This window comes from Devosia psychrophila (assembly GCF_000971275.1).
GTDB lineage: Bacteria > Pseudomonadota > Alphaproteobacteria > Rhizobiales > Devosiaceae > Devosia > Devosia psychrophila.
Genome location: NZ_LAPV01000085.1, coordinates 1 through 55940, shown reverse-complemented (window position 1 = coordinate 55940; position 55940 = coordinate 1). Strand labels below are relative to the sequence as shown.

Annotated in this window: 48 protein-coding genes and 1 pseudogene; 28 read left to right on the top strand and 21 right to left on the bottom strand. The window is 61.8% G+C overall.

What is annotated here, in order from left to right; translation table 11 throughout:
• Nucleotides 1–1145 (bottom strand): ATP-dependent helicase HrpB (gene hrpB / locus WH91_RS07430; protein ID WP_046170371.1); only part of this gene is annotated, 1145 nt, incomplete at its 3' end.
• A 57-nt stretch (nt 1146–1202) separates the two neighbouring features.
• On the opposite strand from hrpB, the gene WH91_RS07425 reads away from it, so the two are divergent.
• Nucleotides 1203–2066: an aldose 1-epimerase family protein gene (locus WH91_RS07425; protein ID WP_046170360.1), complete on the top strand. Its 864-nt coding sequence runs from the start codon at nt 1203–1205 to the stop codon at nt 2064–2066.
• A gap of 169 nt (nt 2067–2235) precedes the next feature.
• On the opposite strand, the gene WH91_RS07420 is transcribed toward WH91_RS07425, so the two are convergent.
• Entirely contained in the window at nt 2236–3585 is a 1350-nt protein-coding gene (locus WH91_RS07420; protein ID WP_046170359.1) for a sigma-54-dependent transcriptional regulator, read from the bottom strand.
• Nucleotides 3586–3772: 187 nt separating this feature from the next.
• Complete coding sequence (locus tag WH91_RS07415; RefSeq protein WP_046170358.1) at nt 3773–5692, bottom strand: ATP-binding protein; 1920 nt, start codon at nt 5690–5692, stop codon at nt 3773–3775.
• 141 nt (nt 5693–5833) lie between these two features.
• Between WH91_RS07415 and WH91_RS07410 the strand changes: the two genes are divergently transcribed.
• The 3 genes from WH91_RS07410 to WH91_RS07400 all read left to right on the top strand — a co-directional run bounded on the left by WH91_RS07410 (nt 5834) and on the right by WH91_RS07400 (nt 9068).
• Nucleotides 5834–6814, top strand: a complete 981-nt coding sequence (locus tag WH91_RS07410; protein WP_046170357.1) for a tripartite tricarboxylate transporter substrate-binding protein — start codon at nt 5834–5836, stop codon at nt 6812–6814.
• Nucleotides 6815–7088: 274 nt separating this feature from the next.
• Nucleotides 7089–7553 carry a tripartite tricarboxylate transporter TctB family protein gene (locus WH91_RS07405; RefSeq protein ID WP_046170356.1) on the top strand — a complete coding sequence of 155 codons (465 nt, stop codon included), beginning with the start codon at nt 7089–7091 and terminating at the stop codon, nt 7551–7553.
• 9 nt (nt 7554–7562) lie between these two features.
• Nucleotides 7563–9068, top strand: coding sequence for a tripartite tricarboxylate transporter permease (locus WH91_RS07400; RefSeq protein WP_046170355.1), 1506 nt, complete (start codon nt 7563–7565; stop codon nt 9066–9068).
• A gap of 199 nt (nt 9069–9267) precedes the next feature.
• Here WH91_RS07400 and WH91_RS07395 read toward each other — a convergent pair whose 3' ends face one another.
• Nucleotides 9268–10776 (bottom strand): helicase HerA domain-containing protein, encoded by a 1509-nt coding sequence (locus tag WH91_RS07395; protein WP_046170354.1) that lies wholly within the window; start codon nt 10774–10776, stop codon nt 9268–9270.
• A gap of 512 nt (nt 10777–11288) precedes the next feature.
• Between WH91_RS07395 and WH91_RS07390 the strand changes: the two genes are divergently transcribed.
• The gene (locus WH91_RS07390) at nt 11289–11615 is read left to right on the top strand and encodes a hypothetical protein (RefSeq protein WP_046170353.1); all 327 of its coding nucleotides are present in this window, start codon (nt 11289–11291) and stop codon (nt 11613–11615) included.
• 59 nt (nt 11616–11674) lie between these two features.
• Here WH91_RS07390 and WH91_RS07385 read toward each other — a convergent pair whose 3' ends face one another.
• Both WH91_RS07385 and WH91_RS07380 read right to left on the bottom strand, forming a co-directional pair.
• Nucleotides 11675–14221: an ABC transporter permease gene (locus tag WH91_RS07385; protein ID WP_046170352.1), complete on the bottom strand. Its 2547-nt coding sequence runs from the start codon at nt 14219–14221 to the stop codon at nt 11675–11677.
• Nucleotides 14221–14943, bottom strand: a complete 723-nt coding sequence (locus WH91_RS07380) for an ABC transporter ATP-binding protein (protein WP_046170351.1) — start codon at nt 14941–14943, stop codon at nt 14221–14223. Before WH91_RS07380 ends, WH91_RS07385 begins: the two co-directional genes overlap by 1 nt.
• 173 nt (nt 14944–15116) lie before the next feature.
• Here WH91_RS07380 and WH91_RS07375 point away from each other — a divergent pair, with 173 nt between their 5' ends.
• Nucleotides 15117–15641 carry a heme-binding beta-barrel domain-containing protein gene (locus WH91_RS07375; protein ID WP_046170350.1) on the top strand — a complete coding sequence of 175 codons (525 nt, stop codon included), beginning with the start codon at nt 15117–15119 and terminating at the stop codon, nt 15639–15641.
• A 209-nt stretch (nt 15642–15850) separates the two neighbouring features.
• On the opposite strand, the gene WH91_RS07370 is transcribed toward WH91_RS07375, so the two are convergent.
• Nucleotides 15851–17131 carry a Gfo/Idh/MocA family oxidoreductase gene (locus WH91_RS07370; RefSeq protein WP_046170349.1) on the bottom strand — a complete coding sequence of 427 codons (1281 nt, stop codon included), beginning with the start codon at nt 17129–17131 and terminating at the stop codon, nt 15851–15853.
• Nucleotides 17132–17359: 228 nt separating this feature from the next.
• Here WH91_RS07370 and WH91_RS24190 point away from each other — a divergent pair, with 228 nt between their 5' ends.
• Both WH91_RS24190 and WH91_RS07360 read left to right on the top strand, forming a co-directional pair.
• Complete coding sequence (locus tag WH91_RS24190; RefSeq protein ID WP_158409533.1) at nt 17360–18025, top strand: GntR family transcriptional regulator; 666 nt, start codon at nt 17360–17362, stop codon at nt 18023–18025.
• 115 nt (nt 18026–18140) lie between these two features.
• A complete protein-coding gene (locus WH91_RS07360) occupies nt 18141–19115 on the top strand; it encodes an aldo/keto reductase (RefSeq protein WP_046170348.1) in 975 nt (324 codons plus the stop codon).
• A 97-nt stretch (nt 19116–19212) separates the two neighbouring features.
• Here WH91_RS07360 and WH91_RS07355 read toward each other — a convergent pair whose 3' ends face one another.
• Both WH91_RS07355 and WH91_RS26075 read right to left on the bottom strand, forming a co-directional pair.
• Nucleotides 19213–19488: a BrnA antitoxin family protein gene (locus WH91_RS07355; protein WP_199533505.1), complete on the bottom strand. Its 276-nt coding sequence runs from the start codon at nt 19486–19488 to the stop codon at nt 19213–19215.
• Nucleotides 19485–19727 carry a BrnT family toxin gene (locus WH91_RS26075; protein WP_199533504.1) on the bottom strand — a complete coding sequence of 81 codons (243 nt, stop codon included), beginning with the start codon at nt 19725–19727 and terminating at the stop codon, nt 19485–19487. The genes WH91_RS07355 and WH91_RS26075 overlap by 4 nt, the downstream gene beginning before the upstream one ends.
• A 220-nt stretch (nt 19728–19947) precedes the next feature.
• On the opposite strand from WH91_RS26075, the gene WH91_RS07345 reads away from it, so the two are divergent.
• The 4 genes from WH91_RS07345 to WH91_RS07330 all read left to right on the top strand — a co-directional run bounded on the left by WH91_RS07345 (nt 19948) and on the right by WH91_RS07330 (nt 25970).
• Nucleotides 19948–22863 carry an insulinase family protein gene (locus WH91_RS07345; RefSeq protein ID WP_046170346.1) on the top strand — a complete coding sequence of 972 codons (2916 nt, stop codon included), beginning with the start codon at nt 19948–19950 and terminating at the stop codon, nt 22861–22863.
• Between the two features lie 222 nt (nt 22864–23085).
• Nucleotides 23086–24093 (top strand): ligase-associated DNA damage response exonuclease, encoded by a 1008-nt coding sequence (locus WH91_RS07340; protein WP_046170345.1) that lies wholly within the window; start codon nt 23086–23088, stop codon nt 24091–24093.
• Nucleotides 24090–25667 carry a cisplatin damage response ATP-dependent DNA ligase gene (locus tag WH91_RS07335; RefSeq protein WP_046170344.1) on the top strand — a complete coding sequence of 526 codons (1578 nt, stop codon included), beginning with the start codon at nt 24090–24092 and terminating at the stop codon, nt 25665–25667. Before WH91_RS07340 ends, WH91_RS07335 begins: the two co-directional genes overlap by 4 nt.
• 9 nt (nt 25668–25676) lie before the next feature.
• Nucleotides 25677–25970 carry a UvrB/UvrC motif-containing protein gene (locus WH91_RS07330; RefSeq protein ID WP_046170343.1) on the top strand — a complete coding sequence of 98 codons (294 nt, stop codon included), beginning with the start codon at nt 25677–25679 and terminating at the stop codon, nt 25968–25970.
• Here the strand turns inward: WH91_RS07330 and WH91_RS07325 are convergent.
• From WH91_RS07325 to WH91_RS07310, 4 genes are read right to left on the bottom strand one after another with little or no spacing between them, the layout of a single operon-like run.
• A complete protein-coding gene (locus WH91_RS07325; protein WP_046170342.1) occupies nt 25967–26233 on the bottom strand; it encodes a Txe/YoeB family addiction module toxin in 267 nt (88 codons plus the stop codon). The two genes, WH91_RS07330 and WH91_RS07325, sit on opposite strands and share 4 nt — an antisense overlap.
• Nucleotides 26226–26480: a type II toxin-antitoxin system Phd/YefM family antitoxin gene (locus tag WH91_RS07320; RefSeq protein WP_046170341.1), complete on the bottom strand. Its 255-nt coding sequence runs from the start codon at nt 26478–26480 to the stop codon at nt 26226–26228. The genes WH91_RS07325 and WH91_RS07320 overlap by 8 nt, the downstream gene beginning before the upstream one ends.
• 57 nt (nt 26481–26537) lie before the next feature.
• Nucleotides 26538–26924, bottom strand: a complete 387-nt coding sequence (locus tag WH91_RS07315) for a MerR family DNA-binding protein (RefSeq protein WP_046170340.1) — start codon at nt 26922–26924, stop codon at nt 26538–26540.
• Nucleotides 26921–28633 (bottom strand): long-chain-fatty-acid--CoA ligase, encoded by a 1713-nt coding sequence (locus WH91_RS07310; protein WP_046170339.1) that lies wholly within the window; start codon nt 28631–28633, stop codon nt 26921–26923. Before WH91_RS07310 ends, WH91_RS07315 begins: the two co-directional genes overlap by 4 nt.
• Before the next feature lie 487 nt (nt 28634–29120).
• Here WH91_RS07310 and WH91_RS07305 point away from each other — a divergent pair, with 487 nt between their 5' ends.
• From WH91_RS07305 to WH91_RS07265, 10 genes are all read left to right on the top strand, one after another.
• Nucleotides 29121–31583 carry an acyl-CoA dehydrogenase gene (locus WH91_RS07305; RefSeq protein ID WP_143078115.1) on the top strand — a complete coding sequence of 821 codons (2463 nt, stop codon included), beginning with the start codon at nt 29121–29123 and terminating at the stop codon, nt 31581–31583.
• Between the two features lie 24 nt (nt 31584–31607).
• The gene (locus WH91_RS07300) at nt 31608–32021 is read left to right on the top strand and encodes a hypothetical protein (RefSeq protein ID WP_143078116.1); all 414 of its coding nucleotides are present in this window, start codon (nt 31608–31610) and stop codon (nt 32019–32021) included.
• A gap of 9 nt (nt 32022–32030) precedes the next feature.
• Nucleotides 32031–33992 (top strand): 3-hydroxyacyl-CoA dehydrogenase NAD-binding domain-containing protein, encoded by a 1962-nt coding sequence (locus tag WH91_RS07295; protein ID WP_046170337.1) that lies wholly within the window; start codon nt 32031–32033, stop codon nt 33990–33992.
• A 1-nt stretch (nt 33993) separates the two neighbouring features.
• A complete protein-coding gene (locus tag WH91_RS07290; RefSeq protein WP_046170336.1) occupies nt 33994–35277 on the top strand; it encodes an acetyl-CoA C-acetyltransferase in 1284 nt (427 codons plus the stop codon).
• Complete coding sequence (locus WH91_RS24605; protein WP_158409532.1) at nt 35274–35435, top strand: hypothetical protein; 162 nt, start codon at nt 35274–35276, stop codon at nt 35433–35435. Before WH91_RS07290 ends, WH91_RS24605 begins: the two co-directional genes overlap by 4 nt.
• 248 nt (nt 35436–35683) lie before the next feature.
• A complete protein-coding gene (locus tag WH91_RS07285; RefSeq protein ID WP_046170335.1) occupies nt 35684–37300 on the top strand; it encodes a peptide ABC transporter substrate-binding protein in 1617 nt (538 codons plus the stop codon).
• A 109-nt stretch (nt 37301–37409) separates the two neighbouring features.
• The gene (locus WH91_RS07280; protein ID WP_046170334.1) at nt 37410–38333 is read left to right on the top strand and encodes an ABC transporter permease subunit; all 924 of its coding nucleotides are present in this window, start codon (nt 37410–37412) and stop codon (nt 38331–38333) included.
• Nucleotides 38333–39253 carry an ABC transporter permease gene (locus WH91_RS07275; RefSeq protein ID WP_046170333.1) on the top strand — a complete coding sequence of 307 codons (921 nt, stop codon included), beginning with the start codon at nt 38333–38335 and terminating at the stop codon, nt 39251–39253. Before WH91_RS07280 ends, WH91_RS07275 begins: the two co-directional genes overlap by 1 nt.
• A gap of 3 nt (nt 39254–39256) precedes the next feature.
• On the top strand, nt 39257–40099 hold the full coding sequence (locus WH91_RS07270; protein WP_052952660.1) for an ATP-binding cassette domain-containing protein: 843 nt from the start codon (nt 39257–39259) through the stop codon (nt 40097–40099).
• The gene (locus WH91_RS07265; RefSeq protein WP_052952659.1) at nt 40096–40953 is read left to right on the top strand and encodes an ABC transporter ATP-binding protein; all 858 of its coding nucleotides are present in this window, start codon (nt 40096–40098) and stop codon (nt 40951–40953) included. The genes WH91_RS07270 and WH91_RS07265 overlap by 4 nt, the downstream gene beginning before the upstream one ends.
• Before the next feature lie 45 nt (nt 40954–40998).
• Here WH91_RS07265 and WH91_RS07260 read toward each other — a convergent pair whose 3' ends face one another.
• Nucleotides 40999–41502 carry a response regulator gene (locus WH91_RS07260; protein ID WP_046170332.1) on the bottom strand — a complete coding sequence of 168 codons (504 nt, stop codon included), beginning with the start codon at nt 41500–41502 and terminating at the stop codon, nt 40999–41001.
• Between the two features lie 215 nt (nt 41503–41717).
• On the opposite strand from WH91_RS07260, the gene ykgO reads away from it, so the two are divergent.
• The 3 genes from ykgO to WH91_RS07245 all read left to right on the top strand — a co-directional run bounded on the left by ykgO (nt 41718) and on the right by WH91_RS07245 (nt 42736).
• Nucleotides 41718–41843, top strand: a complete 126-nt coding sequence (gene ykgO / locus WH91_RS07255) for a type B 50S ribosomal protein L36 (protein WP_046139985.1) — start codon at nt 41718–41720, stop codon at nt 41841–41843.
• Between the two features lie 83 nt (nt 41844–41926).
• Nucleotides 41927–42334, top strand: coding sequence for a hypothetical protein (locus WH91_RS07250; protein WP_046170331.1), 408 nt, complete (start codon nt 41927–41929; stop codon nt 42332–42334).
• Nucleotides 42335–42430: 96 nt separating this feature from the next.
• A complete protein-coding gene (locus WH91_RS07245) occupies nt 42431–42736 on the top strand; it encodes a TM2 domain-containing protein (protein ID WP_199533503.1) in 306 nt (101 codons plus the stop codon).
• A 55-nt stretch (nt 42737–42791) separates the two neighbouring features.
• On the opposite strand, the gene pyk is transcribed toward WH91_RS07245, so the two are convergent.
• Both pyk and WH91_RS07235 read right to left on the bottom strand, forming a co-directional pair.
• Nucleotides 42792–44231 (bottom strand): pyruvate kinase, encoded by a 1440-nt coding sequence (pyk, locus tag WH91_RS07240; protein WP_046170330.1) that lies wholly within the window; start codon nt 44229–44231, stop codon nt 42792–42794.
• Nucleotides 44228–44797: a DUF1036 domain-containing protein gene (locus tag WH91_RS07235; protein ID WP_074797482.1), complete on the bottom strand. Its 570-nt coding sequence runs from the start codon at nt 44795–44797 to the stop codon at nt 44228–44230. The genes pyk and WH91_RS07235 overlap by 4 nt, the downstream gene beginning before the upstream one ends.
• Nucleotides 44798–44970: 173 nt before the next feature.
• Between WH91_RS07235 and WH91_RS07230 the strand changes: the two genes are divergently transcribed.
• Nucleotides 44971–45234: a DUF2312 domain-containing protein gene (locus WH91_RS07230; RefSeq protein ID WP_046170329.1), complete on the top strand. Its 264-nt coding sequence runs from the start codon at nt 44971–44973 to the stop codon at nt 45232–45234.
• Between the two features lie 306 nt (nt 45235–45540).
• Here the strand turns inward: WH91_RS07230 and WH91_RS07225 are convergent, their stop codons facing one another.
• On the bottom strand, nt 45541–46140 hold the full coding sequence (locus WH91_RS07225) for a cellulose biosynthesis cyclic di-GMP-binding regulatory protein BcsB (protein ID WP_143078117.1): 600 nt from the start codon (nt 46138–46140) through the stop codon (nt 45541–45543).
• A complete protein-coding gene (locus tag WH91_RS07220; RefSeq protein ID WP_046170327.1) occupies nt 46133–47290 on the bottom strand; it encodes a hypothetical protein in 1158 nt (385 codons plus the stop codon). Before WH91_RS07220 ends, WH91_RS07225 begins: the two co-directional genes overlap by 8 nt.
• Before the next feature lie 169 nt (nt 47291–47459).
• Here WH91_RS07220 and WH91_RS07215 point away from each other — a divergent pair, with 169 nt between their 5' ends.
• Nucleotides 47460–48596, top strand: a complete 1137-nt coding sequence (locus WH91_RS07215) for a glycosyltransferase family 2 protein (RefSeq protein WP_046170326.1) — start codon at nt 47460–47462, stop codon at nt 48594–48596.
• Nucleotides 48597–48796: 200 nt separating this feature from the next.
• Here the strand turns inward: WH91_RS07215 and dxs are convergent, their stop codons facing one another.
• The 3 genes from dxs to WH91_RS07200 all read right to left on the bottom strand — a co-directional run bounded on the left by dxs (nt 48797) and on the right by WH91_RS07200 (nt 54484).
• The gene (gene dxs / locus WH91_RS07210) at nt 48797–50728 is read right to left on the bottom strand and encodes a 1-deoxy-D-xylulose-5-phosphate synthase (RefSeq protein WP_074797484.1); all 1932 of its coding nucleotides are present in this window, start codon (nt 50726–50728) and stop codon (nt 48797–48799) included.
• 137 nt (nt 50729–50865) lie between these two features.
• Entirely contained in the window at nt 50866–52491 is a 1626-nt protein-coding gene (locus tag WH91_RS22540) for a peptidoglycan L,D-endopeptidase MepK (RefSeq protein ID WP_244542369.1), read from the bottom strand.
• A gap of 292 nt (nt 52492–52783) precedes the next feature.
• Nucleotides 52784–54484, bottom strand: coding sequence for a L,D-transpeptidase family protein (locus tag WH91_RS07200; RefSeq protein WP_052952657.1), 1701 nt, complete (start codon nt 54482–54484; stop codon nt 52784–52786).
• Between the two features lie 604 nt (nt 54485–55088).
• Between WH91_RS07200 and WH91_RS07195 the strand changes: the two are divergent.
• A pseudogene (locus WH91_RS07195) lies at nt 55089–55940 on the top strand (transposase family protein); the annotation flags it as partial.

Sequence of the window (55940 nt, the reverse complement as noted above, 5' to 3'; positions counted from 1 at the left end):
AGGAAGGGCAGGGCGGCGGGGTCGGTGACGCCCCAGACGGCGAGGTCCAGCGCAAAGCCGGCGAGATCGGCGCTGAGGATTTCGGGCGTTTCGAAGGGGGCAAGGGCGGCGGTCTGGCCCTCATTCCACAGGCGGATGGCGACGCCGGCACTGGTGCGACCGGCGCGGCCACGGCGCTGGTCGGCGCCGGCGCGGGAGACGCGGGTGGTGGCGAGCGTGGTCAGGCCGGTTCCGGGTTCATAGACCGGGACGCGGCGGAAACCTGCGTCGATGACGATGCGGACGCCGTCGATGGTCAGCGAGGTTTCGGCGATGGAGGTGGCGAGCACCACCTTGCGGCGGCCGGGCTCGGCGGGACGTATAGCCCGGTCCTGCTCGGCGGGGGTGAGCTGGCCATAGAGTGGCGCGATATCGGTATCGGGTGGCACACGGCCAGTCAGGCGCTCGGCGACGCGGGTGATTTCGCCCTGACCGGGGAGAAAGACCAGGGCGGAGCCTTCATGCTCGCGCAGGGCGGCGAGGACCGCATTGGCGACCTGGTCTTCGATGCGCTGCAGCGGATCGGGCTCGCGGTGAATGGTTTGCACCGGGAAGGCGCGGCCGAGGCTTTCGATCACTGGGGCATTGTCGAGCAACTTGGCAACGCGAGCGCCGTCGATGGTGGCGGACATGACGAGGACGCGGAGGTCTGGGCGGAGAGCCGCTGCGTCCAGGGTCAGGGCGAGGCCGAGATCGCCGTCCAAGCTGCGTTCGTGGAATTCGTCAAAGATGACGGCGGCGACCCCGGTGAGTTCGGGGTCGTCGAGCAGCATGCGGGTGAAAACGCCCTCGGTGACAATCTCGACGCGGGTCTTGGCAGTGACCTTGCTGTCCATGCGGACGCGGTAGCCGACGGTCTGGCCGACGTCCTCGCCGAGCAGGCGTGCCATCTGGCCGGCGGCGGCGCGGGCGGCGAGGCGGCGGGGTTCGAGCATGATGATGCGGCTATTACCGCGCCATGGAGCATCGAGCAGGGCCAGCGGCACGCGCGTGGTCTTGCCGGCGCCGGGCGGCGCGACGAGCACGGCATAGGGAGTGGCAACGAGCGCATCGCGCAGGGCGGGCAGGACATTGTCGATGGGCAGGGGCGGCAGGGACGAAAGCATTGCCGGTTCATGGCGGATCAGCGAGGGTAGGGCAATAGGCAGAGACAGGAGCATCGCATGAGCAACATTCGCATCGGCAATGAACAGGTCTCGGTTGAGGTGTCGCCACTCGGTTCCGAGATGCAGTCTATCGTGACCAGCGATGGGCAAAGGTGGCTGTGGAATGGCGATGCGGCGTTTTGGGCCGGGCGGTCGCCGGTGCTGTTTCCGATCGTCGGCAAGGCGCCGGGGGACCATGTCAGCATCGAGGGCAGGCGCTATCCGATGGGGCAGCATGGCTTTGCCCGGCGCAGCGAATTTGCGCTGGTTGGGCAGGGCGAGGATTTTTGCCGGTTTGAACTGAAATCCAGTCCGACGACGCAGTCGATTTATCCGTTCGGGTTCGCGCTGACGCTGGAGCATCGGGTGGTTGGGCGCGCTGTCGTCATTACCGCAGAGGTGAGCAATACGGGTGATCGAGTGATGCCGTTCGGCATCGGATTTCATCCGGCTTTTGTGTGGCCGCTGCCGGGATGCGGGGCGCTGGAGCATCTGGTGGTGCTGGATAATGGCGGCGAGCCTGCGTTGGCGCGGCTATCAGGCGGGCTGGTGGCGCCGGATGTGTTGCCGTCGCCTTTTCATGATGGCGTGCTGGTGCTGGAGCATGGGCTGTTCGATGCGGACGCGATGATTTTTCCGGACGGGGCGGGGGCGGGGGTGCGGTACTCCGCCGGTGAGAAGGCGATCCGGTTTACGTGGGAGAACTTGCCGAATTTTGCCATCTGGTCGAAGGCAGGGGCGCCGTTTGTGTGTTTGGAGCCGTGGCGCGGGATGGCGGCCGAGGTTGGCGGGAGTGATGAGCTGAGCGAGCGGCCGTATGGCGAGGTGCTGGGGCCCGGGGCGAGTGGACGGTATAGTTTCAAGGTTGAGCTGGTGGGCTAGCGTAGGCCGATATTCAGGCGATGGCGGCCTGCAAATGCCGGCCGTCTGCGCTTCCGGTGCTCACGTACTGTAGTACGCTCCGCTCCGGTTCTCGACGACCATCATTGTCGTCTCGCCCTCACCAGAATCTCAACCTACGCTAGTGCGTTCAACCAACATGCAGTGACGTTCAGCGTCTGACGCCCAAGCGGGCCATTTTCTCACTCAATGTTCGTCTCGGCACCTGCAGTGCATCGACCACTGCCGCGATGCTGTCGTTGTGTTTGGCCAGTTCCGCTTCGATGATGTGGCGTTCGTAGGCGGCTAATCTGTCCGCGAGGCTGGCGGTGGAGGATACCGGCTTGGGTTTGGGGCCCAAGATAGCGTCGAGTGATCTCCCCGTGGCGTCGAGGCCGAGGGCGAAGCGGTCGGCGGCGGCTTTGAGTTCGCGGATATTACCGGGCCAGGTGTGGACCAGGATGGCGTTAATGTCGGCGGGGTGGAGCGCGGGAACCGGCTTGTTGAAGCGGGTGGCGGCCTGGCCGAGGAAATGGTGGAACAGCAGGATGGAATCTTCGCCGCGGTCGCGCAGGGGGGCGAGGTGGATGGTCGCCATGTTGAGGCGATAAAACAGGTCGGCGCGAAAGCGGCCGGCGTCGCTTTCGGCGGCGAGGTCGACTTTGGAGGCCGCGACGATGCGGACGTCGAGCGGGATCTGGCGATTGGAGCCGACGCGCTCGACCATGCGCTCCTGGATGACGCGAAGCACTTTTGCCTGGGCCAGCAGGGGCATGGATTCGATTTCGTCCAAGAGCAGTGTGCCGCCATTGGCGAATTCGAACTTGCCGATGCGCTTGTCGCGGGCCGAGGTGAAGGCGCCGGCCTCGTGGCCAAACAGTTCGGATTCAATGAGCTCGGCAGGGATGGCGGCGCAGTTTACGGCGACGAAAGGGCCTTTTGATCTGGGTGAAAAGTCGTGCAGGCAGCGGGCGACGACTTCCTTGCCGGTGCCGGTTTCGCCCAGAATGATGACATCGGTGGGGATGGAGGCGAGTTCGCGGACGGCGTGGCGCAGTTCTTCCATCACACGCGATGAGCCGACGAGGCGGGTGGCGAGTTCGGTCTCGCCGCCGTCGAGCTTGCGGCGCAGTTCGGCGACTTCGCGCTTGAGGCTGGACTGTTCTGCGGCGCGGCGCAGGGTTTTGACCAGTTGGTCGGGCACATAAGGCTTTTGCAGGAAATCGAAGGCGCCACCGCGCATGGCTTCGACGGCCATGGGAACGTCGCCATGCCCGGTGATGAGGATGACTTCGGCATTGAGCGCGCGCTCGCGGACGGTTCGGAGCAGGTCTAGGCCACTTAGGCCGGGCATGCGGACATCGGTGAGGATGACGTCGGGGTGGACGTCGTCGAGCATGGCGAGGGCGTCGGTGGCATTGGTGGCGACGTGGGTGGTGAAACCCGAGAGGCGCAGCCACTGCTCGAGCGCGGTGCGCACCATTTCTTCGTCATCGACGATGAGGACGGATGGGGTGGTCATTGTGTTTGGCCTTCAAGCGACGACGATAGGTTTTGTGGCAAAGTTCTGCCCAACCACCGGGCAGTACCTCCCCCTTGACGGGGGAGGTTGGGAGGGGGTGCGAGAGCCCCAATATTTGGGCCAACCGCCCCCCTCCCTGACCCTTCCCGCAAGGGGGAGGGTGACGACTGGACTAGTCGTGGCAATCTCATCGGGAATGGGCCTCAAGTTGGGGATCGAGGGCAATTGCGCTCACTGCCAACGGCAAACGCACAGTGAAGGTGCTGCCTTTGCCGGGGTGGCTTTGGACCGTGATGGCGCCGCCGATGTCGCGGATCAGGCCGTATGAGATGGAGAGGCCGAGACCAAGGCCGCGGCCGGCGTCCTTAGTGGAATAGAAGGGGTCGAACAGGTTGGCGAGTTCGGTGGCGGCGATGCCTGAGCCGGTATCGGTGACGGTGATTTCAACATTTCTGACGGTCTTGCGGATGCCGATGGAGAGCACGCGGATGGGCAGATGCTCCATGGCGTCGGCGGCGTTGGCGATGAGGTTGATCAGTACCTGCTCGAGATGGATGGGGTTGCCGGTGACGGTGAGCTTGCCGCCGTGGCGGGTATATTCGACGTCGATGCCGGTGGCCTTGAGCTTGTGGTCGACGAGGTCCAGCGCGTTGGCGATGACCGTGGACAGGTCGGCCTGCATCTCGACGCGGGTTTCCTTGCGGGCGAAGGTCTTGAGATGGCCGGTGAGGGCGGCGAGGCGGTCGACGACCTTGTCCATGGTGCCGAGGATGGGAGCGATGTCGCTATGCTGGTCGCGGGCCGCGATCAGCTTGGCGCTGGCGAGGTGGGTGGTAAGGGCGGCGACGGGCTGGCTGACCTCGTGGGCGACGCCGGCCAGCGCCTGGCCGAGGCTGGCCATCTTGGCGGCTTGGACCAGGCCATGCTGGGCCTCACGCTCGGCCTTTTCGGCGCGGATGCGTTCGGCGATTTCCGCGCGCAGGGCCTCGTTGGTGATGTGCAGGTCCTCGGTGCGCTCGGCGACGCGTTGCTCGAGGCGATCGTGATCGGCAAGGCGCTGCGCGACGATGCGCTGGCGCTGCACAAGAAGCGCAATGATGAGGAGAAAGGCTGCGGCGGCGAGGGCGGCGGCTGCGGCGGCGATCCAGGCGTAGCGGAACAGCGGGCCGGTGGGTGTGAAGGACAGGATGCGCCATTGATGGGTGGGGAGGCGCAGTTCATCGAGCAGGAACAGGCCGGAGGTGTCGGGGTCAGCGCCGCCGACGAAGGCAAAGTTCGCGCCGCGCGAGGGCCAGATGTCGGCGGCGATAGGCTGGCTTTCGAGGCCGGTGGTGCCGTAGCGCAATTCGCCCTCGATGCGGCTGGCGTCGCCGGGACCGATCAGTGACAGCGGGCGATAGCGCCAGTCGGGGCGGGTGGAGAGGATGGCGACATTGTTGAGGTCGACGATGACCAGCAGTTCGCCGCTGCGCCACCAGTTGGCTTCGATTTCGCCGAGGTTGATCTTGGTGACGGCTACGCCGAGAGCCCCGTCGGGCCCATCGATGCGGCGGGCGAGGAAGTAGCCGGCAACGCCCGTGACAGTGCCGACGGCGTAGAATTTGGCATCGCCATCCAGCATCGCCTCTTCGAAATAGGGGCGGTAAGCGAGGTTTTCACCGACGAAGCTGTCATAGGCCCACCAGTTGGAGGCGGCGACGACATTGCCGTCGGGCGCCATGATGAAGAGTTCCCCAGCGCCGGCCGTGTCGTTGAGCTTGGAGAGGAAGCCGTTGGCGGCTTCGCGCAGGTCTGGATTGGCAGAATCTGCAAGGATGGCGCGGGTTTCGGCGGCGAGGGCCATGGAGGAGGGGAGATAGTGGAAGCGCTCGATAATGGCTTCGAGGGTGCGGTCGAACAGGGCGAGGCGGCGGTCGGACTGCTGGCCGGCATTGGCTACGGCGCCGGACAGGGCGACCTCGAAGGCGGCCCAGCCGGTGGCGAGAACCATGGTTAAAGCGATGCCGGCCAGAAGGAGCTGGCGGCGGTGCAGCAGTTCGCGGAAGCGGAAGCGGGTGGGCAAATGCACTCCTGTTGGCAAGATATTGCCGAAATCTTGCCTGTTCATCGGCAAGTTCTTGCCGAACGTGCTAACACGCTCCGGGCGAACTGCATATCTGCCTTGCGTTTTTCACTTGGCACGGGGTTTGCAATGCTGAAGGCATGGATGCGGCGGGGAGCCGGCATCCTTAGCAATCCGGAGGACAATATGAACAAGAACACGGTTACTTTAGCCGCAAGCATGCTGGCTGCAGGCTTGGCATTTTCTGGCACTGTGCTGGCGCAGGACTATCCAACCAAGCCGATCACCGTCGTGGTGCCGTTCTCGGCTGGTGGCCCGACTGATACGGTGGCGCGCCTGATCGCCGAAGTGATGAGCCAGGACCTCGGCCAGCAGGTGGTGGTGCAGAATGTCGGCGGCGCCGGTGGCACGCTGGGTGCCGGTCAGGTCGCGACGGCCCAGGCCGATGGTTATACGCTGCTGCTGCATCATATCGGTATGTCGACCGCGCCGACCCTGTATCGCAGCCTGCCGTATGATCCGACCGTGGACTTTGCGCCGATCGGGCTGATCACCTCGGTGCCGATGACGCTGGTGGCGAAGAAGGATTTCGAGCCGACGACGCTGGCCGAACTGATGGATTACATCAAGGCCAATGGCGAGAACGTCACCTATGCCCATGCCGGTATCGGTTCGGCGAGCCAGCTCTGCGGCATGCTGCTGATGGATGCGCTGGATACGCAGATGACCACAGTGCCCTATCAGGGTGCTGGCCCGGCAATGACCGACATCATCGGCGGCCAGATCGACATGATCTGCGACCAGAGCACCAATACCACCAGCCAGATCCAGGCCGGCGAAGTGAAGGCCTATGCCGTGACCACGGCCGCGCGCTTGGGAAACCTACCGGACCTGCCGACCACGGCTGAAGGCGGCTTGGACCTGCAGATCGGCGTGTGGCACGGGCTGTATGCTCCGGCTGGGACCGATGCGGCGATCATCACCAAGCTCGAAGCGGCGCTGCAGAAGGCGCTGACCGATGAGACGGTGATCAGCCGGTTTGCCGAACTGGGGACTGTGCCGGTTACAGCTGCGGAAGCTACGCCGGCTGCGCTGACAGAGTTGCTGACCAGCCAGATCGCACTGTGGAAGGGCGTCATCGAGGCTGCTGGGGTTTACGCGGACTAAGACTGGCTGGTGGGCGCTGGCTTGATTTTGCCACGCCCACTGCGCGGTACCTCCCCCTCGACGGGGGAGGCTAGGAGGGGGTGGGGTTTAGCCCGAATATTGGGGCTAAACGCCCCCCTCCCTGACCAGCCATTCGAGCATAGCTCTCATGGCCTTCTCACCTAAAATCGCTGCAATGCAGCGATTTTGCCTACGGCCGGCTCGAAGCCCGCAAGGGGGAGGGTGTCGACTGGGTCATCGTGCTCAAGCAGCAATAACATTCGGGGAGGGATCGATGGCGGTCTCGTATTTTTCGACCAAGGACCTCGTGTCGGGCGGCATCTTTGTCGTGGCGGGGGCTTATTTTGCGCTTGAGGCGCTGACCTATGAGGTGGGCACGGCGTTTCGAATGGGGCCGGGGTTTATGCCGCTGTTCCTTGGGGCGGTGCTGACCGGGCTCGGGATTGTGGTGGCGGCGGGCGGCTGGAAGAAGCCGGACACCGACGAACGGTTCACGCCGTCGTGGCGTGGCATCGGACTGATTATCGGGGTGGTGATGTTTTTTGGCGCCACCATTCGCGGGCTTGGCTTCGTGCCGGTGGTGTTTGTCTCGAGCTTTGCGGCGGCGCTGTCGAGCAGGCTGAACTCGCCGTTGTTTGCCGTGCTTCTCGCCATCACGCTGACCGTGATGTGTACCCTGATTTTCGTTATCGGACTTGGCATGAGCGTGCCGTGGTTCGGCCCCTGGCTCGGGATGTAGGAGCGCAAAATGGACATGATTGCTTCGCTTAGCCTGGGGTTTTCGGTCGCTCTCGACCCGATGAATATCCTTTATTGTTTCATCGGCGTGCTGCTGGGCACGCTGGTCGGCGTGCTGCCCGGCATCGGGCCAACCGCGACCATCGCCATGCTGTTGCCGATCACCTTTTCACTGTCGCCGGCCGGCGCGCTGATCATGCTGGCCGGTATTTATTACGGCGCGCAATACGGTGGCTCGACCACGGCCATCCTGATCAACCTGCCGGGGGAGAGTTCCTCGGCGGTGACGGCGATCGACGGCTACGAGATGGCCAAGAAGGGCCGTGCTGGTCCGGCGCTGGCCACGGCGGCCCTGGGCTCGTTTTTTGCCGGTACGGTGGGCACGCTGCTGCTGGCGTTTTTTGCGCCGCCCCTTGCGCGAGCGGCGCTCAATTTCGGGGCGCCGGAATATTTCGCGCTGATCGTGCTGGGCCTGCTGATGTCGATTGCGCTGGCGCATGGCTCCATCCTCAAGGCCTTGGGCATGATCGTACTGGGGCTGCTGCTCGGCATGGTGGGGCAGGATATTTATACCGGCCAGCCGCGCTTCACGATGGGGGTGCGCGAGCTATATTCGGGGCTGAACTTCGTTTCGGTGGCGGTGGGTGTGTTCGGCGTGGCCGAAATCCTGCGCAATCTCGAGAACGAAAAAGGCCGCGACGTGATGGTGAAAGCGGTCAAGAACCTGTGGCTGACCAAGGACGACTTCAAGCGGATCATCGCGCCGGTGCTGCGCGGCACGGCGCTGGGCTCGGTGCTCGGCATCCTGCCGGGCGGCGGACATATCCTCGCGTCATTTGCCTCATACTCAGCGGAAAAGCGGCTGAGCAAGCACCCCGAAGAGTTTGGTCATGGGGCCATCGAGGGCGTGGCGGGGCCGGAATCGGCGAATAATGCCGCGGCGCAGACGTCGTTTATTCCGCTGATGACGCTGGGTATTCCGGCCCATCCGGTGATGGCGCTGATGGTGGGTGCGTTCATCCTGCAGGGCATCACGCCCGGCCCCAATGTGATCAACGACCAGCCGGCGCTGTTCTGGGGCATCATCGCCTCGATGTGGATCGGCAATGTGATGCTGGTACTGCTCAACCTGCCGCTGATCGGGCTGTGGGTGAAGCTGTTGTCGATCCCCTATCGGGCGCTGTTTCCGGCCATCGTGCTGTTCGCCTGCATCGGGTGTTATTCGATCAACCAGAATATCTACGACGTCTATGCGATCGCGTTTTTCGGCGTGCTTGGTTATGTGCTGATGCGGTTCGGCTGCGAGCCGGCGCCGCTGCTGCTGGGCTTCGTTCTGGGGCCATTGCTGGAAGAGCACCTGCGGCGGGCGATGATCATTTCGCGCGGCGATGCGACAGTGTTCATCACCCGGCCGATCTCGGCGACCCTGCTGGGACTGGCGGTGCTGGCGGTGGTGATCGCAGTGTTGCCGAGTATTCGGCGGAAACGGAAAGAGGTGTTTGTGGAGGACGATTGAGCGCTTCCACGCACTGCACAAATTTGCACCCTCGGACTTGTCCGGGGGTGTTTCATTTTCGGGTTCGGCAAGTGTAGGGCCCTCGGGTCAAGCCCGAGGGTGACGGCAGTGGTGGGATGAGATTATGCCATGAGCACCGCGCGGCACCTCCCCCTCGACGGGGGAGGGGGTCGACTGAAGACTTTGCGCCAACAGAAGGTTACTCCGCGGCGCCGCGTTCTTCGGCCAGCATGTCTGGGCCGTTGGGGTTTCCGGGGGCGGTTTCGGCGTTGAGGTCGGGGAAGGCGACGACGCGGTTTTGGCGGAAGTCGAGGCGGACGACCAGAAGTCCGCGTTCTTCGAACCAGGTCAGCAGGCGGCGGGCGCGGCTGGCGGAGTGGGTGCCGTAGAGGCGGGCGAGGGTGGCGTCAGAGGGGCAAGGCGCTGCGCTCAGAGCGGCTTGCGCCAGCACCAGGAAGACGCCCTGCACGTCATCGCTGAGCGTCGCGGACATCGTCAACGCCTGCTGCCAACCGTCGGACTGGGCGGTCTCGATATCGGGGGCGACGCGCGCCACGGCAAGGCGGCGCTTGAAGGCGGGTAGCGCCGGTGGCTCGCCCGGGACGCGGCGGATGCGGCAGCGGACCAGGAAATCCTGATACAGCACGGCGATGGTGCGGAAGCTGGCGTCGGGATCGCCGAGCAGTTCGGCCATGATCGCATCGATCTGGGCGTCGCGCTCGGCTTCGTCGATCTCGGGAAAAAGGGAGACGGGCGCTTCCTCGGCCGGCGGGCGGGCGCGGCTGAGCTGGGCCAGCAGATCATTGGTCGAGGGCGGTGGTGGCGGCGCGGCGCGGCGCACCACAGGGCGGATGGCCTCGTCGGGGTCGGCGGTGAAGATCAGGTCGGCGGCGTCTAGCGGCGCTTCAAAGGGCATTAGTTTGGGGCTCGATGAGCGGGCCGAAGTTTCGACGGTGCCGATGGTGACCGGCATGGGGCGGCGGGAAATGGCCGGGCCGAGGGCGATGAAATGGCCGCGGGCCAGGTCGCGGAACTGTTCGGCGGTGCGCTTTTCCATGCCGAGCAGATCGGCGGCGCGGGCCATATCGATATCAAGGAATGTGCGGCCCATCAGGAAGTTGGAGGCTTCAGCGGCGACGTTTTTCGCCAGCTTGGCGAGGCGCTGGGTAGCGATGACGCCGGCCAGGCCACGCTTGCGGCCGCGGCACATCAGGTTGGTCATGGCGCCGAGCGACAGTTTGCGCGCTTCGTCGGAGACTTCACCGGCAGCGGCTGGGGCGAACAGCTGGGCTTCATCGACGACGACGAGCACCGGGTACCAGAAGTCGCGATCGGCATCGAACATGCCGCCAAGGAAGGCGGCAGCGGCGCGCATTTGCTGTTCGACGTCCAGGCCTTCGAGATTGAGCACGACCGAGACGCGATGCTGGCGGACGCGGGCGGCGATGCGGGTCAACTCGGCTTCGGTACGGGTGGCGTCGACAACGGTGTGGCCGAATTTTTCCGACAGAGTGGTGAAATCGCCTTCGGGATCGATGATGCACTGCTGCACCCAGGGGGCGGACTGTTCGAGCAGGCGGCGCAGCAGGTGCGACTTGCCGGAGCCCGAATTGCCCTGCACCAGCAGACGCGTGGCGAGGAGCTCTTCGAGATCGAGCGTCGCGGGCACGGCGCCCGTCGTTGCGCCCATGTCGATTGCTACCTTCATCAAGTCTCCGGATCGGGTGGACACGTCCCGGAGGATTGGTGGCACGCGTGAGTACGAATGGATGAGCGAGTGTTAGCACCGACGATGGCGATTCGGGGACATGGGGTTTGGGCAAGTCACAGAGTTGAGTGGGGGCATCGGCGTTCGATGCCCAAGCCTCGGTGGCGCCCATCACCCCACCCTCATTCCTAGCCATTCGAGCATAGTTCTCATGGCCTTCGCACCTCTAGTCGCTTCACTGAAGCGATTTGCCCTACGGGACGGCTCGAAGCCCATTCAGGGGAGGGAGGCGCTAGGCCAAATATCCGTGTTCGTTGTCTCCCTCCCCCTCGTGGGGAGGGATATAAGGGTGGGGGTTGTTTGGCCCGGATGTGGGAGCCTCTCGTAAGGACAGCCCGTCAGCGCTAACCACAAGTTTAAAGCGTGATCGCTGTTTGTTGGGAATCCCATTGCCAAAGCAACGCGGGGCGTTTTATTTGATGGTGGGACTATGGGACGCGTTAGGGGAGATTATGAAGAAAATTTTGACAACTGCTGTGCTTGCGCTGTTTGCGGTTGGGGTGACAAACGCCCAGGCGCTTGATCGCCGGGTGCAGATCGTCAATGAATCGAACTACACGATCCAGGAATTCTACGCGTCGAACACCGGTAGCAAGTCCTGGGAGGAAGATATCCTGGGCAAAAACGTCTTGCCGGCCGGCGGCACGGTCACGATCAACATCGATGACGGCAGCGGTTATTGCAAATATGACTTCCTCGCGGTGTTCGAGGACGGAGCCAAGGTCACCTCGACGGCCAACAATGTCTGCGAATTGTCGGTGTTCCGCTTCACCAACTAAGCTGGCCTGCTTCAACTAAGTGCGGCGCTCGGACCCTGGGGTCCGGGCGCCGTTTTCGTTCAGAGGTCACGCAGCAGTCGGGCCGGTCTTGCCGTGGCGGCGCGGAGGATGGTGAGCGAGCCGAGCAGGGCGGTGATCAGGATGGCGGTGGTGAGGACGACGCCGAGCACTCTGGCGTTGAGGGTGAAATCGACATTGAGCATGACCATGCTGACGAGCCAGCCGACGCCGACGCCCAGGATGGTGGCGGGGATGGCGGCGAGGATGGCGAGGATCAGATATTGCAAAAACGCCGTGCCGAGCAGGGTGCGGCGGGTGCCGCCCAGCACCTTGGTGATGATGGTATCGGCTTCGCGCTGGCGGCGGCCGGTCGAGAGGCTGCCGATCAGGACGAGCAGGCCATTGCCGACGGCGAGGCCGCCCACCAGCGCTGACGCGAAGGACAGCTGGGCCAGGGCATCGGTGATCTGCTTGAGGGTATCGCCGATGGCAATGAAGCGGATATCGGGCAGGTCGGTGGCAAGCTGGCGCTTGACGGCGTCTTCCTGGCCGGGCGCTGCGGTGACGGCGGCAAACAAGGTCGTCGGGTAAGCGTCGATAACCCCGGGCGAAAAGGTGGCGAGGAAGTCGATGCCGCCCTGCCAGGAATAATCGCGGAAGCTGGCGACAGTGACCGTGACCGGTTCGCCGAACATGGTGAAGGTCAACGTGTCACCAAGATCGACGCCGAGGCCGGAGCGCAGGCTCTGGTGCAGCGAGACGAGGCCGGGTCCGGAATAGTCGGCGGGCCACCATTCGCCCGAGGTGACGCGGGACGACGCCGGCAGCTCGGCGCGGAAGGTGAGGGGCACTTCGCCGGCCAAGAGGAAGGTTGCTTCGGGGCCGCGGGTGCGGACGTCGGCGGCGGGGATGCCACCAACTTCGCTCAGCATGCCGCGCAGCATCGGAGTTGAGATGAAGCGGGTAATATTGCTGCCGGGGGCAGCCATGGTTTGCAGCGTTTCGACCTCATCGGGGAAGAGGTCGGAGGCCACCAGCGTTGGGGCATCAAAAGCCGAGGCGCCGAGGAATTCCTGGCGCATATTGGCCTGCAGCACCAGCACGACGATCAACATGGCCAGCGCCATGCCGGCCGAGACGACGACCGAGGCAGCATTCTGGCCGGAGCCGGAAATGGCGCGCAGCGCGTGGCGCAAATGCAGGATGCGTGGCTCTGGCAGGTGGCGGAGCGCCCACTGGATGGCGTGGATGAAAAGCTGGAAGATGATGGCCGCAGCGGCGCTGGCGAAGCCGAAGGCCAGGACCAGCTGGCTATCGCCGGTCATCAGCCAGGCGAGCACGAAGAAGGCAATCGCCGCGGCTATTAACGGCAGCACCTGCCAGGAATGCAGCAAGGCGCGCCAGTCGGTCGGTGGGGCGGAGAGGCCCTTGGAGCGGAACAACAAGACTGGTCGGATCGCCTGGGCCTGCTGCAGCGGCAGGTAGGAAAATGCAAAGGCCGTGACGAAGCCGGCGCCGGCCGCGACCAGCAGGGGCTGCAGATGCAGGGCGGGAAGCAGGTCGATGCCAACGGCGCGGCCGACATAGGGCAGCAGCAGGTAGGCACCGCCGCCGCCGATGAGCAGGCCGATGCCGACGCCGACGGCGGCAAGCATGGTCACCTGGGCAAAGAAGTGCAGGAAAATGCGGGTGCGGCCGGCGCCCATCGAGCGCAGCACGGCGATGACGCTGGCGCGCTCGGCGATATAGGCCTGCATGCCGGTCCAGACGCTGACGCCGCCGATCAGCAGCGAACCGAGGCCGACGATGACGAGGAAGCGCATGAACAAATCGTAGTAGCGCACCATCTGGCCGAGGCCATCGCGGGCCGAGCGGATGGTCCAGCCAGTGTTGGCGAAGGCGTCATCCAGCGCCAGGCGCGCGGCGGCGGTGTCGTCGCTCGTCAGCAGGATTTTGTAGCGCGACCAGGTGCCAAGACCGGGCAGCGGCGAGGAGCGGTCGGAAACGCCGGCAAAGCCTTCGGCGGAAATCAGCGTGGTGAGGCCAAGGCGGAAGCCGCGGACGGCGCCGTCGGGCAGGCGGGTGAGGATGCCTCGGGCTTGGAAATCGGTGCCGCCGAGACTGAAGCTATCGCCAACTTGGATTTTCAGTTGATCGAGCAGCAGACCATCGACCAGTGCGCCAGGCACGCCGTCGCGGATGTCCAAAAGGTCGGCGAGGGTGGTGCTGCCGGTGAGTTGCGGGCTGGCTACGCTGCCCAGCAGGGGATAGTCGGGGCCGACGGCAGCAAGATCTACGAAGGCGTCGGCAGCAGCTGACTCGGCGCGGACATTGGTATCGACGGTGTCTGTGACCTTGCCGAAAGTCGCCATGGTAACGAGTTCAGCCGCAGTGGCGACGCGGTCGGCGCGAGACAGTTCGAGATCGCCGCCCATCAGCTCGGCTGCGCCGGATTCGATGGCGCGGCTAATGCTGGCGCCCACGGAATTGACACCGGCAATCAGCGCGGTGCCGACGGCGAGGCAGACCACGAGTAATACGAAACGGCGCAGATCGCCGCGCATGTCGAGCAGGCCAATGCGAATTGCGGCCAGAAACTGGCGCATCAGCGAGCGACCGTGGTTTCGACGAGTTCGCCCGCCGTCATGGTGAATACCCGGTCGGCGCGTTCGGCCAGGTGAGGATCGTGGGTGATGAGCACCACGGCGGTGCCCTGCTTGCGGGCGAGGTCGAACATCAGATCGACGACGACGGCGCCGGTGGTCTGGTCGAGATTGCCGGTCGGCTCATCGGCCAGCAGCAACGGCGGGTTGGCGACCATGGCGCGGGCGAGGCCGACGCGCTGCTGTTCGCCGCCTGATAGCGCGGAAGGACGATGATCGAGGCGGTCGCCAAGACCGACTGCGGTCAGCGCCGCCGCGGCGCGCTCGCGCACTTGTGACATAGACAGCTGCGGCTGCGCAATTTCGAGCGCCAGACCGACATTATCGTGCGCCGTTAGCGACGGGATGAGATGAAAGCTCTGGAAGACGATGCCCATGGTCTTGCGGCGGAAGCGAGCCAGGTCGTCCTCGTCGAGCGCCTCGAGATCGGCGCCATTGACCGAGACCGACCCGGTGGTGGCGCGTTCGAGGCCGGCCAGCAGCATCAGCAGGGAGGTCTTGCCGCTGCCGGAGGGACCGACGATAGCGACCACTTCGGCCGGCGCGACGCGCAGGGAAACCTGTTTCAAGATGTGGAGCGGTCGCCAGGCAACTTCCAGACTATAGGTCACGTTGCGGGCGTCGATGATCGCAGCTGTAGAAGTCTTCACCAGAACCGTTTCCATCTTGATGCGTTCATGTCGGAATGCCCGAGCCGACGGGCTCATTTTTAGCCATCGCGCGCTAGCGAATTTATAACAATGGAAACAGCTGTGTCAGATTTTCACTGGCTTCGATATCTCCCCACTGGCAGACAGATACAGAATCTGTTGTTTCAAGCGGTAGGGGGCACTTTCTCATGACCATGCGTTCCGAATTTATCGCGATGACTGTGGCTTTGCCGATGATGGCACTGCTTCCGATCAGCGTTCCGGCTGCTGAAGCCGACCTTGCCTTGCTGGGGTCCTACGTCGGCAGCTGGCGGGGCGAAGGGGCATTGGTCGGTGGCGACAAGCCCGAGCCGTTCCGTTGCCGCTTGACTGTCGCCAAGGGCAACCAGGGCAAGATCAATTATTCGGGCCGCTGCACGCTGGTCAGCGCCACGCTGTCGATCAGCGGCACCATCGCCTATAGCGACACCAACAAGCAGTATGAAGCGGCGATGAGTTCGAACGCCGGCTTTACCGGCATCGCCATTGGCCAGCAGAACCAGGACAAGATCAGCTTTGACCTCAAGGAACGCCAGAAAGACCGCACCGGCAGCGACGTGCGGATCGGTTCGCGGATATTGCTCGAGGATAACAACAGCATCACGGTCGACTTCGAGGTCGAGTTCAACGATTCCGGCAAGGTGCTGACGGCAAGCGTGCCGTTTAGTCAGTAGGGATTTACTACGCGCCGAGCTTATGAAGCCGCTCCTTTGGGGCGGCTTTTTTATGCACGTACTGAGCTTGAAGCCGGTGTTAGCCATCACCCCACCCTCATTCCCTCCCCATTCAGGGGAGGGAGGCGCCAGCTCTAATGCCCATGTTCATCGCCTCCCTCCCCCTTGTGGGGAGGGAATGAGGGTGGGGGTAGTTTGGCCCTAGAATTCTAGAACTTCACCAGCGTCTTCACATCTACCGGGAGCCCAGTCGCGAACGACTGGTTGGCTGCAATGCCGGTCAGGATCGATAGGGCGCCGTCGCGATGGTTGGCGCCATAGCCCGGTTTGGGGGTGGCGGTGCCGAAGATTTCGTCGAGCATGATCTTGTCGCCGCCGCCATGGCCGCCTTCGCCCGCCATGACCGGGACGACGCGCGGTTCGCCATGCAGCGGGAAATGATAGAGATCGATGCCCTTGGCAGCGCCCTCGGCGGTCGAGGTCGAACCTGCGTTGATGTAGGACGTCTCGCGGACCATCAGCTCAAGGCGTCCGCCGGTGCCATTGATGGCGACGTTGAAGCCTTCCCAAGGCGCGTAGGCATGCAATGAATAGGTCATCACCGCCTTGTTCCGGTAGCGGACCATGACATTCATCGTGTCTTCGATGGAGATGCCGTCGCCGAAGACGTTCTGGTCGCGCTGGTAGCCATCTTCCTTTTCGGCGTCCCAATAGAGGCCCTTCTGGACCGGATTGTCGGTCAGGCTGATGGCGAAGCGGTCGTCCTTGGCAGCTTCAACGCCGGTGGTGCGCGTATAGGGCGTGAAGACGCCGCGTTCCTCGGCATTGGCGCGGCCGTAGAATTTCAGGTCGCCCATGGCAAAAACCGTATCCGGCTGCGAGCCGAGCCAGAAGTTGACCAGGTCGAAATGATGCGTCGATTTGTGGACCATGAGGCCGCCGCTATTGCGCTTGTCGCGGTGCCAGCGGCGGAAGTAGTCGGCACCATGCCTTGTATCGAGCAGCCACTCGAAATGCACCGAGGTGGGAGTGCCGATGGCGCCTTCGGCGATCAGCTCGCGCAGGGCGGAATTGTGCGGTGCATAGCGGTAATTGAACGTGACGCGGACCGAACGTCCGGTGCGCTCGACGGCGTCGAGGATTTCCTGGCACTTTTCGGGATCGGTGGTCATCGGCTTTTCGGTGATGACGTCGCAACCGGCCTCGAGCGCGGCAATGATATAGTGATGATGCGTGCGGTCGATGGAGGTGACGATGACCGTGTCGGGCTTGTGCTCGGCAATCATGGTCGCAAACTCGGCGGCCTTGTAGGTCGGCAGCGCCTGGCCGGAGAATTCCTGCTGGATCACCCGATTGGTATAATCCATGCGCACCTGATTGGTGTCACACAGCGCAACGAGCCTTGATTGTTCTCGATGCGGGCCCAGGATCGCTTCATAGAACATGCGGGCACGACCGCCGGTGCCCACGAGCGCGTAGGTCTTGGCCATTCGATATTCTCCGGTCTTAGTAAAACTCAGGTGCTGCGATGTTTCATCCCGGCACGTGACGAGCGTCTACCATACAAGATAGAAAAGGGGTACTGCTTCTTTGGCGATGGCGGTGACGATTGTGACGGGTCCGGGCCAGTTTTCTGTGGAAGCTTGCAAACAGTGGGCGCATTGGCGCCCGTATCGGGCACAAGGTCGGAAAGGGAAACAGCAAAAGTGGCCGCCAGCGTGTCCGACATCCAAGAGGAAACCATGGCGCTGCGCGTCGTCGGCGCGTTGCGCGACGATATCGTGACCATGGCGCTGCGGCCCGGCGACGTAATTTCCGAGAGCGATATCGCCGGCCGCTACGGCGTGTCGCGGCAGCCGGTGCGCGAGGCTTTCATCCGGCTGGCGCAGCAGGGCCTTTTGCTGATCCGCCCCAAGCGGGCGACGGTGGTCAAAAAAATCTCGCCGGAAGGCGTGCGGCAGAGCCGGTTTATCCGTGAGTCGATCGAGGTCGAAATCATTCGCCGGCTGGCCGGGCATCCGAGCGCCGACGCAGGCACGGTGCTGGGTGAGCTGATTGCCGAGCAGGAGGCTGCATCCAATGCCAATGACAGCCGGCGTTTCCATACGCTGGACGAGCTGTTTCACCGTACCCTGGCGCGGCTGATCGGCGTGGAATATGCGTGGCAGCTGATCGACGACCACAAGATGCAGCTCGACCGGGTGCGCTACCTGACGCTGGGATCGTCATCGTCGAAACTGGCGATCAGCGAGCACAGAACCATTGTCGCCGCCGTGACCGCAGGCGACGTGGCGGGGGCTGAAGTCGCGATGCGGGCTCATCTGGCGCGAGCGGAGGTGCTGCTGAGCCAGACCATCGCCGCGCATCCGGACTATTTCGAATAGGGCAGTGTGGCTTTACCGCCGACGTGGCCCGCGGCTGTGGATCGAGTGACGATCCAATCCATTATAGTTGTGCGCCTTTGGCTGGGGCCGGCGCCATGGGCAAAGGACAAAACTGATGAAAACGCGTCGATTGGGCAAGACAGGTTATGACGTCAGCGAAATCGGGCTAGGCTGCTGGCAGCTTGGCGGCGATTTTGGGCCGGTGGGCGACGACACGGCTAGCGCCATTCTCGATGCGGCCAGTGATGCCGGCGTGACGTTTTGGGACACGGCGGACGTTTATGGCGGTGGGTTGAGCGAGAGCCGGATCGGCGCGCATGCCAAGGCGGCGGGTGTCTTTGTGGCTACCAAGCTGGGACGCTCGGGCACGCTGTTTCCGGACCACTATTCGCTCGATGGTATTCGCGCCAGCCTGCAGGGGTCGGCCGATCGTCTCGGCGTGGCAACGCTCGACCTGGCGCAGTTGCATTGCGTTCCGACGGATGTGTTGCGCGATGGGCAGATTTTTGGCTGGATGGATACGCTCAAGGCCGAAGGGCTGGTGCGGCACTGGGGCGCCAGTATCGAGACCATCGAGGAAGGGCTGATCTGCCTCGAACAGGAGGGCTGCGCGACGCTGCAGATCATCTTTAACCTGTTCCGCCAGGATGCGGCCAAGGAGCTGTTGCCCAAGGCAGCGGAGCGCGATGTTGGTATTATCGTGCGGCTGCCGCTGGCGAGCGGGCTGCTCAGCGGCAAGTATGACAAGTCGACGCGGTTCGATGCGACCGATCACCGCAACTACAATGCCGACGGCAAGGCATTTTCGGTGGGCGAGACGTTTTCGGGCATTCCGTTCGAGCGTGGCGTCGAGCTGGTGGGCGAGTTGCGTGGGCTGGCGCCGGAAGCGTTGCCGATGAGCCAGTTTGCACTGCGCTGGATCTTGGACCATCCGCAGGTGAGCACCATCATTGCCGGCGTCAGCAAGCCGGAGCAGCTGGCCGACAATGTTGCGGCGAGCGAGCAGAAAAGCCTGTTTCCGGCGCTGATGGGCAAGCTTGGCGAATGGTATGAGAAGGAAGTGAAGTCCGAGATCAGGGGCGGGGTCTGACTTAACCACCCTACGGGCTCGGGTGAGAGGAGAAGCCCCCTCATCCGTCCTCCGGGCACCTTCTCCGTCAAGGGGAGAAGGTGGAAAAGCACAGGTGTCAGCGGCCTTGGTGGGCTTTGACGTAGGCTTTCAGCACGTCCTGCATGCGGGTGATGTGGCCTTTGCCCTGGCCCTTGAAGTAGTCGAACACTTCGGGGTCGAGCTTTAGGTGGACGGAGGTCGGGCTCTGCGGTTCGACAAGCACGGCGTTCGCCCAGAATTGGTCGCCGAGTTCGGGACCTTCGGGGGCGTTGGGATTATGGTGGATTTCGCCAGCATCCTTCATGCGGCGAAGTTCAGCCAGCGACACGCGTTTGATATTTTCTTCGGTCATGGCGACCTCCTTCTCAAGCAGAAATGAGCCCTAATTATTCCACTTCGCTCAGTATGAATGACCACATAGCAAACGTCATCGACCATTCCGATCGACTTATGTCGAACCTCGCCATAGTCATGGCGCCGATCCTCAGTGCTAATCGTCCGGCGCTCAAAAATCAGGGCTGCGACAAAGACATCAACATCGTGTTTATTGAAATTGGCATGTCGTTTTGCTTCGTCCCACTCGAATTCCAACTTGAGAGACTCCTTGGGCAGTGAATACTAAATTTCGCATCTCTGATCCTTCCAGGTCTCTCCGAAGCGAGTTTCGGCTCGCGCCAGGTCGTGTGGTTAGCACTGCCGATGATGTACACAAAAAATGTACACTCGTCAACCTCTCGCGACGCCCCTAGCGCTTCTCTGCGGCCATCCCTACGTTGTGCTCCAACAACAAGAACACGCTTCGAGAGATTCCATGTCCTATCACGCTGCCTTCGAACTGATCCGTGACGAGCAAATCGCGGAGGTGAATTCGCAGGCGCAATTGTTCCGGCACAAAAAGACGGGCGCCGAGGTGCTGAGCCTGGTCAATGACGACGAGAACAAGGTGTTCGGCATCACCTTCAAGACGCCGCCGGAGGATTCGACCGGCATTGCGCATATTCTCGAGCATTCGGTGCTGTGCGGATCGCGCAAATATCCGGTCAAGAAGCCCTTCGTCGAGCTGATCAAGGGATCCCTCAACACCTTCCTCAATGCCATGACGTTTCCGGACAAGACCGCCTATCCGGTGGCCAGCCTGAACCTCAAGGATTTTTACAACCTGGTCGATGTGTATCTCGACGCGGTGTTTTTCCCGCTGATCACCGAGGATACGTTCCGGCAAGAAGGCTGGCACTACGAGCTTGAGGATACGGCGAGCCCGCTGGTCTACAAGGGCGTAGTGTTCAACGAAATGAAGGGTGTGTTCTCGTCGCCCGACGCGGTGATGCGCGATATTTCGCAGCGGTCGCTGTATCCCGACGTGACCTATGGCAAGAGTTCGGGTGGCGATCCGAAGGCCATTCCAGAGCTGAGCTATGCGCAGTTCAAGGGCTTCCACACCAAGTTCTATCACCCGTCCAATACGCGAGCGTTCTTTTCCGGCGATGACGATGCTGGCGAGCGACTGGCTATTCTCGATGCGTATTTCAGCCAGTTCGAGCGGGCGCCGGTCGACGCCGAGGTCAAGTTGCAGCCGCGGTTCAATGCGCCGCGCTCGATCGTCGCGACCTATGCCGGCACCAAGGACGAGGGCAAGGCGCGCGACGGAATGGTCGCGGTCAACTGGATGATCGATCCGCCGGCGGACCGGACTGAATCATTGAGCCATGGCATGCTGAGCTACCTGCTGGCAGGCAATCCGGCGGCACCATTGCGCAAGGCGCTGACCGAGTCAGGCCTCGGTGAAGGCATGACGGGCGGCGGCATTGGCTCGGGCTTGCGTCAGCCAATGGCAAGCTTTGGCATGAAGGGGATTGACCCGGCCGACGCCGAGAAGGTCGAGGCATTGATCCTCAGCGAACTGGCCAAGATTGCCGAGACGGGGTTTGCGGCGGACCAGCTTGAAGCGGCAGCCAATACGTTCGAGTTTTCGCTGCGCGAGAACAATACCGGCTCCTACCCGCGCGGCATGGTCTACATGTTCAACGCGCTGGGGACCTGGCTGCATGACGGCGATCCGCTGGCAGCGCTGCATTTCGAAGATGCGCTGACGGCGCTCAAGGACAAGGCCGGCAAGGGCCATTTCGAGAGCGAAATCCGCCGGCTGTTCATCGACAATATGCACCGTACAACGGTGACGCTGAGCGCCGACGCCGGGCAGGGCAAGCGCGAGTCGGACAAGGAAGCCGAGATTTTGGCGGGCGTGCGCGCCGGGCTGGACGACAAGGCACTGCAGGCGACGGTCGTGGCGACTGAAAAGCTCAAGGCGCTGCAGGAAGAGGTCGATGACCCGGCTTTGCTGGCGAGAATCCCGACGCTGACGCTGGCTGATTTGCCCAAGGAATCGCGGGCCATTCCGATCGATATCGGCAAGTTGGGCGATGCGCGGCTGTTTTATCACGACCTGCCGACGCTGGGAATCCTTTACCTCGATTTCGGCTTTGACCTGCATGTGCTGGACAAAGAGCTGTTGCCCTATCTGCCGCTGTTCGGGCGGGCACTGCTGCAGACCGGCACCAGCAAGGAAGATTTCGTTAGCCTGACGCAACGCATCGGGCGCTCGACGGGCGGCATCCAGCAGCACCGTGCACTGTCGGCGCGGCAGGGGAGCGATGGCAGTGCGGCGTGGTTCTTCCTGTCGGGCAAGGCGGTGCCGGACAAGATCGAGGAAATGCTCGCCATAATGGGCGATGTGCTGCTCGACGCGCGGCTGGATAATCGCGAACGTTTCAAACAGATGGCGCTCGAGGAAAAGGCGGGCTTCGAAGCGCGGCTGGTGCCATCAGGCAATTCCATCGTCGATACGCGGCTGAAATCAGGCCTCACCGAAGCGAGCTGGATTGCCGAGCAGATCGGTGGGGTGAGCTATCTGCAGTTCATCCGCGACCTGGTGAAGCGGGTGGATAGCGATTGGGACGGCGTTCAGGCCGCCTTGGTGCGGATTCGCGACACGCTGTTTAATCGCGGCCGCATGGTGGTCAATGTGACTGCCGATGGCGCGCTGTGGAGCCAGGCCAAGGGCGAGATCGAGATCGAGAGCTTCCTCGGGCGGTTCCCGAATGGCGATTTCGCGTTTGCGGATTGGGCGATTGACTATGCACCGAAGTCCGAAGGGCTGATTATTCCGGCGCAGGTGAACTATGTCGGCAAGGGCGCCAACCTGCGGGCATTGGGGTTCGAGCTGACCGGTGCGTCTAGCGTGGTGCTGAAGTTCCTCAATACGACGTACCTGTGGGACAAGGTGCGCGTGCAGGGCGGGGCCTATGGTGGGTCGAGCCGGTTCGACCTGACGAGCGGGAATTTCTCGTTCCTGAGCTATCGCGATCCGAACCTGTTGAAGACGCTGGATGCCTATGACGGGGCGAGCAAGGCGCTGAATGCCGGGATCGGCGACAACGACCTGACACGCTCGATCATCGGGGTGATCGGCGATGTGGATGGCTATGAGTTTCCCGATGCAAAGGGCTATTCGTCGATGTGGCGGCAGCTGACCGGGACTACGGACGCGATACGGCAGCAGCGGCGGGATGAAATCCTCGCGACCACTGTTGCGGATTTCAAGCGCATGGCGGACGCGGTGGATGCCGTGGCGCGGCATGGACATGTGGTGGTGCTGGGCGGCGAGGCGGCGATCACCGCGGCCAACGAACAGCGGCCAGGGTTGTTGGCGGTCACGAAGGTGATGTGAGGACTATTCTTCTCCCCATCGGGGAGAAGGTGGCGCGCAGCGCCGGATGAGGGGGATTCTTTCCGCCGGATCAGACTGTCGGATTCCCCCTCACCGTCTCGGCTGCGCCGAGCCACCTCTCCCCAATGGGGAGAGGAATAGAAAGTAGGGTCTGCTGACATCGCTTGGCACTGCGGGTGGATACTGATGAACCACTGACAAGCAAGCGCGTTACAGTCGCCCATGGCCACACAAGTTCTCGACCGCAACCTGCATATCCGCGCTATCGACGCCTATATCGATCCGAGCGTGCCGCGGGAGCGGGCGATCATTACGCATGGGCATGCGGATCATGCGCGGTCTGGGCATGGGTCGGTGCTGGCGACGCCGGACACTATCGCGATCATGAAGGTTCGCTATGGCGAGGATTGCGCCGGGCGGTTCGAGGCGCTGGATTTCGGCGTGCCACTGAAGATCGACGATGTGACGATCACGTTTTTTCCGGCTGGCCATGTGCTGGGATCGGCGCAGGTGCTGGTCGAGAGCCAGGGCCAGCGCGTGGTGGTAACGGGTGACTACAAGCGGCTGCCGGACCGGACCTCGCAGCCCTATGAACTGGTAAAATGCGACCTGCTGGTGACCGAGGCGACGTTCGGGCTGCCAGTATTCCAGCACCCCCATCCCAAGCTTGAGATCGCGCGGCTGCTGAAATCGGTGGCGGATCAGCCGGAACGGAGCCATCTGGTTGGGTCTTATGCCCTGGGCAAGGCACAGCGGGTGATCGGACTGTTGCGCGATGCGGGGTGGGATGCGCCGATCTATCTGCATGGCGCGATGATCCGGCTGTGCGAGCTATATGAGGAACTGGGAGTGCCGCTGGGTGATCTGCGGCCGGCCACCGGAACGGTGAAGGCCGAGATGGCGGGGCAGATCGTGATTGCGCCGCCGTCGGCCATTCGCGATCGCTGGAGCCGGCGGTTTCCCGATCCGGTGGTGTGCCAGGCCTCGGGCTGGATGAGCGTCAAGCAGCGGGCGCGGCAGGCGCTGGTCGAATTGCCTCTGGTGATTTCGGACCATTGCGACTGGAGCGAATTGCAGCAGACTATCCATGAAACCGAGGCAAAGAGCGTTTGGGTGACGCATGGTCGGGAGGATGCTCTGGTATACTGGTGCCGGACGCAGGGGCTGCAGGCCGAGCCGCTGAATATCCAGAGCTTTGAGGACGACGGCGGGGAGGGGGCGGAAGAATGAAGCGGTTTGCCCAATTGCTGGAACTGCTGGCGCTGACCCCGTCGCGGACGCGCAAGCTGGCGGCGCTGACGCAGTATTTCCGCGAAATACCGGACCCAGATCGCGGCTTTGCGCTAGCGGTGCTCACGGGCGCGCTGACGTTTCGCAATGTGAAGCCGGCGCTGCTCAAGGATATCGTGCTGCGCGAGGTGGACCCGACGCTGTTTGCGATGAGCTATGATTATGTGGGCGACCTGGGCGAGACCATTGCGCTGATCTGGCCGCATCATGGTCAACAGAGCGACCTGCCGTCGCTGACGGATTTGATCGAGCTGTTCAATATGACGTCGAAAGCCGAACTGCCAAAGCTGATCGCGGCGCTGCTGACGCAGGCGGGGATCAACGAGCGCTGGGCGGTGGTGAAGCTGGCGACGGGTGCGCTGCGCATAGGGGTTTCGGCGCGGCTGGCCAAGACGGCGCTGGCCGACATGAGCGGCAAGGATTTGCAGGAGATCGAGGAGGTTTGGCACGGCTTGAAGGTGCCGTATCTCGATCTGTTTGCGTGGCTGGATGGCAAGGCGGAGCGGCCGCATGTGGACCAGTCGGCGCGATTTCATCCGCTGATGCTGAGCAATCCCATCGACGAGGAAAAGGATCTGGGGCGGTTCGATCCGAAGGATTTTTCGGCGGAGTGGAAGTGGGACGGGATTCGCGTGCAGCTGGTGCTGGGGGATGGGACGGTGTCGCTGTTTTCGCGGACTGGCGACGATATCGCCAACGCGTTTCCCGACATTGTCGAGAATGCGCAGGGCGTGGCGGTGCTGGATGGCGAATTGCTGGTGGGTAAGGATTTCGAGCCGGGTTCGTTCAATGACCTGCAGCAACGGTTGAACAAGAAGGTCGCCAGCGCCAAGCATCTTAAGGACAGCCCGGCGTTCATCCGGGTCTACGACATTTTGTTTGACGGGCGCGAGGATGTGCGGACGCTGGAATGGACCGAGCGGCGCCGGCGGCTGGAGGCTTGGCTGAAGGCCAATCCGCAGACGCGGCTGGATATTTCCGAGGTGCTGCCGTTTGCCGATTGGGATGATCTGGCGGCGCAGCGCCGGCAGGGGGCGGACGAGCATGGGCATGAAGGTGTCATGATCAAGCTGCGAGGCTCGCCCTATGTGCCGGGGCGGCCCAAAGGCTATTGGTTCAAGTGGAAGCGCGATCCCAATGTGGTGGATGCGGTGCTGATGTATGCGCAGCGTGGGCATGGAAAGAGATCTAGTTTTTATTCCGATTATACGTTTGGCGTGTGGAAGGGGAATGAGATCGTGCCGATCGGCAAGGCGTATTTCGGGTTTACCGACGAAGAACTCAAGCTGCTCGACAAATGGATCCGCGCCAATACGCTGCAGGCTTTCGGGCCGGTGCGCGAGGTGAAAAAGGAACTGGTTTTCGAGGTGGCGTTCGACTCGGCGCAGGAGAGTACGCGACACAAGTCGGGCGTGGCGCTGCGGTTTCCGCGCATTAGCCGGATAAGATGGGACAAGCCGGCCAGCGAAGCGGCGACGCTGGCGGATATGGCTGTGTTTGTGGCGGCCAGTTAGGAGACTATGATGTCATCGCGATCCAATCACGAGCGCCTGCTGGCGCTGGGCAAAGAGATGCAGGCAGCGGCCGAAGATATGGATTTTGAGAAGGCCACGGCGTTGCGCAACGAGATCGCGCGGCTCAAGGGCGAGGCGCCCGTAGCGCCCGGCGATGCGGATACCGTAACGGTCAGCCAGCCGCCGCCGGGGGCGATGGGATTGGGGACGCAGGTGCCCGTGCGCCAGCCGCCCAAGGGCTGGGTGAAGCCGAAGAAGCCGGATTTGATGACGAAGAATGTGAAGCCGCGGGGCGGGCGTTAAGTCTTGCGATAGTGAAAGCGACACTGGATGATCTCCAGGCTATCGTCTTTCATACGATAGACGAGGCGATGTTCATCGTCGATGCGTCTCGACCAAAAGCCCGAATACTCCCCAAGCAATGGCTCGGGTTTGCCAATGCCGTCGTGCGGCGCGCGAAGGCAGGCATTGATAAGATCGTTGAGCTTGTTGAAGCGGCGCTTATCGGTCTCGTACCAGAAGAGATAATGCTTCCACGCGCGCTCCGTGAAAACCAGTTTACTCAATTAGCTTTCGCTCCACGCCTTTTCCGGCCTCCAACTCAGCGATGGAGTCGCGAAGCTCTTGAGCGTTAGCGGGCGTGCTCATGAGATAGAGAGTTTCCTTCCAGGATTCGTATTCCTTCAGGGACACCACAACGACTGCTTCTTTGCCACCTGTGCGGGTGACAATAAGGGGCTCGTGGTCTTCCACAACGGCTTCGACGTCCGTTGCGATGTTTTTGCGGAAATCAGAAATGGACTTGGCGCGCATACTTAGCTCCTCGACAATCCAGGTACGCCCTTACGTACAAAAAATCAATGCGAATAGCTAACCAGCTTTATCCAACCGGTCATCGGCCAGCTTCTTGATCTCTTTTAGCTCCGAGATGGTGGTCTGCAGGTCTTCCAGCTGGGTTTCGAGCGATGCCAGGCGTTCATCGACTTTGCCGATCAGCAGGCTGACTTGCTGGGTGCGGTTGGCGTCGTAGAGGCTTAGGTAGTCGGAGATGTCGCGGAGGGAGAAGCCGAGGCGTTTGCCGCGGAGGATGAGGATGAGCCGGGCGCGGTCGCGGCGGCGAAACACTCGTGTGGCGCCGACGCGCTCGGGCGCCAGCAGGCCCTTGGCTTCGTAGAAGCGGATGGCGCGGGTGGAGATGCCGAATTCCCGTGCGAGGTCGGCGATGGCGAACAGGTCGCGATTGTCCTGCGGGGTCACTTCTTGGCTCTTGTTTGCGCGTATTCCGTGCGCAGTTCCTTTTTGGACAGCTTGCCGATCAGAGTCTTGGGCAGGGCGTCCTTGAAGATGATTTGCTTGGGCATTTCGATCTTGTTGAGGCGGTCGGCGAGGAAGTGCTTGAGGGCGTCCTCGGTGACGGTTTCACCGTCGCGGAGCTTGACGTAAGCGACGGGCGCTTCACCGCGATAGGCGTCGGGCACGCCGATGACATTGGTTTCCTCGACGGCGTCATGGGTCATCAGCGCTTCCTCGATGATGCGCGGATAGACGTTGAAGCCCGAGCAGATGATGAGATCCTTGATGCGATCGACGAGGAAAACATAGCCGTCCTCATCCATGTGGCCGACGTCGCCGGTGCGCAACCAGCCGTCGGTGAAAGCCTCGGCTGTGGCCTCGTCATTATCGAAATAGCCGGGCATGACCTGTGGCCCCTTGACCTGCAGTTCGCCGTCTTCGCCGATGCCGACCAGCTTGCCGCTATCGACGCCGACAAAGCGGATGTCGGTGCCGGGGAGCGGCAGGCCGATGGACATGGGCTTGCTGGGCTTGCGCAGGGCGGCGCAGCAAACGACGGGCGAGGCTTCGGTGAGGCCGTAGCCTTCGGCAAGCAGGGCCTTGGATTTTTTGGCGAAGGCGGCGCGGACTTCGTCGGGCAGGGCGGCGCCGCCGGAAATGCAGACCTCAAGGCTCGCCAGTTGCTCGGGGGTGACGTTTTCGGCGCGGGCAATGGCGTTGAGCAGGGTGGGCACGGCGGGCAGCACATTGGCCTTGGTGCGGGCCAACAGGTTGAGCAGCGCCTTAAGCTCGAAGCGCGGCAGCATGACGACGCGGGTGCCGTTGCTGAGCGGCACGTTCATGCAGACCGTCATGGCGAAGATGTGGAAGAACGGCAGCACGGCGACCACAGTGGAGCGGGGGAGGAAGAGACCGTCGCCCCACGCGTTGATCTGGCTCATATTGGCCGAGATATTGGCGTGGGTGAGCAGGGCGCCCTTAGGAATTCCGGTGGTGCCGCCGGTATATTGCTGGACGGCGATGTCCTTTTTGGCGTCGATGACGACCGCATCAGGCGTGTCATGACGCGCGATCATGTCTTCGAACTTGGTGACCCGGTCGCGGATCGGCGAGGCGCCGAGCCTGGTCAGGTCCTTGCGCTTGGCGACCGAGTACAGGACTTTCTTGAGCAGCGGCAGGGCGTCGGGGAAGTGGCAGAGCACGACGGATTTGATGTGGCCGGCCTGCACCAGCTTTTCGGCCTTCTCGTAAATCTGGGCCAGATCGAGCGTGATCATCACATCGGCGCCGGCATTGGAGGTGATGTGGGCAAGCTCGTGAACGGTGTAGAGCGGATTGCAATTGACCACGATGCCGCCGGCCCGCAGCACGCCATAATAGGCGATGGGATAGAAGGGCGTATTGGGCAGCATGATCGCAACGCGGCTGCCCTTTTTGACGCCGAACTGGCGCTGCAGGGCGCCGGCGAAGGCGGTGATCTTTTTGGCCAGATCGCCGAAGCTGGTGGTGTGGCCGAGGAAATCGAGCGCAGTCGCGGACGGATTTTTGGCGCAGGCGGCGAGCACTTGCTCATGCACCGGCCGGGTGTCGATATGGGTGTCCCACCTGATGCCCTCGGGATAGCTGGCGATCCAGGGGCGAAGCGGGGCGGCGGTGTCGATCATCGTGGCCATGGGTTCCTCCGGGTGCCGGGTTTCGGCTGTCGGGCTTGCGCCCTGTGTTCGGAGGAATATTCCACGGCTTGACGTTAGCGTCAAACGGCTGCCCGAGATCTTGAAGTTTTTGGGTGTGGTGGGTGGATGAATTTCAAGTCGACACCCTCCCCCTTGAGGGGAGGGTCAGGGAGGGGGTTCTGCGCTATCGACAAGCGTGGGTTAAGCGGATGGTCCTCCACCCCCTCCCTGCTCGATTACGGACTTAGCGGAGGGCTAAGTCCTATCTCGCTATCCCTCCTCTCAAGGGGGAGGGTAAAGGCGAACCTAAACGACATCAGGTTGACGTATACGTAAACCTTGCTAAACTCGCCTTCAACAATGGGGACTGCCCGCGCTATGATCCCGACGCGGCGGACCCAATGACGGCCGAACGATTCGGCGACTGGCCTGACGTTCTGGGATCAAGTTGCTTGCCCCCGGCGAGCAACGCCAAGGAGGGCACGCCGTGACATTCCTGCTTCTAGCCATCAGCCTCGTCGTCTTTGCCACGCTGGCGATGCGGGAAAGCCCGCTTTGGCATTGGGGCGCGGCGACGCTGGCAATCGGGCTGCTGTCCGGCATCGATTTCCCGGAGCGCGGCATCAGCTATGGGCTGGGCGCCGGAAGCTGGACGATCCTGGTTATCGCGGCCATCATGCTGGTGCTGAGCGTAGCAGTCATCCGCAAGGTGGTGTTGCTCACGCCGATCTATGGCGCCGTCAAATCCATATTGCCCAAGGTGAGCCGCACCGAGCAGGAAGCGCTCGACGCCGGGACCGTGGGCTGGGATGCCGAGCTGTTTTCGGGGCGCCCCGACTGGAGCAAGCTGACCTCGATCCGGCCTTTGACGCTGACGGCCGAGGAGCAAGCGTTTCTCGACAACCAGACCAACGTCGCCTGTTCGATGATCGACGACTGGGACATTCGCAACAATCGCGCCGACCTGTCGCCGGAGCTTTGGCAGTATTTCAAGGACGAAGGTTTCCTTGGCATGCTGATCGGCAAGGAGCATGGCGGGCTTGGTTTTTCGGCGCAGGCGCAGTCGATGATCGTCTCCAAGATCGCCAGCCGCTCGGTGGCGGCTGGGATCACGGTGATGGTGCCCAATTCGCTCGGGCCGGGCGAATTGCTGGAAAAATACGGCACGCATGAGCAGAAAGAAAAGTATCTCGGCCGGCTGGCCAAGGGCCTTGAAGTGCCATGCTTTGCACTGACCGGCGTGCATTCGGGCTCGGATGCCGGCGGCATGCGCGATATCGGCGTGGTAACCAAGGGCACGTATCAGGGCAAGGACGTGCTGGGGGTCAAGCTCAGCTTTGACAAGCGCTATATCACGCTGGCGCCGATTGCGACGCTGGTCGGTCTGGCCTTCATCCTCAAGGATCCGGACAACCTGCTGGGTCGTGGCACCGATATCGGCATCACGCTGGCGCTGGTGCCGCATGACCATCCGGGCATGGAAATTGGCCGTAGGCATTTTCCGGCGCGACAGGCTTTCATGAATGGTCCGGTGCGCGGCAAGGACGTGTTCGTGCCGATGGAGTTCCTGATCGGCGGCACGGATTACGTCGGGCAGGGGTGGCGGATGTTGATGGAGTGTCTCTCTACCGGGCGGGCGATTTCTCTGCCGGCTATCGGCTCGATTTCGATCAAGCAGACGCTGCGCACCACGTCGGCCTATGCGCGGGTGCGGCGGCAGTTCGGTATTCCGGTCGGCATCATGGAAGGCGTGGCGGAGCCGCTCGGCGAGATGGTCAAGCGCGCCTATACATTCGAGGCGGCGCGGCGGCTGACGGCGTCGATGGTCGATGAAGGGCAGCGCCCGGCGGTGATTGCCGGCCTGCTAAAATACACCGCGACCGAAGCGATGCGCGACAGCATGGACGATGCCTTCGACATACATGGTGGGCGCGCCATCCAGGACGGCCCGGGCAACTACCTGTTCGGCGCCTATATGGCCTTGCCCGTGGCGATCACCGTCGAGGGCGCCAATATTTTGACGCGGACGCTGATGACTTTTGCCCAGGGCGTGCTGCGGGCGCATCCATTCCTGCTTAAGGAAGTGCAGGCGGCGCAGAACAAGGATCGCAAGCAGGGGCTCCACCAGTTCGACGTGGCTTTCGGCGGGCATGCCAAGTTCATGCTGCGCAATATCGTGGCGAGCTTCCTGCATGGTGTGAGCAATGGCGCTTTTGCCTCGACGCCGAACCATGGGGCGATGGCGCATTGGTATCGCCGGTTGCACCGGTATTCGCAGGCTTTTGCATTGACCGCCGACTGGACCACGGTGGTGCTGGGCGGGGCGCTCAAGAGCAAGCAGAAGATAAGTGGCCGCATGGCCGATATCCTGGGCGACCTCTACATGATGTCGGCGACGCTGCGCCGCTTCGAGGACGAGGGGCAGATCGCCGAGGACAAGGAACTGGTCGAAGCTATCATGGCCGACCGGGTTGCGGCGATGGAAGCAACTTTTGACGAGGTGTTTGCCAACTTCCCCAATCCTATTTTTGCGGTGGCGATGCGGGTGCTGTGCTTCCCGCTCGGGCGGCATGCCAAGCCGGCCAGCGACAGCGTGAACTATCGTTTCGTGCGCTCGGTGCTGCGGCCCGGTGCGTTCCGCGACCGGCTGACGACGGGGACCTATGTGTCGTTCGATCCCGATGACGTGACGGGCGTGCTGGAAGACGCGTTGATCAAGGTGACCGAGGCCGAGGAAATCGAGGCACGGTTCATCAAGGCCTCGCGCAAGGGCGTCATCGAGCGCCGGCTGGATCGCGATGCGATCGACGATGCGGTGGCGGCGGGCGTGCTGAACGACAATGAGGCCGGGATCATGCGGGCGGCCGATGAGGCGACCGAGCGCGTTGTGAAGGTGGATGACTTCGCGCCGGATGAGCTGGCAGCGGAGCATAAGGCGGCGGCTGAATAGATGTTGCGCTTGCGGCGCCTTCTCATGCTGTTTCCCTTGGTAGGGATCTGTGGATGCAATCAGAAGCTCGATGACGGAAATCCGAGGGCATCATTCGTAACTGTTATGCTTGATGAAATGCAGAGGAAGCACATCGTTGACTCCGTTGAATTGGATGAAAGCGATGTCAAAGACGAGTGGCCAATCTCGATAGACACGCTGTTGGACGAGCTCCGACAAGATGGTTTTGCGCCGAACGAAAATAGTCCGGTGTCAATGGAGAAGTATCTGGCCAAGGATTGTGCGTCGGTGAGCACCCAGAGCGACCGAGACATCTTCTGGAGCATGAACAACCGTTTCGACACCAGCCGGCTAACCTACAGCGTAGGAATTCGGGTGGACGCGAGCTGTGAGTTTGAAGGGCTTTGGATCGCGATACATCCAGAAGACCCGATTTGAGGAGCAAAAATGATCCAACCGCAGATGCCTGAGACCAGGAATTGGAGCTTCCACCGCGACGTGGAGAATCTGGGGTGGCTCACCATCAATACTCCCGGCGCTCCGGTCAATACGCTGAGCCGCGAGGCGATCACGGAGCTGGAGACGCTCGTCTCTCGGTTTGAAGAGCTGGCGGCGAGCGATGAACTGGCTGGCGTGATCCTGCTATCGGGTAAGGATAGCGGGTTTATCGCGGGCGCGGATGTGTCCGAGTTCGATGCGATGAGCGACTTTTCGGTGCTGCCGGAGGCGCTGCGGCGCACGCATGCGCTGTTTGCGCGGATCGAAAAACTGAAAATCCCGGTGGTGGCTGGTATCCATGGCTTCTGCCTCGGCGGCGGGCTGGAACTGGCGCTGGCCTGCCACTATCGCGTGGCAGTCAATGACGACAAGACGCGGATTGGTTTTCCCGAAGTGGGCTTGGGGATTTTCCCGGGCTTTGGCGGCACCGGGCGGTCGATCCGCCAGGCCGGGCCGGTCGATGCGATGCAGATCATGCTGACCGGCAAGATGCTGCGGGCTGGTGCTGCGCGCGGGCTGAACCTTGTCGACAAACTGGTGCGGCATCGCGATATGCTCCGCTGGGAAGCGCGCAAGGCGGTGCTGCAAAAGCGGAAATCCACCGAGGCCGGTTTTTTCAAGCGCATCATGGCGATGGGGCCGTTGCGCGGCTATGTCGCCGGCAAGATGAAGGAACAGGCCGGCAAGAAGGCACGGCCGGAACATTATCCGGCGCCGTTTGCGCTGATCGAGCTGTTCGAAAAACACGGCAATGACTGGCGGGCGATGATTGCCGGCGAGGTGGATGCCTTCGTGCCACTGATGAGCAGCACAACGGCGACCAACCTGCGCCGGGTGTTCTTTGCTTCTGAAGCACTGAAGAAGCAGGGAACCAAGGGCGTCAAGTTTGCGCGGGTGCATGTGATCGGGGCCGGCGTGATGGGTGGCGATATTGCTGCCTGGTGCGCGTTGCGCGGCATGAGCGTGACGCTGCAGGATCTCGATATGGAGCGCATCACGCCGGCGCTGGATCGGGGCAAGAAGCTATTCAAGAAGAGGCTACGCAAGAAGTACGAGATCGACGCGGCTGTGCTGCGGCTCGAGGCCGATCCGACCGGCAAGGGAGTGTCGCGGGCCGATGTGATCATCGAGGCTGTGGTGGAAAAGCTCGAGGTCAAGCAGGCGATCTTTGGAGGGCTCGAAGACAAGCTCAAGCCGGGGGCGATTCTTGCGACCAATACGTCGTCCATCGAATTGGAGCGCATTGCGGAAAAGCTGAAGCAGCCGGAGCGGCTGATCGGACTGCATTTCTTCAACCCGGTAGCGCAGTTGCCGCTGGTTGAGGTGATCCGATCGACCTTCAACACCGATGCGGAAATCGGCAAGGGAGCAGCGTTTGCCCTGGCCATCGGCAAGTCGCCGGTGGTGGTCAAGTCGGCGCCGGGGTTTTTGGTGAACCGGGTGCTGATGCCCTACATGCTCGGCGCGGTCGAACGTGTGGAGCGGGGCGAAAGCAAGGAATTGCTCGACGCAGCGGCGGTGGCCTTCGGCATGCCGATGGGGCCGATCGAGCTGATGGATACGGTGGGGCTGGACGTCGGCAAGTCAGTGGCGACCGAGCTTGGGCATGGCGTGCCGGATGGCTCGCAGTTCGACCAACTGGTGAAAGCTGGCAAGCTGGGCCGCAAGACTGGCGAAGGCTTTTACAAATGGGTCGAAGGCAAGGCGCAGAAGGGCGAGGTCCCGGCGCATTCCGACTTGGCCGCGTTGGGGCGTGAATTGGTAAAGCCGCTGGTTGATATGACCGAGGTGGTGCTGGCCGAAGGCGTCGTCGCCAATGATGGCCTCGCCGATATCGGCGTGATCATGGGAACCGGCTTCGCTCCGTTCCTCGGCGGGCCGCTCAAGGCAAGAAAAGACGGGAAGGCGTAACATGACTGAACTTCGCAAAGTTGCCATCGTGGGTTCGGCGCGCATTCCGTTTGCGCGGGGCAACACGGCCTATGTCGAGGAAACCAACCTCTCGATGCTGGGTACGGTGCTGGCCGGACTGGCCGACAAGTTCGGGCTCAAGGGCGAAAAGGTGGACGAGGTCGTCGCCGGATCGGTGATCGGGCATAGCCGCGATTTCAACATTGCGCGCGAGGCGGCGCTGGACGCCGGTTTGTCACCGCGCACTCCGGGCACGACAATGCAGATTGCTTGCGGCACCAGCCTGCAGGCGGCGCTGATGCTGGCGGCCAAGATTGCCTCGGGCGAGATCGACAGCGGAATTGCCGCTGGTTCAGATACGGTCAGCGACAGCCCGATCGTGTTCGGCAACAAGTTCCAGCACCGGTTGCTCGACGTAAATATGGCGCGCTCGACTGGCGACAAGTTCAAGGCGTTCAAGGGCTTTTCGTTTGGCGAATTGACGCCCGTGGCGCCTTCGGTCAACGAGCCGCGCACCGGCATGTCGATGGGCCAGCATTGCGAGCTGATGGCGCGCGAATGGGGCATTACGCGACAGGCGCAGGACGAGCTGGCGGTGGCGAGCCATCGCAATGCGGCCAAGGCCTATGACGAAGGTTTTCACGACGACCTGCTCGTCTCGTGTGCGGGACTAATGCGGGACAATAACGTTCGCGCGGACGCTAATGTCGAGAAGATGGCATCGCTGAAGCCGGCTTTCGATAAATCGAGCGGCCACGGGACTTTAACCGCAGGCAATTCGACGCCTTTGACCGATGGCGCGTCGGCGGTATTGTTGGCGAGTGAAGAGTGGGCGAAAGCGCGTGGGTTGCCGATTTTGGCATATCTGACGACCGGCCGCGTGGCCGGCAATGACTTCGCGCATGGCGAAGGGCTGCTGATGGCGCCGACCATTGCGGTCAGCGAGATGCTGGCGCGGCGTGGGCTGAGCTTTGAAGACGTCGACTATTTTGAACTGCATGAGGCTTTTGCGGCGCAGGTGCTGTGTACGCTAAAGGCCTGGAACGACGCGGACTACTGCAAAAACGTGCTCGGACGCGACAGCGTGCTGGGCCCGATCGACCCCGCCAAGATCAACCTCAAGGGCTCAAGCCTCGCCTACGGCCACCCCTTCGCCGCGACCGGTGCGCGCATCCTGGGCCTCACCGCCAAACTGCTCTCGACGGAACCAGGAAAACGCGCTTTGCTGAGCGTCTGTACGGCGGGTGGACAGGGTGTCGCCGCCATTGTCGAGAGCGCCGCATGAACGAGAATGTGCTGAAATTCAAACGGCCCGAAAAGCAGCCCGAGCCGCCGGTGAAAAAGCCGCGCGGTCCGCTTCCCGGCTGGGTGCCGTGGGTCGGCCTCGTGGCGCTCGCGGTGGTGTTGTATGGCGTACAACAGGCAGGCTGGCTTGGCGGCTAGCGCCCTGTTGTATCGATTGTGGCCTGTGCCCGGCGCTCACAGACGGGCCTGTCGGCACTGTGTTGACAAATCGGGCGGGCTTGACGTTTAGGTCAATGTTTTGCTTGTCAGTGGACGGAATAGCATAATACCGTCCAGCATCTTGACCGGACGGTCAAACTTCTGGCCTCAAGGCTAATGCCAATCCGCGACGATATGATTGCGGAAACATGACAATCTCAGGAATTCCACAAGGAGACGGGACCCCGATGAAACTCACACAAACCTTGACTGCGGCATTGACCGCCAGCGCGATCGCCCTGCTGATGAGCAGCACGGCAATGGCTGCGACGCTCAATATGATGAATGGCTCCGAGCCCGGCTCGATCGATCCGCATCAGGCATCGGGCGATTGGGAAAACCGCATCATCGGCGATTATATGGAAGGCCTGATGACCGAAGATGCCAATGCCGAAGCCATTCCCGGCCAGGCTGAAAGCCATACCATCTCCGACGATGGCCTGGTTTACACCTTCACGCTGCGTGACGGCATCCAGTGGTCCGACGGCGTACCGGTGACCGCCGAAGACTTCGTGTTCGCCTTCCAGCGCCTGTTCGATCCCAAGACCGCGTCGGATTATGCCTATCTGCAGTTCCCGATCGTCAATGCGTCGGAAATCGCCGAAGGCACCGTGACCGATTTCAGCGAGCTCGGCGTCAAGGCGCTCGACGACAAGACGGTCGAGATCACGCTTGAAGGCCCGACGCCGTTTTTCCTGCAGGCATTGACGCACTACACGTCCTATCCCGTGCCAAAGCATGTGATCGACAAAGTGGGTGCGCAGTGGACGCAGGTTGCCAATATCGTATCGAACGGGCCCTACACCCCCACCGAGTGGGTTCCAGGAAGCTATATCAAGTCGGTCAAGTCCGCGACCTACTGGGATGCTGCCAACGTCCAGATCGACGAAGTGAACTACTTCGTGCAGGACGATCTTTCGGCTGCCCTGTCGCGCTACCGCGCCGGCGAATATGACATCCTCGTCGATATTCCGTCCGACCAGGCCGAGTGGATCAAGACCAACCTGCCGGGCCAGGATTATTTTGGCGCCTTCCTTGGCATCTATTACTATGTGATCAACCAGGAAAAGCCGCCGTTCGACAATGTCGACGTGCGCAAGGCGCTGTCGATGGCCATCAACCGCGACGTGATCGGTCCCGACGTGCTGGGTACCGGCGAATTGCCGTTGTATGGCTGGGTGCCGGAAGGTACGGCGAACTACGAAGGCGTGCCGCTGTACCAGCCCGAGTGGATCGGTCTTTCGTATGAAGAGCGCGTCGCCGAAGCCAAGACCATCATGGAAGGCCTCGGCTACACCTCGTCGACGCCGCTGACGCTGCAGCTCAAGTACAATACCAACGACAACCATCAGCGCATCGCGGTGGCGATTTCATCGATGTGGGAACAGATCGGCGTCAAGGTCGAGTTGTTCAACTCGGAAACGGCCGTGCACTACGACGCCTTGCGCGCCGGTGACTTCGAGGTCGGTCGTGCCGGCTGGCTGCTGGACTATTCGGATCCGTCCAACACGCTCGACCTGCTCCGCCAGGGCATCGAGCAGGACGGCACCACCAACTGGGGCAACAACTACGGCCGTTATTCGAACGACGAGTTCGAGGCGCTGGTTGACAAGGCGACCACCGAAGTCGACCTGGCAGCGCGTGCCAAGCTGCTTGGTGCAGCCGAAAAGATCGCCATGGACGAATATGCTGCCATCCCGATCTACAACTACATCGCACAGAACGTGGTCGCTCCGTCAGTCACCGGTTTCGTCAACAACGCTTCGGACATTCACCGCACGCGCTGGCTGACCAAGACCGAATAGGCTCGACAATCGCGCGGCGTCGCCCCTTTGGGAGGGCGGCGCCGTATTTTATTATCCACAAAGCGGCGCATGACGAAGCGACGCAGTGGAGTTGAAAGGTCCGGACCCCATGTTTGGATATGTATCGCGGCGCGTGCTGTCGGCCATCCCGATAGCGCTGATTGCCGTTACCGCATGTTTCTTTATTTTGCGCCTGGCACCGGGCGGCCCGTTCGACGGGGAACGCGCGCTGCCGCCAGCGACGCTGGCTAACCTGCGCGCCCACTACAACCTCGATCTGCCGCTGATCCAGCAGTACCTGCTGTATGTCTGGCGTCTGCTGCACGGCGATTTCGGACCTTCGATGGTCTACAATGACTTCACCGTCGCCCAGATGCTGTGGATCGGCCTGCCGTTCACCCTGATGCTGGGTTTTACCGCCTTCGTGATCGGGACCATCGTCGGCCTCGTCGCTGGAGCACTATCTGCGGTCAACCAGAACAAGTGGCCAGATTACGTGCTGGTCATGCTGGTGATGGTGGGGCTCGTGGTGCCCAACTTCCTGATGGCCGCCATCCTCCAACTGGTGTTCGGCGTCTATCTCAACTGGTTCCCGGCTGGTGGCTGGCAGAACGGGTCGCTTGCCCATCTGGTGCTGCCGGTAACCGTGCTGGTCCTGCCGCACGCCGGACGTACCGCGCGGCTGATGCGCGGCTCGATGATCGAGGTGCTGGGCACCAACTATATCCGCACCGCCAAGGCCAAGGGCCTGGGCCAAAGACTGATCCTGGCGCGCCACGCCATCAAGCCGGCGCTGCTGCCGGTGGTGTCCTATCTCGGGCCGGGGCTCAGCTATCTGCTGACTGGCTCGCTGATTGTCGAGCAGGTGTTCGCCCTGCCGGGCATCGGCAAATATTTCATCAGTGCTGCGCTCAATCGTGACTATGGTCTCGTGCTGGGTACGACCATTTTGTACATGGTCATCATTCTGGCGGTGAACCTTCTGGTCGATATCCTCTACGCCTGGCTCGATCCGAAGGTGAGGTACCACTAATGGCCGGACTAACTGGCAAGGACGCGGTCCTGACAGAGTATGCGCGCAAGCTGGAAACGCTGGACGCGCCGAAGGGCCGCTCGCTGACACAGGACGCTACGCGGCGCATGGTTCGCAACAAGGCGGCCGTGGTCTCGGTCGGCGTGGTGCTTTTCATCATCCTGTTTGCGTTCCTCGGGCCCTATTTCCTGCCCTGGACCTATGACAAGATCGACTGGAGCGGCATTCGCAAGCCGCCTAATTTCGAGGCCGGCCATTTTGCCGGCACCGACCAAAACGGTCGCGACATGCTGGCCCGCATCATGCAGGGCACGCAGATGAGCCTGATCGTGGCCATGGTCGCAACCATGGTTTCGGTGGTCATCGGGGTGGTCTATGGCGCGGTGGCAGGCTATTTCGGCGGCCGGGTCGATGCGGTGATGATGCGCTTCGTCGACATCATGTATGCGCTGCCATACATTTTGTTCGTGATCATCCTCGTGGTGATCTTCGGGCGTAATCCGGTGCTGCTGTTCGTGGGCATCGGGTGTCTCGAATGGCTGACCATGGCGCGTATCGTGCGTGGGCAAACCCTTTCCATCAAGGAGCGCGAGTTCGTCGAGGCAGCCCGGGCGAGCGGCGCTTCGTCGTGGGCGATCATCTTCCGACACATCGTACCCAATCTGAGCGGTCCGGTGGTGATCTACGCAACGCTGACCATTCCCGAAATCATCCTCACCGAGAGCTTCCTCTCCTATCTGGGGCTTGGCGTGCAGGAACCGCAGACTTCGCTGGGTACGCTGATCTCGTTCGGTGCGCCGGTGGCAGAAACGCTGCCCTGGATGTTGATCGGACCGGCCGTGGTGCTGGTGAGCCTGTTGCTTTGCCTCACCTATATCGGCGACGGCCTGCGCGACGCGCTTGACCCCAAGGACCGCTAGACCATGGCTTTGCTTGAAGTAAAAAACCTGAAGGTCGATTTCGAGACAACGGATGGCGTGGTTCACGCCGTTCGTGACCTATCCTACTCGCTTGAAAAGGGCGGCACAATCGCCATCGTCGGCGAGAGTGGATCGGGCAAGACACAGGGTGCTTTTGCACTGCTCGGCCTGTTGCCCCGCAACGGCAAGGCGTCCGGTTCGGTCATCTTTGATGGCCATGAAATCCTGAACCTGCCGACGCGGCAGATGAACAGGTACCGCGCCGAACGCATCGGGATCATTTTTCAGGATCCGATGACGTCGCTCAACCCGTATCTGCGCATTTCACGGCAGATGACGGAGGTGCTGGAGCATCACCGCGGCATGAGCCACAGCGCGGCGCTGGCCGAAAGTGTCCGCTTCCTCGACGCGGTGCGTATTCCAGACGCTGCCAACCGCGTTCGCATGTATCCGCACGAGTTCTCTGGCGGCATGCGGCAGCGTGTGATGATTGCCATGGCCCTGCTTTGCCAGCCCGAGCTGCTGATCGCCGACGAGCCGACCACAGCGCTGGACGTGACGGTGCAGGCCGAGATCATCGATCTTCTGGTCGATTTGCAGGAAGACTTCGGCACTGCCATCATTCTGATCACCCATGACCTCGGCATCGTGGCTGGCACCTGCGAAGACACGTTGGTGATGTTTGGCGGACAGGTGATGGAGCATCGCAAGACGCTCGATCTGTTTGCCAACCCCCAGCACCCCTATACGCAGGGGCTGATGGCGGCGATCCCGCGGCTGGACAAGAAGGTCGACCGACTATCGACTGTTTCATATGAATTCATGGTCGGGGAGCGCCAGGCATGAGCGAACGCGAACCCATACTCAAAGTCCGGGACATCTCGGTGGACTTCTCGATACCGGCCGGCGGGCTTTTTGGCGGGCGCAAGGTGCTGCGGGCGGTAAAAAACGTATCGTTCGACCTTTATCAGGGCGAAACGCTTGGCATTGTCGGCGAGAGCGGCTGTGGCAAGTCCACGCTGTCGCGGGCCGTCATTCGCATGCTGGAGCCCACGTCGGGCCAGTCGATCTGGATGGGCCACGACATCCAGAAGATGTCGGTGAAGGAGCTGGTGGCCTTGCGCAAGGACATCCAGATGATCTTCCAGGACCCGCTGGCCTCGCTAAACCCGCGCATGACGGCGGGCGCTATCATCGGCGAGCCGCTGCTTATCCACTACTCGGAGATCGGCAAGGTAGAGCGCCTGGCTCGGGTGATCGCGATGATGGAAAAGGTCGGTCTTACCGCCGACATGATCAACCGCTATCCGCATGAGTTTTCCGGCGGCCAGTGCCAACGCATCGGCATTGCACGGGCGCTGATCACCAACCCGAAGCTGATCGTCTGCGACGAGGCGGTTTCGGCGCTGGACGTGTCGATCCGTGCGCAGGTGATCAACTTGCTGATGGACCTGCAGAAGGAGCTTGGCATTTCGCTGCTGTTCATCAGCCACGACATCGCCGTAGTCCGTCACATCGCGCAGCGCGTGATGGTGCTGTATTTCGGCGAAGTGGTTGAAATGGGCGATGCCGAGCAGGTGGTGATGGACCCGCAGCACGATTATACCAAGAAGCTGATCGCTTCGGTGCCGGTGCCCGACCCCAAGGTGGAAATGGAGCGGCGCGAGCTGCGCCGGAGGCTTCGTAAGGCCGCTGCCTGAAATGACAAGGCCCGCTTCGGCGGGCCTTTTTGGTGTTGGGGAGACCTAGCCGGCCTTGCTTTCGGTGTCCCTTTCGCGGCGCTCGTCGCCGACGTCGATGACCCTGCGGCGGCGATCCGGCCCCTTGTATTGGCCGGCTTCGATAAATCCGCGCGGGTTGTTCTCGATGCTGGTCAGGCGCGTCTGCAGGTGGCTGGCCGCAAAGGGCTTGCGCAGGAATTCGGTGACGCCGGCATCGCGCGCATCGGCAATGCGCTTGGCATCGGGCGCCGCGCTCATCATGATGATGGGGATATGGCGGTTCTGGCAATCGAGCGAGGCACGCAGCTTTCGAGTCAGCGCCACCCCATCCATGCTGTCGAGGGCATCGTTGATGATCAGGACATCGAAGGCCCGGCGGTTTAGCTCCGTCAGGGTTCGACTGGCATCATAGGCTTCGCGAATGTCCTTGCGGCCCAGACTGCGGAGCATGACGCCGACAAGGGCCGCCATGTGGGGCGAATGATCGGCGACCAATACGCCGTGCTTGGTAATTTCCTCGTTGGCCATAAGGATTTGCCGCCTGCAGTGCTGAGAGCAAACATGGTAACGCAGCTTTGCCTACGGTTGGTTAATCCGGGTGTCGCAAGGGTGACGCAGGAAAGCAGGGTGGAAGCCCAATTCGGGGTGGTTGCGCGTTGACAGGCCAAGTCAACTTCCCTATGTATGCGGCCAGTTTCCGGGGCGCCTAGGCGCCTCTTTTGTTTGACTTTGAGGATTGACCGATGAAAGTCCGTAACTCGCTGAAGGCGCTGATGACTCGCCACCGCGCGAATAAGCTCGTCCGCCGTCGCGGCCGGGTCTACATCATCAACAAGGTGGACAAGCGCTTCAAGGCCCGCCAAGGCTAAGCGTTTAGACCAGAATGATTGCAAAGCCCGCGAAAGCGGGCTTTGTTGTTTATGCGCCTCGTGAAGGCGCAATGAGGTGAGACATGCGGCGCTCGCACACGATCAGCGTGTCGATCGATCGGCCATTCGACGAGGTCTATGACTATCTCGGCAAGCCTGCCAACTACCAGCATTGGGCAGCGGTCGAGCCCGGCACGCTCAGGCCGCTCGATAATGGCGACTGGAAGGGGGACACCTCCTATGGGCCGCGCCATTTTCGGTTTTCACCGCCCAATGATTTCGGCGTGCTCGACCATGCGATTTTCGTGCCGGGCGGCGAAGTGCTCTACACGCCGATGCGCGTGATGCGGAACGGGCGGGGAACGGAGCTGACTTTCACCTTTTTTCAGCGCGAAGGCATGGATGACGTAAAGTTTGCGTCCACCGTCGAATGGATCAACACGGATTTCCTGACGCTCAAGAGCTTGCTGGAAGCGCGAAACCGGGCCTGACAGGGTGCTGCAGACGTTGAGATTTTAGCGGCCGGCTGGCGCGGTCTTGAACTGCGGAAAATCCATACCATTTTTGTTGCAAATGGAGAACCTGCAATGACCATGGACCGCACTTCGGCCCAATATGACATCGAGAAGAAGTCGCTCATCGCCGCATATGTGCTGTGGTTTTTTCTCGGCTATGTCGGGGCGCACCGGTTTTATCTGGGGCGCCCGATCAGCGGCTTCATCATGCTGGCGCTATCCACAGTGACGCTGATGCTGACACTGGTGTCGTTTGGCGTGCTGGGCTTCCTATGGGCCATTGTCGGCCTCTGGTGGCTGGTGGATGCTCTGCTGGTGCCAGGCATGGCCGCGGGCAGTAACAGCCGCATTGCCGACCGCGTGTTTTCGCGGCGCTGATCAAAAAAGGCCCGCACATGGCGGGCCTTTCGTGTTTCGTGTCTGGCTATTCGCCTCAGCTCGAGCCGGCGCCGTCCTGGCGGACGAAGGCGATGCGGAGCATGTTGGTGGCGCCGGGTGTGCCCAGCGGAATGCCGGCGGTGATAGCGATGCGGTCGCCGGGGCGGGCAAAGCCTTCCTGATAGGCAATGACGCAAGCGCGATCGACCATGTCTTCAAGCGACACGGCGTCTTCGGTCTGTACGCAATGGACGCCCCAGACCACCGACATGCGGCGGATGGTGCGCTGGTTGGGCGACAGCACGATGATGGGCTTGGAGGGACGTTCGCGGGCGGCGCGAATTCCGGTCGAGCCAGAAGCCGTGTAAGTGACGATCGCAGCCAGATCGAGGGTTTCGGCAACCTGGCGCGTGGCGGCCGAGATGGCGTCGGCAGCGGTAGCTTCCGGCTCGGTCTGTGCGGCGCGGATGATGCCGCGATAGTTGGCATCGCCTTCGACGGCCACTGCGACCTTGTTCATGGTCGCGACGGCTTCGACGGGATAGGCGCCCGAAGCAGACTCTGCCGAGAGCATGATGGCGTCGGCGCCTTCGAACACCGCGATCGACACGTCCGAGACTTCGGCGCGGGTCGGGACCGGTGCGGTGATCATCGACTCAAGCATCTGGGTGGCAACGACCACTGGCTTGCCATAGCGGCGGGCCATGCGGATCATGCGCTTCTGCAGGCCGGGAACGGTTTCGAGCGGCAGCTCGACGCCGAGATCGCCACGGGCCACCATGATGGCGTCGGAGAGCTTGACGATCTCTTCAAGGCGATCGATGGCCTGGGGCTTTTCGATCTTGGCCATGACGCCGGCGCGACCCTGGACGATCTTGCGAACGTCGATGATGTCTTCGGGACGCTGTACGAAAGAGAGCGCGATCCAGTCGGCTTCGGCCTTAAGACCTTCGAGCAGATCGGCGTGATCCTTCTCGGTCAGGGCGCCGGTCGGCAGCAGCGTATCGGGCAGGGAGACGCCCTTCTTGTCGCTGAGCTTGCCGCCGTAGATGACCTCGGTCTCGATGGCGCCATTACCGACTTTAGTCGCCTTGAGGGCGAGCTTGCCATCGTCTAGCAAGAGACGGTCGCCGACCGAAACGCTTTCGATGATCTCGGGATGGGGCAGGTAGACGCGATCGGCATTGCCGGTATCGTTCTTGTCGCTGTCGAGCGTGAACTTCTGGCCGGCGACGAGGTTGACGGAGCCTTCCGCAAACTTCCAGACGCGCAGCTTGGGACCCTGAAGGTCGACCAGGATGCCAATGGGATGGTTAAGGCGCTTTTCGACGGCGCGGATGCGCGCCACGGTCTGGTGCAGGACTTCGTGGCTGGCATGGCTCATGTTTATGCGGAACACGTCCGCGCCGGCCTTTGCCAGTTCCTCGATCATCTTCTCGTCGTGGCTTGCGGGCCCGAGGGTGGCGATGATCTTTGCGCGTCTCATGCGTCTCATGGCTTGTCCGTTCCTGGCGTCGTTATGTCGTCCTGCGGTTCGTCTATGGTGACGTCGTCGGGATCGACAAGGAATGTGGGGTCTTCGAGGTCTTCGCTGCCTTCCGGACCCACTACAGCGGGGCCAGCGGCACCATCAGTCAACTGCAAGGTCCAGTCAGTCCGGTTCTGGGTATCGATTTCAAAGAAGCCGGTGCGCTCATAACCCCGGGCAAGGCAATCCTCAACCCCGAATATTGTGAAGGTTTCGTCACGCGTGCACATGAAGACCGAGCCATCCCAGGCGCCGCCGCCAATATCGTCGACGGCGAACAGGTAGTAAAAGCGGCGTTCGAGGTCACCCTGATATAGGACGCGGCAATCGCCGGGAGGGGCCTGCCACCAGCCTTCGCTCATCCAGCCGCGTTCGGCACGATAGCCGAGGGCGACCGAAACCAGGTTGGCGGTCTCATTGCAAATGCGTAAATCGGCATGGGCGGGCGTGACGAAAAAAGCGAGGCTTGCGGACATCGCGCCGATCAGGGTCATGCCGAGACGGGAATTGAGCAATCTGGTGCCAGCAATCATCGGGAAATCGTGCTTTCTTTGAGCCCATGGGGACGAATTGGTCAATGGCTAATGGGGCGATTTGACCGAATTGCGGGTATGCGGCGCGGTAGCAGTGCGGATTGGTTCAAAAGGGGTTGAACGGCGGCTCCTTGTGCGGTTGAACGTGGCCAGCAAACGAAAAGGAATGTGCCATGGCCGTCGAAGACAGCGTTGCCCAGGATCAGTTGCGGGCGTTCATCGAACGCATCGAGCGCATGGAAGAAGAAAAGGCGGCCATTGCCGCCGACATCAAGGAAATCTACGCCGAAGCCAAGGGCAATGGTTTCGATACCAAGATCCTGCGCAAGATCGTGATGATCCGCAAGCAGGACGCCAACGAGCGCATGGAGCAGGAAGCTATCCTGGAATTGTACATGGCCGCTCTCGGGATGGTCGAGTCACCCTCCGACAATTGAGGTAATGCCGGTCTGCAAACGGCAATCGTCTGCGCTTCGCGTGCTCACGTAAAAATGTACGCTCCGCTCCGGTTTCTCGCCGATCACCATTTTCGACTCGGCCTGACCTCAATCCACATCGTGGCAGTCGGAATATTCAGGCCAAGGCTGGGAGCAGCCTTGGCCTTAGTTGTGTCTACGTCGCCATGGCGTAGGCGAGGGCGAAGGGTACGGCGGCGTTGGCGCCGGACCGCCTCGTCGATCAGGCGATAATAGGTACCGGTGGATTGCCAGCTCATGCCGCCGATTGACCGGCCTGCCGACGAACTACTTCTGGGCCACAAGGGACGCTGCAGTAAGCTTCACGGAGCGCCAATAGGTGTTGGCAGTGCGCGGACCGGGGCTGATGGCATCTGGATAGTCGAGCCGGATCGTCAGCGTGCCATCATCGGCGATGGCTTCCCGTGGAATTGGCAGGGTGAAGCTATCGGTCTGGTCCGGCGCAACCTCGATGGTGCCCAACGGGGTGTCATTGGCTGAGATGGCAACATGCTGGGTGGCCGGTCCCGGCAGGGCCGTGCCGGTCAATTCGAGCATGAGGTTCAGCGCCTGGGGCCGACCAAGCTCAAAACGCAGCAGCGAGGTTTCGCCAACCGAGTGCATGCCATCGCCGGCGGGGCCGTCCCAGCCGCAGGGTCGCAACTCGCGGGTGTCGTCGCCACCGGAACGCAAGTCGAGCTTGGTGCCAACGATATAGGCACCAATGACCGGCTGCGGCAGGCAGGTGGTGGAACGGTCGATGTAATAGGCGCGGTAATCGTCGGACACCTGGGGATGAAGTCCCTGCCACAGCACGGCCAACTCGAACAGGGCGAGAATGGCGGCAAGGGCATAAACGCCGAGCGTCAGCGGGCTGCGGTCAGACAAGCGCAACATTGCCTCCAAACCAGGCGAGGGTGGAGAACCAGGCGCCTGCCAGCAGGCCGATGAGACTGACCACGAACAGCCAGCGCCAGCGGGCCACCAGCGTTGCGGCGGTGATGGTGAGGGGCGCCATGGCGGCCATGAAGCGCATCATGGAGGCAAGGCCGGCCGCCAGAGGAATGACGATGGCCAACAGGGCGAAGGCCGCGGCGCTCCATTGACGGCGCCAGGCGAGCACACCAGTGAGAAAAAGTCCCACGACGGCCGACAGTGCCAGGATTTGTGAGTTGGTCAGCAATTGGCCGGGCGTGGTGGACCAGGACGTCAGACCCGTCCACAGATACATCCCCGGATTGCTGATCTGGCGGCCCCAGGCGCGCTGAACGTGGCTGAAGGCGAGGCCATCGCCCATCCAGTAGTGGAGGAAGGCGACATAGACGAAGAGGCCGAGCGGCGAGATGAAGATGGCCAGCACCAGCCGCGGTTGAGCGAGCAGGCCACCAAGCCAGCCCTTCCACGATCCGGTATCGCGACGCCAGTCGAGCAGGGCCTGCACACCGATGGAAAGCGATGCGAAGACGCCGACAATGCGCGTTGCCGACAGCAGTGCGGTGAAGCCGGCCGCGCCTAGGTAGTTGCCGCGGCTGAGATGGACGAAAGTGAGCGTGGTCAGCAGGACGAACATCACCTCGGTGAAGAAGGTGGTGAAATACATCGAGAGCGGGCCGCTGAGGATGAAGGCGGCATAGAGCGTATAGGCGCGAATGTTGCGGCCGAGCAGCGGCCAGGCGACGACCACGGCAGCGTAAGCCGTGATGATCGAGAGCAGGCTGGCGAGGACGATGGTGGGCAGCGGGATCAGCTTGCCGATCAGACCAACCAGCATGGGATAAAACGGAAAGAAGGCCCAGTTGCCGGCGTTGACGCGGCCGGGCACCGGGAAGGTGTCGTAACCGCGTTGCGCCATGGAGACATACCAACTGCAGTCCCAGCGGCACATGGCGCCGAAGTAGTTAGTCCAGTCGGCATCTGGTTGAGCATATCGGAAGGCGAGAAAACGGATCATGGTACCGCTCAGCACGAAGAGCAGCGGCAGCAGCAGAACGAAGGCCGACGGGCGGTCCTGCTGACGATCGATACTGGCCTGATACACGGCGCCTCCCCGACTTGGTGCCCTAACGCGTCACTTCGCACAAAGGTTGTTCACGCACACCTGCTACCAGTGCAGGGCAGCCATGGTGGCTTTGCGTGCAACCGATTGGTCACCTTGTGCTTTGTAGCGATTGCCGCAAATGGTTCAGCGCAGCCAAGAGTTTTCATCCATGTCGACCGGTCCCGTTACCACCCTTGCTGCCGAGCAGCACAGCAATTTCCGCCCGCCACAGCTTGCGGTGATCGTTCCGAGCTATAACGAGCGGGACAATATCGAGCTGTTGTATGAGAAGGTGGCTCTTGCGCTGGGTGGTACGCCTTGGGAAATGATCGTTGTTGACGATGACAGCCCGGATGGCACTGCCGACCTGGTCAACGAGCTAAGCCGGGTTTATGCGAATATTCGTTGCCTCCGCCGCTTTGGCCGGCGAGGCTTGGCTTCAGCCTGTGTCGAGGGCATGGCCGTGACTTCGGCACCATATGTGGCAGTGATCGACGGCGATTTGCAGCATGACGAGGCCATTTTGCCGACCATGCTGGAGAAGGCGCTGGCAGGCGCCGACCTGGTGGTTGGTTCGCGCTTTACCGATGGCGGCTCGGCCGGCGAAGGCCTCAGCCAGACGCGTCTTTCGGGCAGCAACTTCGCCAATAAGCTGGCCGGAATGATTGCCGGGCAGGCGGTTAGTGATCCGATGAGCGGCTTCTTCCTGATCCGCCGCGACGCAGCGCTAAAGGCCGCGCCAAAGCTCGCCAGCGACGGGTTCAAGATTCTGATCGATTTGATCGTGACCTCGGCACGCATGGGCCAGCCGCTCAAGGTCGCCGAGGTCGGTTACACGTTCCGACCGCGCCATGCTGGCGAGAGCAAGATGAGCCCGCTGGTGGTGATCCAGTATCTGGGCCTGTGGTTTTCCAAGCTGACCAACGGCGCCCTGCCGCCGAGCTTCCTGCTGTTTGGTCTGGTTGGCGGTACCGGCGTGGTCGTGCATTTGGTGACGCTGGCCGCCTTGACCGCACTGGGCCAAGGATTTCTGGTGTCGCAGATCACCGCAACGCTGCTGGCGATGGGCTGGAATTTCGTGCTGAACAACAATCTGACCTATGCCGATCGCAAGCTGCGCGGCAGGCGGTTGGTAACGGGTTTCATCAGCTTCTGCGCCATCTGCGCGCTGGGCGGCATCGCCAATATCTCGGTGGCGAACGCGATTTACCAGTGGGATCACCAGACCTTCGTCGCCGGCTTGTCGGGCGCGATCATGAGCTCGGTGTTCAATTATGCCGTGACGCGCGCCTTTACCTGGAAATAGGCGCACCATTGAACTGACAAACAGGCCCGCGGAGCGATCTGCGGGCTTTTTGTTGTGTGGAAGAAAGAATACCCCCACCTAGCCTCCCCCTGAAAAGGGGGAGGAATCCGGCTGGTGATTATCCGAGATCGTGCCAAAAACACCCTAGGTCCCTCCCCCTATCAGGGGGAGGTTAGGTGGGGGTATCCCCTCGAAAAAACCTAGCTGGTCTTGCCGAGGGCCGCGGCCATTGCGGCTTCGTCATAGCCCAAGGTGGTCAGCGCGGTGGTGACGATACCCGCGCGGTCGAGGCCGGCGGCAGCATACATGTCGGACTGGCTGGCGTGCTCGTCGAAGCGATCCGGGATCATCAGCGGGCGGAAGCGCAGCTTGCCGTCGAGCAGGCCATTGCTGGCGAGGAAGGTGGCGACATGGCTGCCGAAGCCGCCAATGGAGCCTTCCTCGGTGGTTAGAAGCACGTCATGCGTGGTGGCCAGCTTGGCGATCAATTCCTCGTCGAGCGGCTTGAGGAAGCGCGCGTCGGCGATGGTCGGGTTGAGGCCCAGTGCGGCCAGCTTGTCGGCGGCCGCCAGCACTTCAGCGAGGCGGGTGCCGTAGCTGAGAATCGCGATGGTGGCGCCCTGGCGGACGATGCGGCCCTTGCCGATGGCGAGCTTTTCGCCGCGTGCCGGCATGTCGACGCCCATGCCTTCGCCGCGCGGATAGCGGAATGCGATGGGGCCATTGTCATAGGCGGCGGCGGTAGCGACCATGTGGCGCAGTTCGGCCTCGTCAGCAGCGGCCATTTGTACGATGCCGGGAATGGCCCCAAGATAGGCGGCGTCGTAGTTGCCGGCATGGGTCGGGCCATCGGCGCCGACATAGCCGGCGCGATCGATAGCGAAGCGTACCGGCAGGTGCTGGATGGCCACATCATGCACGACCTGGTCATAGGCGCGCTGCAGGAAGGTGGAATAGATGGCGACGAAGGGCTTCATGCCCTCGCTGGCCATGCCGGCGGCAAAGGTCACGGCGTGCTGCTCGGCAATGCCGACGTCGAAAATCCGGCTGGGGTGCACTTCGGCAAATTTGTCGAGGCCGGTGCCGGTCGGCATGGCTGCCGTGACCGCGACGATGCGCGGATCGTCATTGGCTTCCTGGATCAGCGTCTCTGCGAAGACATTGGTGTAGGAGGGCGCGTTGGACGGCGCCTTGGCCTGGGCGCCGGTGATGACGTTGAACTTGGAAACGCCGTGATACTTGTCGGCGGAATGTTCGGCGGGGGCATAGCCCTTGCCTTTCTGGGTCACCAGATGGATCAGGATCGGGCCGGTTTCGGCGTCGCGGACATTCTCGAAAATCGGCAGCAGGTTTTCGAGATCATGGCCGTCGACAGGGCCGATGTAATAAAAGCCGAGCTCTTCGAACAGCGTGCCGCCGGTAAAGAAGGAGCGCGCGAATTCTTCGGTCTTGCGGGCCGGCTCATACAGCATCTTGGGCAGCTTGCTAACGACGGTTTTGGCCGCTTCGCGGGTGCCGCGATAGACAGGGCCCGAAACCAACCGCGCCAGATAGGTGCGCAGCGCACCGGTCGGTGGGGCAATCGACATGTCATTGTCGTTGAGCACGACGATCAGCCGAGCGTCCATGGCGCCGGCATTGTTCATCGCCTCATAGGCCATTCCGGCCGACATGGCGCCATCGCCGATGACGGCGACGACATTGCGCGGCTTGTCCATCAGGTCGCTGGCGACCGCCATGCCGAGACCCGCAGAAATCGAGGTCGAGGAGTGGCCGGCGCCGAATGGGTCGTATTCGCTCTCGGCGCGGCGGGTAAAACCCGACAAACCGTCCTTCTGGCGCAAGGTGCGCATGCGGTCGCGGCGGCCGGTCAGGATCTTATGCGGATAGGCTTGGTGGCCGACATCCCAGATAATGCGGTCATGCGGGGTATCGAAAACGGCGTGCAAAGCCACGGTCAGTTCGACGACGCCGAGGCCCGCGCCCAGATGACCGCCGGTGACCGAAACGGCGTCGATCATCTCGGCGCGCAATTCGTCGGCCAGCTGTCGCAGGTTTTCGCGCGGCATGGCGCGCAGGTCAGCGGGAGTCTGGACGGTATCGAGCAGCGGGGTGACGGGCTTTTCGGCCAAGCGGAAGGTCCTTTGCCTAGGGTACTTTTATCGACGTTCTTTAGGCTTTGGACGAGTGCTTTGCAATAACGGCAGTCCCCGCCGCCAGAGGCCGACGGGGGACTGATAATGTGGCAAAATGCCTGAATTGGGGCGGCTTAGTTACTCACCACGGCGACCGGCTTGGCCGTGACGAAGCTGGTGTGGGAAAGGCCAGGCGGGACATCGCCGACACGCATGACAGTCACGTATTTTCCCATTTCGGCGGTTGGGTCGAAGTCGGCTTCGTCATGATCCCAGATATTGGCGAACTGGTTGGAGCTGAAGGAAGCCGGCGCGGTGAACACGTCTGCAATGTGCTCGAGGTCGGGCGCGATCATGTCGGGGCTGCGCATGGCGCCGGGGACCGGGCGCTTGGCAAGGTGTTGGGCCAGCGCAGCAGCGACAGGCTCATTCTGCTGGGTGGCGCTGAACGTGCCACTGAACAGTTTGCTGATGGCGCTGGAGGCAGGCTGGCTGCCGCCCAGCGAGGCGGTACGCAGGCTGGTCACGCCGGTCAGCGGCAGGATGGGCAGGCGCGTTGCCGGCGACGGTGCGATCGAGGCAGTGGTCTGTTCGGCGATGATCAGCTCAAGCGCGCGCTGCGCACCGGCATCCTGCGGCATGGGCGCATAAGCCGTCATGCTCGTGGGCTGATCCTGTTCGGTCATGATCAGGCGCGGCTGTGGCACTGGAGCGGTGAGTGCGGCCAAAGCCGTGACGGCATCGCCTGAGGGCAGATTGGAGGCCGTGGCAACCCTGAGGGTTTCGGACTTCATCATCGGCATGGGGGCGGCGACGGCAGTCACCATTTCAGAAGGATCAAGCGGCGCGCTGCCCATGGTCGAGAAGGGAAGGGCGGGTGCTGCGGGTATTGCCGCGGTTTCGACCGGGGCCATAACCGCTCCAAAAGCGACTGGGCGGGCGGCTGGCATCGGTGCTGCCGCCGGAGTGGCAAACTGCTGTTCGACGGCGGCAACCTGGACTGGCGCTGGCGTAGCGGAGCGCGAGGGCGCCGCGGCGTTGACGCCTGCTGGCTGGCTCTTGCCAAAGAACATGTCCATCAGCGATTTGCCACTGCCGCCATCTGCAACCTGAGTGCCGGAGGAGTTGCCGTCGCAAGGATAGCGATGGCACTGTTTCCATCCGGCCATGGCGACCTGATAGCCTTCCTGCGACAGGGGCTTGCCATCGGTGGGCAGATGCATGGTGCGGCCGTCGGGGAAAACATCCTTGAGCTGAGCGCGCGTCATCCGCGGCCAGGCGCGGACCGAGCCGACGTCAAGATGGACGAACGGGCTGCCCGAAGTTGGATAAAAGCCGACGCCGCCAACCTGCTTGCGCATAGCGGTGGCGCGTAGCTTGGCGAGGGGTATGCCGGGAATGAAAAAGTCCATGGCAGTGCCGCGCATATGCTGGGAATTGTCGGCGACGCCCGAAGAGGTCTTGGCCAGCATGGCATTGGTGGCGGGCGAGCGATAGGCCGAGACGACGTTGATCGGCTGGCTGGCGCCGACTTGCTGGTAGACTTCCCAGACCAGATCGAACAGGCGGGGGTCCATGCTGGCCGGCTCGTTGCGTCGCCAGTCGCGCAGGAACACATTGAGCTCGTTGAGGCCTGACTGAACGTATCGTCCATCACGCTTGAAGACGATGCGAGCCGTCTCCTTGGTGTGGGTATAATATAGATAGATGGCGCGCTCGGAAGCGGCGACGGCCGGCACGGTGGCCTGTGGAAGGATCATAGTTAGGCTGACAAAGACGGCCATGAGAAGCCGCACGATTTGGTGCCGTTTCAAAAAGGAAGTCCCCGTCACTCAAACTCTGCCCGGTTATTGCCAGTGGTGATCGAACGTTAGCGCAAAAATCAGTCGATTTTATTAACGCTAACCAGATCCCAAGTTGCCAAAACCGGACCCCTCGGAGCCCGAGTAATACGGGCAAAACCGGGCGCAACCAAGGCGAAATTGTAAACGCGGGATTAACGATTGGGGCAGCGGCGCCGGCTTCACCTCTTCCGCGAAGGAGAAGCGAGAATTACGGAGACAACTCGTCGACAATGGAATTCACTTCGGCGATGATTTCGGGGGCAATGGCAGGCCTTGCCAGGCCCATTGCCGCGACCAGCTTGGCGTTGTGGCCATAAATATCGCCGAAGGACTTCAGCGTCCCGTCTGCACCCACTCGAATGGTAAAATAAGCGATATGGACCGGAATCTGCTTTTCCGGATTTACCCATCTTTCGGCGGGGCCGAACATGGCTTCTAGCGAGGCGCGGGAAATATTGGGCTCGTTTGCCATCAACGCATCGGCAAATTCCATCGGATTCTGCACGCGGACGCAGCCATGGCTCAGGGCTCGTGCCGAGCGCGAGAACAGCGACTTGGACGGCGTATCGTGCAGGTAAACGTCATGCTTGTTGGGGAACAGGAACTTGATCTGGCCCAGAGCATTGCCGGCGCCGGGGCGCTGGCGGACGCGGAAAGGGAAATTGGTGGAACTGACCTGTGACCAGTCGACCTGCCAGGGGCTGACGGGCTCGCCGTTGTACAGCAGGTCCATGTTCTGGTTATCGACATAGCCTGGATTGCGCATCACGGCTGGGGCAATCTCGCCCTTGATGATCGAGCTGGGCACATTCCAATAGGGGTTCACCACGATGTGGCGGATATTGTCCGAAAACACCGGCGTCTGGTTCTTGACGGTGCCGACGACGACACGCGTCGTGTATTCCTCGACGCCGTCTCGACTGATGGCCAGTCGGAATTCGGGAATATTAACAAAGACGTTGAACTGGCCGAGGTCGCGCGGCATCCAGCGCCAGCGCTCCATATTGGCGATAATGTCGGCCTTGGTTACCGGCACGCCGCCGTTGAGGGCAACAAGCGTCGCGGGACCGACGACACCATCGATATCAAGACCAAGAGTGGACTGGAAAGCCTTCATGGCCTCGACGGTAACGTCATCGTAGACGAGACCATCCACCGCCGGCAGGTTGAGGCGGGTTCGCAGGGTGGGGATGCGCGCGTCGCTCATGCCGGGTTTGAGGCTGGGACCTTCCGCGATCTGGATGGGACGAGCGGTCTTGCTGTCGTCGAAGGTGACGAGAGCAGACTTCAGCGCCAGGAATTCGGGGTGGGTTGGCTCGAGTGCGGTCAGGATAGAGACCGGATCGGGGCTCGAGGCCAACTGGGCCAGCAGCGCAGCTTCATCGAGGTTTTTTGGCCGGATGTCGAGATTTGCATCGACGGACTGCGGCAGGATACGGCCGTTATAGAGGTGCGTCGCGTAGCGCAGGGCAGCACCGGAAAATGCGGTTTCGAGCGCGGCAAGCTTGAGGGGATCGCCCTTGGCGCCGGCCGGGTCAAGGGCGGGCGTCAGATAGTCGGACGGACGCAGGCCCTCGCTCTCGGCAGCTTCGAACAGCGTGAGGATTTTCTGTGCCGGTTCGGAAAAGACCACGTCGCCATTGGCCGCGGTGCTCAGCCAGATCGGCTCGAAATGGCGAGCCCCATAAAAGAAGTAGAGCTTTTGCGCCTCGGTATAGGCGGGGGTGTCCTTGCGGGCGCCATTATAGGCGGTCGAGAGACCCGATTTAATAGTTTGCGCCAGCGGCGTCTGAGGCGGCGCGATGATGATTGGACTGGCGGCGAGCCCGGCCATTTCCTGAGCCATGCCAGGCACAACACTACCAATGCCGGCCAAAATGGCGACCAAAGACACCAGGATCTTGTTCATCTGAGCTCCATGCACGGCTACGCTGTGACGGCCATTTCCCGCGGCCGGAAGGACCCGGCGGGCCATTTCCGCACCGAAAAGCAATACTCCGCAAACCTTAACGGGAGCAATCGCTCGCAATTTCGTGAGCGCAAATTGTGCCCGAGATGACACAGTGTAGGGCCCCACTAAGACTGGCTGGATTGCGTTATAAGAATGGGGGCTTAAGGGCCTGGAAAATAAGAGTTTCTCACGGTTCTGCCCTTATAATAAGCCCGTTTTCCGGCACTTTCGCCCACTTCGTCGGCACATTTATTCGTCTCCATTTGTAGCTTTTGACGATAATCTTCGGAGGTGCGATCGGCAGTGTACGTTGCCAATATAAGACGTACTGTTCGCCAATAGTCCGTACGCTTATCCTCTTGAAAAACATTGCAATCTCTCAATTCTGGGCGCCTTAAGGCTCCTATTTGAAGCCGATTTGACCCTCTTTGTAGGGCCCCGGTAAGACTGGCCGGATTGCATCGTAAGATTGTCGGATTAAAGCGTCGTGGGGTGTTGATTGCCGTTTGGATCTGACCCGGGGGGATGCGGACGAAAACTTGGACTACCCCGGAGGTAGTTCATGTATTCATACGAAGATAGGATCCGAGCGGTCGAGCTCTATATCAGGCTCGGCAAGCGTGTCAGGGCGACCATTCTGCAGCTGGGTTACCCGACCACGAATGCCTTGAAGGGCTGGCACCGCGAATACGAGAAAGGCCTCGATTTGCCAGCGGGCTTTGCGGTCCGAGGCCCGAAATACACTCAGGCACAGAAGGAGTCGGCTGTTGAGCACTACCTCACTCATGATCGCTGCATCTCTGCAACGATGCGAGCGTTGGGCTATCCCGGTCGTGGAACGCTGACCGCATGGGTTCGCGAGGCGTTTCCTGAGGCCAAGAAAGTCATAGTTGGTGTAGCTGGGCGCCCAAGTTATCCCGAGGCATTGAAACAGGCGGGCGTTATTGGGCTTTGCAGTCGACAAGAAAGTGCGCAGGCCGTTGCTGAAAAATTCGGCGTATGCAGGCCGACATTGTATAATTGGAAAAACCAGCTACTCGGCACTGAGGCTCCCTCAACCATGAAACGCAATACCGCCTCATCGGCAGCGCCAGAGCGAGAGGAGTTGGAGCGTCAGCTCGACTCCCTGCAACGCGACATCCGGCAACTGCAGATCGAGCGGGATCTCTTGAAGAAGGCCAATGAACTCCTAAAAAAGGCCTGGGCGTTGATCTGCAGCTCCTGAGCAATCGGGAGAAGACACCGCTGGTTGGCGCCCTCAAAGATCTCTATCGGCTGCCAGAGCTGCTTGCCCAGTTGGAGCTGGCACGAAGTTCGTACTTTTACCATCGAGCCCGTGTGAAGGTGGCAGACAAATACCTCGCTATTCGTCACAGCATCACTGAAATCTTCGAGCTCAACCATTGCTGTTACG

Excerpts from the sequence above, each read along its gene's own strand:
- WH91_RS07300 (WP_143078116.1), top strand. The coding sequence starts at position 31,608 with ATGCTGTTTCCCTTGGTAGGGATCTGTGGATGCAATCAGAAGCTCGAT.
- WH91_RS07370 (WP_046170349.1), bottom strand. The coding sequence starts at position 17,131 with ATGGCCAAGACCTACGCGCTCGTGGGCACCGGCGGTCGTGCCCGCATG.
- WH91_RS07215 (WP_046170326.1), top strand. The coding sequence starts at position 47,460 with ATGTCGACCGGTCCCGTTACCACCCTTGCTGCCGAGCAGCACAGCAAT.
- WH91_RS07395 (WP_046170354.1), bottom strand. The coding sequence starts at position 10,776 with ATGAAGGTAGCAATCGACATGGGCGCAACGACGGGCGCCGTGCCCGCG.
- WH91_RS07405 (WP_046170356.1), top strand. The coding sequence starts at position 7,089 with ATGGCGGTCTCGTATTTTTCGACCAAGGACCTCGTGTCGGGCGGCATC.
- WH91_RS07415 (WP_046170358.1), bottom strand. The coding sequence starts at position 5,692 with ATGAACAGGCAAGATTTCGGCAATATCTTGCCAACAGGAGTGCATTTG.
- WH91_RS07355 (WP_199533505.1), bottom strand. The coding sequence starts at position 19,488 with ATGACCGAAGAAAATATCAAACGCGTGTCGCTGGCTGAACTTCGCCGC.
- pyk (WP_046170330.1), bottom strand. The coding sequence starts at position 44,231 with ATGAGACGCATGAGACGCGCAAAGATCATCGCCACCCTCGGGCCCGCA.
- WH91_RS07400 (WP_046170355.1), top strand. The coding sequence starts at position 7,563 with ATGGACATGATTGCTTCGCTTAGCCTGGGGTTTTCGGTCGCTCTCGAC.
- WH91_RS07260 (WP_046170332.1), bottom strand. The coding sequence starts at position 41,502 with ATGGCCAACGAGGAAATTACCAAGCACGGCGTATTGGTCGCCGATCAT.
- WH91_RS07380 (WP_046170351.1), bottom strand. The coding sequence starts at position 14,943 with ATGGAAACGGTTCTGGTGAAGACTTCTACAGCTGCGATCATCGACGCC.
- WH91_RS07385 (WP_046170352.1), bottom strand. The coding sequence starts at position 14,221 with ATGCGCCAGTTTCTGGCCGCAATTCGCATTGGCCTGCTCGACATGCGC.
- WH91_RS07285 (WP_046170335.1), top strand. The coding sequence starts at position 35,684 with ATGAAACTCACACAAACCTTGACTGCGGCATTGACCGCCAGCGCGATC.
- WH91_RS07250 (WP_046170331.1), top strand. The coding sequence starts at position 41,927 with ATGCGGCGCTCGCACACGATCAGCGTGTCGATCGATCGGCCATTCGAC.
- WH91_RS07420 (WP_046170359.1), bottom strand. The coding sequence starts at position 3,585 with ATGACCACCCCATCCGTCCTCATCGTCGATGACGAAGAAATGGTGCGC.
- WH91_RS07270 (WP_052952660.1), top strand. The coding sequence starts at position 39,257 with ATGGCTTTGCTTGAAGTAAAAAACCTGAAGGTCGATTTCGAGACAACG.
- ykgO (WP_046139985.1), top strand. The coding sequence starts at position 41,718 with ATGAAAGTCCGTAACTCGCTGAAGGCGCTGATGACTCGCCACCGCGCG.
- WH91_RS07265 (WP_052952659.1), top strand. The coding sequence starts at position 40,096 with ATGAGCGAACGCGAACCCATACTCAAAGTCCGGGACATCTCGGTGGAC.
- WH91_RS24605 (WP_158409532.1), top strand. The coding sequence starts at position 35,274 with ATGAACGAGAATGTGCTGAAATTCAAACGGCCCGAAAAGCAGCCCGAG.
- WH91_RS07245 (WP_199533503.1), top strand. The coding sequence starts at position 42,431 with ATGACCATGGACCGCACTTCGGCCCAATATGACATCGAGAAGAAGTCG.
- WH91_RS07320 (WP_046170341.1), bottom strand. The coding sequence starts at position 26,480 with ATGCGCGCCAAGTCCATTTCTGATTTCCGCAAAAACATCGCAACGGAC.
- WH91_RS07275 (WP_046170333.1), top strand. The coding sequence starts at position 38,333 with ATGGCCGGACTAACTGGCAAGGACGCGGTCCTGACAGAGTATGCGCGC.
- WH91_RS07310 (WP_046170339.1), bottom strand. The coding sequence starts at position 28,633 with ATGGCCACGATGATCGACACCGCCGCCCCGCTTCGCCCCTGGATCGCC.
- WH91_RS07335 (WP_046170344.1), top strand. The coding sequence starts at position 24,090 with ATGAAGCGGTTTGCCCAATTGCTGGAACTGCTGGCGCTGACCCCGTCG.
- WH91_RS07295 (WP_046170337.1), top strand. The coding sequence starts at position 32,031 with ATGATCCAACCGCAGATGCCTGAGACCAGGAATTGGAGCTTCCACCGC.
- WH91_RS07390 (WP_046170353.1), top strand. The coding sequence starts at position 11,289 with ATGAAGAAAATTTTGACAACTGCTGTGCTTGCGCTGTTTGCGGTTGGG.
- WH91_RS22540 (WP_244542369.1), bottom strand. The coding sequence starts at position 52,491 with ATGATCCTTCCACAGGCCACCGTGCCGGCCGTCGCCGCTTCCGAGCGC.
- WH91_RS07425 (WP_046170360.1), top strand. The coding sequence starts at position 1,203 with ATGAGCAACATTCGCATCGGCAATGAACAGGTCTCGGTTGAGGTGTCG.
- WH91_RS07235 (WP_074797482.1), bottom strand. The coding sequence starts at position 44,797 with ATGATTGCTGGCACCAGATTGCTCAATTCCCGTCTCGGCATGACCCTG.
- WH91_RS07280 (WP_046170334.1), top strand. The coding sequence starts at position 37,410 with ATGTTTGGATATGTATCGCGGCGCGTGCTGTCGGCCATCCCGATAGCG.
- WH91_RS07345 (WP_046170346.1), top strand. The coding sequence starts at position 19,948 with ATGTCCTATCACGCTGCCTTCGAACTGATCCGTGACGAGCAAATCGCG.
- WH91_RS07410 (WP_046170357.1), top strand. The coding sequence starts at position 5,834 with ATGAACAAGAACACGGTTACTTTAGCCGCAAGCATGCTGGCTGCAGGC.
- WH91_RS07290 (WP_046170336.1), top strand. The coding sequence starts at position 33,994 with ATGACTGAACTTCGCAAAGTTGCCATCGTGGGTTCGGCGCGCATTCCG.
- WH91_RS07375 (WP_046170350.1), top strand. The coding sequence starts at position 15,117 with ATGACCATGCGTTCCGAATTTATCGCGATGACTGTGGCTTTGCCGATG.
- WH91_RS07330 (WP_046170343.1), top strand. The coding sequence starts at position 25,677 with ATGTCATCGCGATCCAATCACGAGCGCCTGCTGGCGCTGGGCAAAGAG.
- WH91_RS07200 (WP_052952657.1), bottom strand. The coding sequence starts at position 54,484 with ATGAACAAGATCCTGGTGTCTTTGGTCGCCATTTTGGCCGGCATTGGT.
- WH91_RS07340 (WP_046170345.1), top strand. The coding sequence starts at position 23,086 with ATGGCCACACAAGTTCTCGACCGCAACCTGCATATCCGCGCTATCGAC.
- WH91_RS07360 (WP_046170348.1), top strand. The coding sequence starts at position 18,141 with ATGAAAACGCGTCGATTGGGCAAGACAGGTTATGACGTCAGCGAAATC.
- WH91_RS07230 (WP_046170329.1), top strand. The coding sequence starts at position 44,971 with ATGGCCGTCGAAGACAGCGTTGCCCAGGATCAGTTGCGGGCGTTCATC.